This window comes from Pseudomonas sp. P7759 (genome assembly GCF_013386445.1).
GTDB lineage: Bacteria > Pseudomonadota > Gammaproteobacteria > Pseudomonadales > Pseudomonadaceae > Aquipseudomonas > Aquipseudomonas azotoformans_A.
Map to the genome: position 1 here is coordinate 167,019 of NZ_JACART010000009.1, position 57,671 is coordinate 224,689.

At 60.1% G+C, this 57,671-nt stretch carries 51 protein-coding genes and 1 pseudogene (2 of these 52 cut by a window edge); 24 read left to right on the forward strand and 28 right to left on the reverse strand.

What is annotated here, in order from left to right:
- From HX823_RS12510 to HX823_RS12545, 8 genes are all read right to left on the reverse strand, one after another.
- On the reverse strand, positions 1–766 hold the 5' portion of the coding sequence (locus HX823_RS12510) for a VWA domain-containing protein (protein WP_038851535.1). It extends 227 nt beyond the left edge of the window; the window shows 766 of its 993 coding nt (coding positions 1–766); the start codon lies at positions 764–766; its stop codon lies beyond the left edge, outside the window.
- On the reverse strand, positions 753–1,208 hold the full coding sequence (locus tag HX823_RS12515; RefSeq protein WP_033902906.1) for a DUF4381 domain-containing protein: 456 nt from the start codon (positions 1,206–1,208) through the stop codon (positions 753–755). The genes HX823_RS12510 and HX823_RS12515 overlap by 14 nt, the downstream gene beginning before the upstream one ends.
- Complete coding sequence (locus tag HX823_RS12520; RefSeq protein WP_177075043.1) at positions 1,205–2,128, reverse strand: DUF58 domain-containing protein; 924 nt, start codon at positions 2,126–2,128, stop codon at positions 1,205–1,207. Before HX823_RS12520 ends, HX823_RS12515 begins: the two co-directional genes overlap by 4 nt.
- Positions 2,125–3,099, reverse strand: a complete 975-nt coding sequence (locus HX823_RS12525) for a MoxR family ATPase (RefSeq protein WP_177075044.1) — start codon at positions 3,097–3,099, stop codon at positions 2,125–2,127. The genes HX823_RS12520 and HX823_RS12525 overlap by 4 nt, the downstream gene beginning before the upstream one ends.
- A gap of 12 nt (positions 3,100–3,111) precedes the next feature.
- Complete coding sequence (locus HX823_RS12530; RefSeq protein ID WP_371317960.1) at positions 3,112–4,134, reverse strand: hypothetical protein; 1,023 nt, start codon at positions 4,132–4,134, stop codon at positions 3,112–3,114.
- 98 nt (positions 4,135–4,232) lie between these two features.
- Entirely contained in the window at positions 4,233–5,633 is a 1,401-nt protein-coding gene (locus HX823_RS12535) for a DUF1254 domain-containing protein (RefSeq protein ID WP_177075046.1), read from the reverse strand.
- 63 nt (positions 5,634–5,696) lie between these two features.
- On the reverse strand, positions 5,697–6,479 hold the full coding sequence (locus HX823_RS12540) for a hypothetical protein (protein ID WP_033902901.1): 783 nt from the start codon (positions 6,477–6,479) through the stop codon (positions 5,697–5,699).
- A gap of 191 nt (positions 6,480–6,670) precedes the next feature.
- Positions 6,671–7,036 carry a response regulator gene (locus HX823_RS12545; RefSeq protein ID WP_177075047.1) on the reverse strand — a complete coding sequence of 122 codons (366 nt, stop codon included), beginning with the start codon at positions 7,034–7,036 and terminating at the stop codon, positions 6,671–6,673.
- Between the two features lie 239 nt (positions 7,037–7,275).
- On the opposite strand from HX823_RS12545, the gene HX823_RS12550 reads away from it, so the two are divergent.
- From HX823_RS12550 to HX823_RS12570, 5 genes are all read left to right on the forward strand, one after another.
- On the forward strand, positions 7,276–10,773 hold the full coding sequence (locus HX823_RS12550) for a response regulator (RefSeq protein ID WP_177075048.1): 3,498 nt from the start codon (positions 7,276–7,278) through the stop codon (positions 10,771–10,773).
- On the forward strand, positions 10,774–11,604 hold the full coding sequence (locus HX823_RS12555; RefSeq protein ID WP_012724198.1) for a protein-glutamate O-methyltransferase CheR: 831 nt from the start codon (positions 10,774–10,776) through the stop codon (positions 11,602–11,604).
- Positions 11,601–12,206: a chemotaxis protein CheB gene (locus HX823_RS12560; RefSeq protein WP_038851506.1), complete on the forward strand. Its 606-nt coding sequence runs from the start codon at positions 11,601–11,603 to the stop codon at positions 12,204–12,206. The genes HX823_RS12555 and HX823_RS12560 overlap by 4 nt, the downstream gene beginning before the upstream one ends.
- Entirely contained in the window at positions 12,200–13,393 is a 1,194-nt protein-coding gene (locus tag HX823_RS12565; RefSeq protein WP_038851505.1) for a hybrid sensor histidine kinase/response regulator, read from the forward strand. Before HX823_RS12560 ends, HX823_RS12565 begins: the two co-directional genes overlap by 7 nt.
- Before the next feature lie 78 nt (positions 13,394–13,471).
- A complete protein-coding gene (locus HX823_RS12570) occupies positions 13,472–13,849 on the forward strand; it encodes a response regulator (protein WP_003217591.1) in 378 nt (125 codons plus the stop codon).
- Positions 13,850–13,885: 36 nt separating this feature from the next.
- Here HX823_RS12570 and HX823_RS12575 read toward each other — a convergent pair whose 3' ends face one another.
- The 5 genes from HX823_RS12575 to HX823_RS12595 form a co-directional block, all read right to left on the reverse strand.
- Positions 13,886–18,568, reverse strand: coding sequence for a YopT-type cysteine protease domain-containing protein (locus tag HX823_RS12575; protein WP_177075049.1), 4,683 nt, complete (start codon positions 18,566–18,568; stop codon positions 13,886–13,888).
- Positions 18,569–18,671: 103 nt separating this feature from the next.
- Positions 18,672–20,342 carry an ATP-binding protein gene (locus HX823_RS12580; RefSeq protein ID WP_177075050.1) on the reverse strand — a complete coding sequence of 557 codons (1,671 nt, stop codon included), beginning with the start codon at positions 20,340–20,342 and terminating at the stop codon, positions 18,672–18,674.
- On the reverse strand, positions 20,342–21,841 hold the full coding sequence (locus HX823_RS12585) for an ATPase domain-containing protein (RefSeq protein WP_038851500.1): 1,500 nt from the start codon (positions 21,839–21,841) through the stop codon (positions 20,342–20,344). Before HX823_RS12585 ends, HX823_RS12580 begins: the two co-directional genes overlap by 1 nt.
- Positions 21,842–21,984: 143 nt before the next feature.
- Positions 21,985–23,043, reverse strand: a complete 1,059-nt coding sequence (locus HX823_RS12590) for a tetratricopeptide repeat protein (protein ID WP_177075051.1) — start codon at positions 23,041–23,043, stop codon at positions 21,985–21,987.
- A gap of 70 nt (positions 23,044–23,113) precedes the next feature.
- The gene (locus HX823_RS12595) at positions 23,114–24,007 is read right to left on the reverse strand and encodes a bestrophin family protein (protein WP_038851497.1); all 894 of its coding nucleotides are present in this window, start codon (positions 24,005–24,007) and stop codon (positions 23,114–23,116) included.
- 200 nt (positions 24,008–24,207) lie between these two features.
- On the opposite strand from HX823_RS12595, the gene HX823_RS12600 reads away from it, so the two are divergent.
- From HX823_RS12600 to HX823_RS12615, 4 genes are read left to right on the forward strand one after another with little or no spacing between them, the layout of a single operon-like run.
- Positions 24,208–24,975, forward strand: coding sequence for an SDR family NAD(P)-dependent oxidoreductase (locus HX823_RS12600; protein ID WP_177075052.1), 768 nt, complete (start codon positions 24,208–24,210; stop codon positions 24,973–24,975).
- A 12-nt stretch (positions 24,976–24,987) separates the two neighbouring features.
- On the forward strand, positions 24,988–26,172 hold the full coding sequence (locus HX823_RS12605) for an acetyl-CoA C-acyltransferase (RefSeq protein ID WP_177075053.1): 1,185 nt from the start codon (positions 24,988–24,990) through the stop codon (positions 26,170–26,172).
- Between the two features lie 9 nt (positions 26,173–26,181).
- Positions 26,182–27,309, forward strand: a complete 1,128-nt coding sequence (locus tag HX823_RS12610; RefSeq protein ID WP_177075054.1) for an acyl-CoA dehydrogenase — start codon at positions 26,182–26,184, stop codon at positions 27,307–27,309.
- 11 nt (positions 27,310–27,320) lie between these two features.
- Positions 27,321–28,094 (forward strand): enoyl-CoA hydratase, encoded by a 774-nt coding sequence (locus HX823_RS12615; protein ID WP_177075055.1) that lies wholly within the window; start codon positions 27,321–27,323, stop codon positions 28,092–28,094.
- 77 nt (positions 28,095–28,171) lie between these two features.
- On the opposite strand, the gene HX823_RS12620 is transcribed toward HX823_RS12615, so the two are convergent.
- The 11 genes from HX823_RS12620 to arnC form a co-directional block, all read right to left on the reverse strand.
- The gene (locus HX823_RS12620) at positions 28,172–29,323 is read right to left on the reverse strand and encodes an acyl-CoA dehydrogenase family protein (protein WP_177075056.1); all 1,152 of its coding nucleotides are present in this window, start codon (positions 29,321–29,323) and stop codon (positions 28,172–28,174) included.
- A gap of 3 nt (positions 29,324–29,326) precedes the next feature.
- Entirely contained in the window at positions 29,327–30,430 is a 1,104-nt protein-coding gene (locus HX823_RS12625; RefSeq protein WP_177075057.1) for an enoyl-CoA hydratase/isomerase family protein, read from the reverse strand.
- 141 nt (positions 30,431–30,571) lie between these two features.
- Entirely contained in the window at positions 30,572–31,282 is a 711-nt protein-coding gene (locus HX823_RS12630) for an HPP family protein (RefSeq protein ID WP_177075058.1), read from the reverse strand.
- 172 nt (positions 31,283–31,454) lie between these two features.
- On the reverse strand, positions 31,455–33,077 hold the full coding sequence (locus HX823_RS12635) for a phospholipid carrier-dependent glycosyltransferase (protein ID WP_177075059.1): 1,623 nt from the start codon (positions 33,075–33,077) through the stop codon (positions 31,455–31,457).
- A 3-nt stretch (positions 33,078–33,080) separates the two neighbouring features.
- A complete protein-coding gene (locus HX823_RS12640; protein WP_038851485.1) occupies positions 33,081–34,460 on the reverse strand; it encodes a UDP-glucose/GDP-mannose dehydrogenase family protein in 1,380 nt (459 codons plus the stop codon).
- A complete protein-coding gene (arnF, locus tag HX823_RS12645; RefSeq protein ID WP_033902883.1) occupies positions 34,457–34,858 on the reverse strand; it encodes a 4-amino-4-deoxy-L-arabinose-phosphoundecaprenol flippase subunit ArnF in 402 nt (133 codons plus the stop codon). The genes HX823_RS12640 and arnF overlap by 4 nt, the downstream gene beginning before the upstream one ends.
- Positions 34,855–35,202: a 4-amino-4-deoxy-L-arabinose-phosphoundecaprenol flippase subunit ArnE gene (gene arnE / locus HX823_RS12650; protein ID WP_177075060.1), complete on the reverse strand. Its 348-nt coding sequence runs from the start codon at positions 35,200–35,202 to the stop codon at positions 34,855–34,857. Before arnE ends, arnF begins: the two co-directional genes overlap by 4 nt.
- Complete coding sequence (arnT, locus tag HX823_RS12655) at positions 35,199–36,854, reverse strand: lipid IV(A) 4-amino-4-deoxy-L-arabinosyltransferase (protein WP_177075061.1); 1,656 nt, start codon at positions 36,852–36,854, stop codon at positions 35,199–35,201. Before arnT ends, arnE begins: the two co-directional genes overlap by 4 nt.
- Positions 36,851–37,735 carry a 4-deoxy-4-formamido-L-arabinose-phosphoundecaprenol deformylase gene (gene arnD, locus HX823_RS12660; protein ID WP_038851482.1) on the reverse strand — a complete coding sequence of 295 codons (885 nt, stop codon included), beginning with the start codon at positions 37,733–37,735 and terminating at the stop codon, positions 36,851–36,853. The genes arnT and arnD overlap by 4 nt, the downstream gene beginning before the upstream one ends.
- Positions 37,735–39,726 carry a bifunctional UDP-4-amino-4-deoxy-L-arabinose formyltransferase/UDP-glucuronic acid oxidase ArnA gene (arnA, locus tag HX823_RS12665; protein ID WP_177075062.1) on the reverse strand — a complete coding sequence of 664 codons (1,992 nt, stop codon included), beginning with the start codon at positions 39,724–39,726 and terminating at the stop codon, positions 37,735–37,737. The genes arnD and arnA overlap by 1 nt, the downstream gene beginning before the upstream one ends.
- Before the next feature lie 2 nt (positions 39,727–39,728).
- Positions 39,729–40,754: an undecaprenyl-phosphate 4-deoxy-4-formamido-L-arabinose transferase gene (gene arnC, locus HX823_RS12670; protein WP_177075063.1), complete on the reverse strand. Its 1,026-nt coding sequence runs from the start codon at positions 40,752–40,754 to the stop codon at positions 39,729–39,731.
- A gap of 401 nt (positions 40,755–41,155) precedes the next feature.
- Here arnC and HX823_RS12675 point away from each other — a divergent pair, with 401 nt between their 5' ends.
- The 11 genes from HX823_RS12675 to HX823_RS12725 all read left to right on the forward strand — a co-directional run bounded on the left by HX823_RS12675 (position 41,156) and on the right by HX823_RS12725 (position 50,914).
- Positions 41,156–41,968 (forward strand): M949_RS01915 family surface polysaccharide biosynthesis protein, encoded by an 813-nt coding sequence (locus HX823_RS12675; protein WP_038848971.1) that lies wholly within the window; start codon positions 41,156–41,158, stop codon positions 41,966–41,968.
- A 108-nt stretch (positions 41,969–42,076) separates the two neighbouring features.
- Positions 42,077–42,991: a tyrosine recombinase XerC gene (xerC, locus tag HX823_RS12680; protein ID WP_177075064.1), complete on the forward strand. Its 915-nt coding sequence runs from the start codon at positions 42,077–42,079 to the stop codon at positions 42,989–42,991.
- A 45-nt stretch (positions 42,992–43,036) separates the two neighbouring features.
- Entirely contained in the window at positions 43,037–43,624 is a 588-nt protein-coding gene (locus tag HX823_RS12685) for a hypothetical protein (protein WP_177075065.1), read from the forward strand.
- 144 nt (positions 43,625–43,768) lie between these two features.
- On the forward strand, positions 43,769–44,524 hold the full coding sequence (locus HX823_RS12690; RefSeq protein WP_177075066.1) for a GntR family transcriptional regulator: 756 nt from the start codon (positions 43,769–43,771) through the stop codon (positions 44,522–44,524).
- The gene (locus HX823_RS12695) at positions 44,521–46,251 is read left to right on the forward strand and encodes a fumarate reductase/succinate dehydrogenase flavoprotein subunit (protein WP_038847095.1); all 1,731 of its coding nucleotides are present in this window, start codon (positions 44,521–44,523) and stop codon (positions 46,249–46,251) included. The genes HX823_RS12690 and HX823_RS12695 overlap by 4 nt, the downstream gene beginning before the upstream one ends.
- A gap of 38 nt (positions 46,252–46,289) precedes the next feature.
- Positions 46,290–46,535: a ferredoxin family protein gene (locus HX823_RS12700; protein WP_028616162.1), complete on the forward strand. Its 246-nt coding sequence runs from the start codon at positions 46,290–46,292 to the stop codon at positions 46,533–46,535.
- Positions 46,536–46,653: 118 nt separating this feature from the next.
- Positions 46,654–48,060, forward strand: a complete 1,407-nt coding sequence (locus tag HX823_RS12705) for an ABC transporter substrate-binding protein (RefSeq protein WP_177075067.1) — start codon at positions 46,654–46,656, stop codon at positions 48,058–48,060.
- A 1-nt stretch (position 48,061) separates the two neighbouring features.
- Positions 48,062–48,838: an ABC transporter permease gene (locus HX823_RS12710; protein WP_038847101.1), complete on the forward strand. Its 777-nt coding sequence runs from the start codon at positions 48,062–48,064 to the stop codon at positions 48,836–48,838.
- Positions 48,838–49,668, forward strand: coding sequence for an ABC transporter ATP-binding protein (locus HX823_RS12715; protein WP_177075068.1), 831 nt, complete (start codon positions 48,838–48,840; stop codon positions 49,666–49,668). Before HX823_RS12710 ends, HX823_RS12715 begins: the two co-directional genes overlap by 1 nt.
- Positions 49,665–50,609, forward strand: a complete 945-nt coding sequence (locus HX823_RS12720; RefSeq protein ID WP_177075069.1) for a HEAT repeat domain-containing protein — start codon at positions 49,665–49,667, stop codon at positions 50,607–50,609. The genes HX823_RS12715 and HX823_RS12720 overlap by 4 nt, the downstream gene beginning before the upstream one ends.
- Positions 50,606–50,914, forward strand: a complete 309-nt coding sequence (locus HX823_RS12725; protein WP_038847109.1) for a gamma-butyrobetaine hydroxylase-like domain-containing protein — start codon at positions 50,606–50,608, stop codon at positions 50,912–50,914. The genes HX823_RS12720 and HX823_RS12725 overlap by 4 nt, the downstream gene beginning before the upstream one ends.
- Here the strand turns inward: HX823_RS12725 and HX823_RS12730 are convergent.
- Complete coding sequence (locus tag HX823_RS12730; protein WP_038847112.1) at positions 50,884–52,092, reverse strand: multidrug effflux MFS transporter; 1,209 nt, start codon at positions 52,090–52,092, stop codon at positions 50,884–50,886. The two genes, HX823_RS12725 and HX823_RS12730, sit on opposite strands and share 31 nt — an antisense overlap.
- Before the next feature lie 157 nt (positions 52,093–52,249).
- On the opposite strand from HX823_RS12730, the pseudogene HX823_RS32305 reads away from it, so the two are divergent.
- Together HX823_RS32305 and HX823_RS32310 are read left to right on the forward strand one after the other, a co-directional pair.
- Positions 52,250–53,005 (forward strand): annotated as a pseudogene (locus HX823_RS32305) (MCP four helix bundle domain-containing protein); the annotation flags it as partial.
- Between the two features lie 132 nt (positions 53,006–53,137).
- Complete coding sequence (locus tag HX823_RS32310) at positions 53,138–53,863, forward strand: methyl-accepting chemotaxis protein (RefSeq protein WP_371317961.1); 726 nt, start codon at positions 53,138–53,140, stop codon at positions 53,861–53,863.
- A gap of 60 nt (positions 53,864–53,923) precedes the next feature.
- Here HX823_RS32310 and HX823_RS12740 read toward each other — a convergent pair whose 3' ends face one another.
- Entirely contained in the window at positions 53,924–54,283 is a 360-nt protein-coding gene (locus tag HX823_RS12740; RefSeq protein ID WP_033902872.1) for a helix-turn-helix domain-containing protein, read from the reverse strand.
- 104 nt (positions 54,284–54,387) lie between these two features.
- Between HX823_RS12740 and HX823_RS12745 the strand changes: the two genes are divergently transcribed.
- The gene (locus tag HX823_RS12745; RefSeq protein ID WP_122727041.1) at positions 54,388–55,137 is read left to right on the forward strand and encodes an SDR family NAD(P)-dependent oxidoreductase; all 750 of its coding nucleotides are present in this window, start codon (positions 54,388–54,390) and stop codon (positions 55,135–55,137) included.
- Between the two features lie 110 nt (positions 55,138–55,247).
- Here HX823_RS12745 and HX823_RS12750 read toward each other — a convergent pair whose 3' ends face one another.
- Together HX823_RS12750 and HX823_RS12755 are read right to left on the reverse strand one after the other, a co-directional pair.
- Complete coding sequence (locus HX823_RS12750; RefSeq protein ID WP_177075071.1) at positions 55,248–55,859, reverse strand: dTMP kinase; 612 nt, start codon at positions 55,857–55,859, stop codon at positions 55,248–55,250.
- 11 nt (positions 55,860–55,870) lie between these two features.
- Positions 55,871–57,184: a hypothetical protein gene (locus tag HX823_RS12755; RefSeq protein WP_177075072.1), complete on the reverse strand. Its 1,314-nt coding sequence runs from the start codon at positions 57,182–57,184 to the stop codon at positions 55,871–55,873.
- 268 nt (positions 57,185–57,452) lie between these two features.
- Between HX823_RS12755 and HX823_RS12760 the strand changes: the two genes are divergently transcribed.
- Positions 57,453–57,671, forward strand: partial view of an oxaloacetate decarboxylase gene (locus tag HX823_RS12760; protein ID WP_033902205.1) — the beginning only. The gene runs 651 nt beyond the window's last position; 219 of the gene's 870 nt are visible here — the first part of the coding sequence; its start codon is at positions 57,453–57,455; its stop codon lies beyond the right edge, outside the window.

The following is a 57,671-nucleotide window of genomic DNA, read 5'->3' on the forward strand; positions in this document are numbered from 1 at the left end:
TGGCGCTGGCAATGTCTTGCAAGGCGTTGAGGTTGACCTTGGCTTCGCCGCTGGCCTGCGGGTCGCCGATGCCGATGGTGTGGATGATCACACCCTTGGCAGCGGCCATGTCGGCGGCGTGGTCCGGCGTGATTGCACTGCTGGTGTCATTGCCATCGGTGAGCAGGATCAGCACTTTTTCCGGTTCATGGGCCTGGTCCAGCAGCTTGAGGCCAAGGCCAATGGCGTCGCCGATAGCGGTGTTCGGCCCGGCCATGCCGATGCCGCTGTCGTCCAATAACAGCGATAGGCTGGCATGGTCGAGGGTCAAGGGGGCCTGGGGGTAGGCGCCGCTGCCGAACAGGATCAGGCCGATACGGTCGTTCTTGCGCTGCTGGATAAAGCCATGCACCACCTGTTTGACGGCGGCCAGGCGGTCGATCTTGTGGCCGTTGGCGTCGGTAAAATCCTCGGTTTCCATGGATTGGGAGATATCGATGGCCAGCATCAGGTCGCGCACCGGTTGTTGGCGTTCGATGGGTTTTTCCACCCAGACCGGCCGGGCGACCGCCAGCACCAGCAACGCCCACACCAGCAGATTGAGCAGCAACTGGCTGCGATGAGTCCGGGCGCTGCGGGTAGACGCTTCACCGACCGCCTGGCGCATGCCGCCAAAAAACGGCACGCGCACCGCACTGCGCGCTTCGCGATAGACCGGCAGGTAGCGGTAGGCCAACCACGGTAGCGGCAGCATCAATAGCAGCCAGGGATAGTCAAGCTGCCACATGGTGTTGCTCCACCCAGGCCTTGCACTGGGCCAACAGCTGCGGGTCCTGCGACGCAGTGCCGTAGGCCATCTGGGCCAGCCGTTGAGCGAGGTCGTCGGGAATCGGACCTCTGGCGTGGCGTTGCAGGAAGGCTTGCCACTCGGCGCCACGCAAGGTCGGGATACGTTGCTGTTCCTCCAAAGGAAGCGGCATCGACAGCGCGACACGCTTGAGCAATTCGGGCAACTCGCGCAGGTCTTCCAAGGTGTCCAGACGCACCAGCGCTTCGCGCCGGTAGGCATCACGTCGCCAGCGCAACCATTTGCGGCCTGCCAGCACCAACAGCGCCAGCACCACAACGCCCAGCAACACGCCCCAGCCCCAGGTCTGCGGCCAGTAACTCACCGGCGCAGGCAAGCTCAACTCCGTGAGTTGCTCGATGCTTGGCACGTGGCTGCTCACCGACGTTTCCCCAGTTCACTGCGCAACTGATCGGCGGCGGGCAGGGCGGTGCTGATCATCAAGAGTGGCACCTGGCTGCGGCGCAACAGGGTGGCGACATCCTTCAAGCGTCCGCCGAGAAAATCCCCCAGGGGTTGGCGCACCTGGCGCTGGTCCACCGCCAGTTCCACCTGCAACTGGCCTTGGGTGACCCGCAGCTGTCCACGGCTGGGCACGTTGAGTGCCAAAGGGTCATACACTTGAAACGCGATCACGTCGTTGTGCGCTGACAGTTGCTGCATCAGTTGCAAGGAACGCGGCCCGGCGCCGGCAAAATCGCTGACCAGGCAGATCAGGTGATCGTGGCCCGCCACCGCCAGGCACTGCTGCAAGACTGTGTCCAACTGGCCGTCGCCTTCATGGTCAGGGTTCCTCGCCGTCAACGCCGCATTTTGCTGAGCGATGCAGCTGCACAAGGCTTCCACGCGTTTGCGGCTGCGCAAGGGCGCGACACTGTCGACACGCTGGTCGTTGAACACCAGGCCGCCGACACGATCCCCGGCGTTGAACACCATCCACGCCGCCAGCGCGCCCAACTCTGCGGCAATGGCAGATTTGAAGCTGCGCACCGAGCCGAAAAACATCGACATGCGCTGGTCCACTACGATCAGCGCCGGGCGGTCGCGCTCTTCGGTAAAGGTGCGCACCACCGGTTTGCCGGTGCGCAGCGAGGCGCGCCAATCCAGATGACGCAGGTCATCGCCCGGCTGGTAGCGGCGCAACTCATCGAAATTCAGGCCTCGGCCGCGCAGGCGTGACGCATGGTTGCCCGCCAGGATGCTGCCTTGGGGCTGACGCGCGACAAAGCTCAGGTCGCGGGCCTGGAACTGCAAGGCCATCAATTGCGCCAGGCTGACGTAGACAAACCCGTCGGCGTTCATGCGGGAATCGCTACTTTGCTGAGCAGCCGGTCAAGCACCTGATCAGCCGACACGCCATCCGCCACCGCGTCATAGCTCAATTGCAGGCGATGGCGCAGCACCGGATGGGCGACAGCCTGCACGTTGTCCGGCGTGACAAAGGCCTGGCCTTGCAACCAGGCATCGGCCCGCGCGCAGCGGTCCAGGCCAATGCCGCCGCGAGGGCTGGCGCCGAGGCTGATCCAGCGCGCCAGGTCGGCGTCGTAGTCGGCGGGGTGGCGGGTGGCGTTGATGATGTCGATCAGGTAACGGTCGATAGCCGGCGACACCTGGATCGCGCTGACTTCCTGGCGTGCGGCAAAAATCACCTCCTGCGCCAAGGTAAAGCCTTGGACCGTTTGGGTAACGGCCGCCTGTTCTTCTTCGCGCAACAGGCGCAACACCTGGCTTTCGTTGTCGGCGCTGGGGTAGTCCAGCAACAGCTTCATCACAAAGCGGTCCATCTGGGCTTCCGGCAATGGGTAAGTGCCTTCCTGCTCGATGGGGTTTTGCGTGGCCACCACGATAAACAGCTGCGGCAGCGGGTGACTGGCGCCGGCCACGGTGATTTGTCGTTCTTCCATGGCTTCCAGCAACGCCGCCTGGACCTTGGCCGGTGCGCGGTTGATTTCATCGGCGAGGATCAGGTTGCCGAACAGCGGGCCGGGCTGGAAACGGATCTGGTTCTGGCCGTCGACCTGATGCAGTACTTCGGCGCCGGTGATGTCCGAGGGCAGCAGGTCCGGGGTGAACTGGATGCGACTCATCTTGGCGTCCAGGTGCCGGGCCAAGGCCTTGACCGTGCGGGTCTTGGCCAGTCCCGGCAGGCTCTCCAGCAACAGGTGGCCGTTGGCGAGCAGGCCGAGCAGGATCTGGCGGATCACCTGGTCCTGGCCCAGCACGCTTTCGGCCATGCTGGCTTGCAAGGCGTTCAAATCGTTGAGTGCGGTCATGGCACACCTCGTTCACAGCATGAAAGTAGGGATCACCGGGATAAACGAAAGACGGAAGTTCCAGCGACTGCTGATCAGGTCGTCGGCGTGAATCACCGAGTACTGCACTTCACCGGAAATCCGCACTGGCAACTTGCCGAAATTGACGATGCGCCCGGCGCCGATGCCGATGGGGAAGTTGACCTTGTTGCCGCTTTCGGCCTTCCAGTTCACGGTGATATTGGGCGTCATGCCCACCCGCCACTGGCCGGGGCCGGGAATCGCGCGCTGGATGAAGTACTGGATGTTGGTCAGGCTCACGTCCTTGCGCTGGGCGTCGCCGCCCACCGACCACCAGTGCTGGGGAAAGAGGCCGAGCGTCCAGTCTTCGCCCAAGTACGCCGCGACAAACGCCGGGCCCAGGGCGTATTTTCCGGTGCCCAGTACGTCTTTTTCGGCGGTGGGGAACATCGCCGTCGGGCCAAACCCCCAGACCATCTTGCCGCCGTTGGCAAAGCGCACCGGTTGCTTGGGCGAGAACACGCCCACATAGGCCAGGTCGCCAAAGCCTGAGGTGCGGTCGAATGGATCGTTGACCACCGACGGGAAGTCGCGGTCTGTCAGCACGCCGTAGGGACTCATGCCGATCAGGTTGCCCGCCTTGGCGTTGACCGGCGCACTCACATAACTCACCGGCAGGCGGTTGATCAGGTTCCAGTCCTCGCCCAGGGCAATCGGGAAGGTCGGCATGAAGCTGTATTTGCCCAAGTAACGCGTGCCGTTACTGTGCGGGCCTTTGAGGGCGCTGTAGTCGAACTGGTTGAACAACAGCACCAGGTTGCCCACCGGGTTGTCCATCAGCTTGGCGATTTGTTCGGTCGAGGGGTCGCAACCGGCCTTGACCACTTGCTTGAGGTCAATGTCGAAGTCCTGTTGCAGGCGATGGCAGGTTTCGGGATCGGCTTTGGTCGCGTTAGACGTGCTGCCTAGCTCCGGCAACCCGGCGGCTGATACGCCGCAGCTGGCAAGAATGCCCACGGCGCAAAACCCATGCATACGTGCACGTGAAATCATGGCGTCATCCATCCTTGTATCGGCCTGATATCAGGGGGTTACGTGCCCGGCCTAACCCTGTCGCGGCCGGGCACGTGGTGTTACTTGAGCGGGGTCAAGGGTGGCAGTTTCCATTGACCATTACCGACCTCAGGCTTGGACAGGTAAATGCGCAATACCGCGTAGAACGGGCCCGGTGGGGCCGGCAACCAGTTGCTCTGTTCGGCTTTCGGTGGCTCGTGGTGCTGCAGGGCCAAGGTCAGGCCGCCATCGGCATCACGCTTGAGGTTAGGCAGCATCCGCGAGTTGATCAGGTAGCGTTTCTTGTGATTGGGCACCAGCAGCTTGGTTTTGGCGTCGTACATGGTCAGCGACCAGAACGCTTCGGCAGGCGGCAGTTGGTCCTTGGCAAAGTGCACGGTGTAGCTGTGGCGTGCGCCATTGGCCGGCTTCCCTTCGCTGTCGACGAAGTAGCTGAGGTACGCGGCTTCATCGGTGGAGTTGCCGAAAATACCCATGTCGGCACCGGCGTAGCGGTACAGGTAGTTGTTTTTCAGGCGATCCCGGCTGCCGAACAGGTCACCGCTGCTGACTTGGTGGGTGTCGACCTTGTCCTTCTTGAACGCCGCAAACTCAGCGCGCGCATCGGAGATGCCGTCTTCCAGGGCTTTGCGTTGTTCGGCGGTCAAGTCCTTGAGCTTGAACGGCGCACCGGAGGCGATACCGATCTTGGCGAAACGCGCCAGCAGGTCTTTTTCGCTGTCCTGGGGCGCGGCGAAGGTCAGCATGAAGTTCAGGTAGCGGAACAGCTGCGGGCCTTCGGTCATGGACGCCATCGGCTTGGGCCATTCGATCTTGGGCGCCTTGGCCGGCGCGGCCTGCTTCACATAACTGCTCAGCGCCTGGACTTTGTAGCCGCTCTGGATCTGCTTGACCTTGCCCAGGTCTTTGTCGTCGAACAGCTGCGTGCGGTACAGGGCGTAGGCGATATTGCTTTCACTGTAGACCACGCGATCCACGTCCACGGGCTGCTGACCCTTCCAGTCCGGGCCTGCGATCATGTAATGGCCGCCGTTGTTGCCGGTACTGCGGGTGCCCAGGTAGGCGAAGTTCTGCGTGTACAGGTCGATCAACTGCACCGAGTAGTAGCGGTTGTCCTCGATCTTGGGCAGGGTCAGCACCAGGGGTTCGCGACGCAGGTCCATCCAGACGAAAGAGTAGGGCGTGTCGGAGTTGGGTGTGACGAACGCCGTGTCCTTGGGGGTGAACACTTGCGCGGTGTTGCCGATCTGGTTGAACGGCGCCTTGAAGTTGGCACCGCCCTTGTCAACGGCCTGGGTGTAGAGCGTCTTATACATTTCCACCACCGGAAAGCCATACAGATAGGCTTCCTTGGCAATCGCCCGGGCCTCGCTCGGAGTGGCCGTGAAGTCGGCCCAGGCGCCGGTACTCATGAGTATCGAGAGGCTCGCCAACAGCAGGCGCGTCGGTTTTCCAATCATGTTGTTGCGTCCTTCCAGAGATCTTTTTTGAGGGCGTGGGATGAAACCGCCGAGTTAACCGGTTTATTTGCCGAACGTCACGTTAATCCCTGCGAACAAGGTGAACTGGGGCAAGCCGTCACCTTTGCGCGCTACCGTCCATTGTGGCTCGACAAAGGCATTGACGATGTTGCTCCCGGCTTTCCAGGCCTTGCCCGCGCCAAACCCGATGGGAATGTAGTGGGTGTCGTTCTTCAAATCGAAGGTCCAAGTGCCCGTGGAACGCAGGTACCAGCCTTTCGGCAGGTTATGAATGATAAACGGCTGGAAAGTTGCACTCTCGACGTGCGGGCGGTCGCGATCGCCGGCAAATGAGCTTTGGTATTGCACCAGCGCGCCCAATAATCCCCTGGGCGAAGCGTCGATGGCGATTGCCGCCAGGCCGGCCTGCCATTTGCCGGTGCCCAGTTCGTCATGTTCGGCGGTGGGGGCGGTGATTTGCGGACCAATGCCCAGCTGCACGCCGTCGGTCTTGAGCAGGAAGATATCGAACAGGTTCAGGTCGCCAATGCCTGTGCTGTAGCCGGTATGTGGATCGGGGCGGGTGCTGAGGGGGAGTGTGGCGCGCAGCAGTTGCGGCACGCCGATGAAATCTGACGGTGCAATCGGCAGGGTGCCGCGCAACAACAGGTCGTTGGTGTGGGCGTTGCTGTCGTACAGGCGTGGCGTGTAGTAGTCCTGCAGGTTGGCGCCTGGCGCGAGGTTCAGGGGGTTATTGCTCTTGTTGGCCGTCTCGGCGTTATCCGCCAAAGCTGGCAGTGCGAAAACAGCCAGCATCAATGCCGACGCGTACGGTGACCCGAACATGTGCGCTCCCCCATACCTGGGTGACTATCCCTTCTGATTAATACCTGTAGGGCATGTCGGTTGAAGCTAGCAGCTAAATCCAGGCGCGCTAGCCATCCAAACGAATTAGTTGCGTAGGGCGGGATGTTTCAGACGTGTGCAAAAGGCCGCAAATAGCCGCCCTGGCTGGGCGGCCATGCACAAAAGAGGGGTCAGGCGGTGGGCAGCATCGATTTGACTTTGTCGCGTAATTGATCGATCGAGAACGGTTTGGCGATCACCTGCATGCCGGCAGGCACCTCGATATTCTCGGCATAACCGCTGGCGAACAGGATGGGCAGTGCAGGGCGCAACTCGCGCACTTTGGTTGCCAGTTGCTTGCCGTCCATGTCCGGCAGGCCGACGTCGGTCATCATCAGGTCGATCACCTGCGCGGCGTTTTGCACCACTGCCAGCGCTTCTTCAGCGTCGGCAGCCTCCAAGACATTGAATTCCAACTCCTCCAGGACATCGACGATCAGCATGCGCACGATGGCATCGTCTTCGACGACAAGGATGGTGGAGGTGACTGCGGACATAATATGGAATTCCCAAAAAAGGCGAGGTTTACACGCGGCCGTTCTGACAGGCCTCTTCCTTGAGTAAGCGCGCACTCATGACAAGTTCCCGCGGGCCGTAAAAACAATGCGATAGAAAAGACCAGGGAGAATAGCCTGTTCTTTTGTAGGAATCAGTACAAAACCGTTCCAGAAAAATGGTCTTGGCTGCCACTTTGGGGCAAACTCCCGGTTTTTCCACACTTGGCCAAGGCATGCCCATGACCCCTGCGTCGTCCGTCGATGAAAAGAGCTTTCGTAACCTCCTGAGCCGAAACGTCGCGCTGCCCTTGGGCGTGGGCGTGCTCAGTGCGGTGTTTTTCGTCTGCCTGATCACCTACCTGTTGACGGTGATCCAGTGGGTCGAACACACCGATCGGGTGATCAATAACCTCAATGAGTCGTCCAAGCTGACGGTGGACCTTGAGACCGGCATGCGCGGTTTCCTGATCACCGGTGACGAGCATTTCCTCGACCCTTACGAAGTGGCCAAGCCGCGAATCATTGCCGATTTGCGTAATTTGCAGGAGCTGGTGGCCGACAATCCGCAGCAAGTGGATCGTCTAAAGCGCCTGGAAGCCCTGCAAATCGAGTGGAACAAATACGCCCAGTCGATGATTGATATGCAGCGTGAGAGCGGTGACTACCGCAGCGCAGTCAAGGCGGGGCGTGGCAAGCGCCTGACGGACGAGATCCGCAAGGAATACGACGACGCGGTGGCGATGGAACAGCAGTTCCGCATCACCCGCAATGAAGAAGTCACCCGCACTACCGTGATCAGCGTCACCCTGTACCTGGCATTTGTGCTCGGCCTGAGTGGTTTTCTGGCATACATTGGGCGTAAGCATTTAATCGCATTATCAGAGAGTTACAGCGCAAACCTCGCGTCGCAACAGAAGATTGCACGGCGCCTGGAGCAACAAGCGTGGTTGCGTAACGGCCAGACTGAACTGGCAGAACAAGTGCTCGGCCAGCTCACGCTGAACATGCTGGGCCGCAACATCCTGCAATTCTTTGCCCAGTACATGGGCTCAGCCGTCGCCGCGCTGTACGTGCGTGAAGAGCACGGCGGGCTCAAACGTGTCGCCACTTATGGTTTCTCCCGCGAGCAGGAGCAGAAGGAACAGTCGATCTACAGCGACGAGGGCATCGTTGGGCAAGCAGCCCAGCTGGATCGCCTGATTCGCCTGGACGATGTGCCGGTGGACTACTTCAAGGTCAGCTCCGGCCTGGGCGAAGGTTCGACCCGCAGCGTGCTGGTGATGCCGACCAGTGACGATGACCGCGTCAACGGTGTGATCGAACTGGGCTTCCTGCGTCCTCTGGAAGAACGTGACGTCGAGCTGCTGGAGCTGATCGCCGGGAATATCGGCACCTCCATCGAAGCCGCCCGCTATCGCCAGCGCCTGCAGGAAGTGCTGGCCGAGACTCAGCAGCTCAACGAAGAGCTGCAAGTGCAGCAAGAAGAACTCAAGACCGCCAACGAAGAACTCGAAGAACAGTCGCGCATCCTCAAGGAATCCCAGGCCCACCTGGAAACCCAACAGGCCGAGCTGGAACAGACCAACGAGCAGTTGGCCGAACAGACCGAAACCTTGGCCCAGCAGCGCGACGCCATGGACCGCAAGAACGCTGAACTCAGCCAGGCGCAGCTCGAACTGGAAGACCGTGCCGACGAGTTGCAACGTTCCAGCAAGTACAAGTCCGAATTCCTCGCCAACATGTCCCACGAGCTGCGCACACCGCTGAACAGCTCGCTGATCCTGGCCAAATTGCTGGCGGAGAACCCCCAGGAAAACCTCAGCGCCGAACAGGTCAAGTTTGCCGAGTCGATCTATTCTGCCGGCAATGACCTGCTCAACCTGATCAACGACATCCTGGATATCTCCAAGGTCGAGGCCGGCAAGCTGGAAATGCGTCCGGAAAACTCCAGCGTGGCACGCCTGGTTGACGGCCTGCGCGGCATGTTCGAGCCGCTGGCGGCGGATCGCAAGCTGGGCTTCCAGGTGGAAGTGCAGGAAGGCGCGCCGGGTATGCTGTTCACCGATCGCCAGCGCCTGGAGCAGATCCTCAAGAACTTGTTGTCCAACGCGGTCAAGTTCACCGAACAGGGCGACGTCAGCCTGTCGGTGTCCCGTGCACCGGGAGAGGGCATTGCCTTTACCGTACGCGATTCCGGCATCGGTATTGCGCCGGACCAGCAGGAAAGCATCTTCGAAGCCTTCCGCCAGGCAGACGGCACCACCAACCGTCGCTACGGCGGCACCGGCCTCGGCCTGTCGATTTCCCGCGACCTGGCGACCCTGCTGGGAGGCTATATCAGCGTGACCAGCGAGCCAGGCAAAGGCAGTATTTTCACGCTGGTCCTGCCGGAACAGTATGTCGAGCGCGAAGAGGACGCTGCCCCCATCGAGCAGCCGCGCCAAGTCGTGGTGGCGCCTGCGCCGACGCCCGTGAAGGTGTCGCCATTGCCAGTGGCCGACACCCAGCAGATCCCGCGCTTTGCCGACGACCGCGACAAGGCACCGTTCACCACGCGCTGCATCCTGGTGGTGGAAGACGAGCCGAACTTTGCCCGCATCCTCTTCGACCTGGCCCACGAGCTGGGCTACAACTGCCTGGTGGCCCACGGCGCGGACGAAGGCTACAGCCTGGCCGCAGAATACGTCCCCGACGCGATCCTGCTGGACATGCGCCTGCCGGACCATTCCGGGCTGACGGTGCTGCAACGCCTGAAAGAGCACGCCAACACCCGGCATATCCCGGTGCATGTGATTTCCGTGGAAGACCGCGTCGAAGCCGCCATGCACATGGGCGCCATTGGTTATGCGGTCAAACCGACCACCCGCGAAGAACTCAAGGACGTGTTTGCGCGCCTGGAAGCCAAGCTGACCCAGAAGGTCAAGCGTGTGCTGCTGGTGGAAGACGATGACCTGCAGCGCGACAGCATTGCCCGCCTGATCGGCGACGATGACATCGAGATCACCGACGTCGGCTACGCCCAGGCCGCCTTGGACCTGCTGCGTACGAATATCTACGACTGCATGATCATCGACCTCAAGCTGCCAGACATGCTCGGCAACGAGCTGCTCAAGCGCATGGCGACGGAAGATATCTGCTCGTTCCCACCGGTGATCGTCTACACCGGGCGCAACCTGACCCGCGATGAAGAGGCCGAGCTGCGCAAGTATTCACGCTCGATCATCATCAAGGGCGCCCGCTCGCCGGAGCGCCTGCTGGATGAAGTCACACTCTTTCTGCACAAAGTCGAATCCCAGCTGTCCCATGACCGCCAGAAGATGCTCAAGACCGCGCGCAGCCGCGACAAGGTCTTCGAGGGGCGTAAAATCCTGCTGGTGGACGACGATGTACGCAACATCTTCGCCCTGACCAGCGCCCTGGAGCACAAAGGCGCCGTGGTGGTGATCGGGCGTAATGGCCGTGAAGCCATCGACAAACTCAATGAAGTCGACGATATCGACCTGGTGCTGATGGACGTGATGATGCCGGAAATGGACGGTTACGAGGCCACTGCCTTGATCCGCCAGGACCCGCGCTGGAAGAAGCTGCCGATCATTGCGGTGACGGCCAAGGCCATGAAGGACGATCAGGAGCGCTGCCTCGCGGCCGGTTCCAACGATTACCTGGCCAAGCCGATCGATCTGGACCGTCTGTTCTCACTGATTCGCGTCTGGTTGCCAAAGATGGAACGCATTTAAGTGGAGCGAAGTTTTTTGGAAAAAAGCAGCGATATTGAGCTGCGCCTGTTGATCGAGGCGATTTACCTCAAGTACAGCTACGACTTCCGCGATTACTCCGGGGCGTCGGTGAAGCGCCGTGTGGCCCATGCCTTGCGCCAGTTTGATTGCGCGACCATCTCCGCCTTGCAGGAGCGCGTGCTGCACGACCCTGCGGCGTTTATGCAACTGTTGCAGTTCCTGACGATTCCGGTGAGCGAGATGTTTCGCGACCCGTCGCATTTTCTGGCTATCCGCCAGGAAGTGGTGCCGCTGCTCAAGACTTATCCGTCGATCAAGATCTGGATCGCCGGCTGCAGCACGGGCGAGGAGGTGTACTCCATGGCCATCCTGCTGCGCGAGGAGGGGTTGCTCGAGCGTACGATCATCTACGCCACCGACATCAACCCGGCGTCGCTGGACAAGGCCAAGCAGGGCATCTTCTCTCTGGAGAACGTACGCGCCTACACCGCCAACTATCAGCAGGCCGGTGGGCAACGTTCATTTGCCGACTACTACACTGCGGCTTACGATTACGCGATCTTCGATAAAACGTTGCGCGAGAATGTCACCTTTGCCGATCACAGCTTGGCGACCGACAGTGTATTCTCAGAGACTCAATTAATTTCGTGTCGTAACGTACTAATTTATTTCAATAAAAAATTGCAGGATCGCGCATTTGGACTGTTCCATGAGTCGCTGTGTCATCGCGGCTTCCTGGTGCTGGGCAGCAAGGAGACCCTGGATTTCTCCGCATACGGCAAGCAGTTCGAACCCTTGGTCAAACAGGAACGGATCTACCGCAAACTATGAATCAAGCGGCTGCCAGCCCGGCATCGGTCCGGGGCATAGAAGCGATCGTCATTGGCGCCTCCGCTGGTGGAGTGGAGGCGTTGCTGACGATATTCGCCGAGCTGCCTGCCGATTTTGGCTTGCCGATCATTACCGTCCTGCACTTGCCGGACGAGCGTCGCAGCCAATTGGCCGAAGTGTTCGACCGCCGCGTGGCCATGCCTGTGGTGGAGGCCCGTGACAAGGAAGTGATCAAGCCGGGCACATTGTATTTTGCCGGCCCTGGCTATCACCTGTCGGTGGAACACGACCGCAGCCTGTCCCTGAGCCAGGAAGACCGCGTGCACCATTCGCGGCCGGCGATTGATTTCCTCTTCGAATCCGCCACCGATGCCTATGGCACGGGCCTGTTGGCCATTCTGTTGACCGGCGCCAACCATGACGGCGCGCGCGGCCTGGCCCACGTCAAGCAACACGGTGGAACCACTGTGGTGCAAGAGCCCACAGAAGCACGCGTTGCCGTCATGCCCCGGGCAGCCCTGGCGCTGCACACACCCGACCACATTCTGACGCTGAGCCGCATTGGCTCATTGCTGGCTTCCCTGGAATATTCCCCATGTTAAGTACTGTCCAGGCCAAATTGCTGATTGTCGATGATCTGCCGGAAAACCTGCTGGCCCTTGAAGCGCTGATCAAGCGCGAGGACCGCCAGGTGTTCAAGGCATTGAGCGCCGACGAGGCCTTGTCCCTGCTGCTGGAGCATGAGTTCGCTATGGCGATTCTCGATGTACAGATGCCCGGCATGAACGGTTTTGAGCTGGCCGAGCTGATGCGCGGCACCGAGAAAACCAAGAACATCCCCATCGTGTTCGTCAGCGCCGCCGGCCGCGAGCTCAACTACGCCTTCAAGGGCTACGAAAGCGGCGCGGTAGACTTTTTGCACAAGCCGTTGGATATCCATGCGGTGAAAAGCAAGGTCAACGTGTTCGTCGACCTGTTCCGCCAAAGCAAGGCCATGAAGCAGCAGGTCGAAGCGCTGGAGCGCAGCCGCCGCGAGCAGGAACTGCTGCTCACGCGCCTGCAGGCCACCCAGGCCGAGTTGGAGCAGGCGGTGCGCATGCGTGACGACTTCATGTCGATCGTCGCCCACGAAGTGCGTACGCCCCTTAACGGCCTGATCCTGGAGACCCAACTGCGCAAGATGCACCTGGCCCGAGACAACGCCGCCGCGTTCACCCTGGACAAGATGCACGCCATGGTCGACCGCGATGAGCGTCAGATCCAGAGCCTGATCCGCCTGATCGAAGACATGCTCGATGTATCGCGCATCCGCACCGGCAAGTTATCGATACGTACGGCGCGTTTCGACTTGGCGCAGTTGGTGAGCAACATGGTCGAAAACTTCGCCCCTCAAGTGGCGGCGGCGGATTCGTCCATGAGCCTGATCGCCGACAATCCCGTGGTCGGCAACTGGGATGAGTTCCGCATCGAACAGGTGGTCACCAACCTGCTGACCAATGCACTGCGTTATGGGGCCAAAAGTCCGGTAGAAGTGCGCGTGTACAGCGAGCATGGCGAAGCGCGGGTGGAAGTGCGCGATCACGGGATTGGCATCAGTGAAGAAAACCAGAAGCGTATTTTTCAGCAGTTCGAGCGTGTGTCCGCGAGCCAAGTGGCTGCAGGCCTGGGCCTTGGGCTGTTTATTTCCGAACAGATCGTTGCGGCCCATGGCGGCACCATCGAGGTCGAGAGCCAGATAGGCGAGGGTGCCTTGTTCAGGGTGTGCCTGCCGTTGCAGGCCTCGGCATGAATTCAATCGTCACCTCGACGCAACCTCTGCGTGACCCCATGGTCGTAATTGCAGCAATTGACCGGACTAAGGCTTCCCATGAGTGAAGATGCACAAGATGTCGTTCTGATCGTCGAGGACGATGAATCCATTATGTTTGTGCTGGGTGAATACCTGGCCGGCCTGGGCTATCGGGTGTTGAAGGCGATCGATGGGGAGCAGGCCTTTGAAATCCTCGCCACCAAGCCGCACCTGGACCTGATGGTCACCGATTACCGCCTGCCGGGCGGAATTTCCGGCGTGCAGATTGCCGAGCCTGCGATCAAGTTGCGCCCTGAGCTGAAAGTTATCTTTATCAGCGGCTACCCGCAGGAAATTCTCGACTGCAACAGCCCGATCACGCGCAACGCGCCGATCCTGGCCAAGCCGTTTGACCTGGATACGCTGCAAGAGCATATCCAGCGGTTGTTGGCTTGAAGGAGGCGGCGTCCTCCCGTTGCGACGCCGCTGTTTTCAAAGGGGTGATGGCTTTAGTTTGTTGACGTTGGCATTGAGCACGCTGGCCGGGGTAAAGGCGAACTGCCAACCTGCATTTCCATTAAATCCGTCGATGAAGTTCTGCAGGCCTTTGTGTTTGCCATTGCCAAGGTTGTAAACCGTCATTGCGCCACTGAGCTGGGGCGGGTTGCCATTCCTCACCATTGCCGCATCCAGGTCCAGGTTGTTGGTGTTGAAAAGCATCAACTCATTGCTACTGGTTTTCTGGACGTAGACAGTGTGACCAAATTGGCCATTTGGCGTGGAGTGCTTGAAATTGAGAAACCCAGACTCGGTAATCTCGGCCGGGTTGAATTGATCGTTCAATTTGCCTGGTTTGATCTCCATGAGCTCAAGGTAGCGGGTTGAATAATTGATGCCGTCACTGCCGCTCGTTGCGTCTGTGATGGCATCGAATACTTTGGCAGAGAGCGTCTTTTCAGCCTGCCCGACGCGCAGGGACGCTTGATAACAGTTCAGCGCATGATTGTCCGGGTCTGCATGCAGTTTCTCCCAGTTCGTCTTCAATTGTTGGTGGCTGAGAGGACGCGGCGCGGCGGACGGAATAATTTGCGCCTCATACAGTTTTTTGAACTCCGGACCGAACACACTGTTTTTCTGCTGCCACTCATCGTCATGGTCAAATACCTTGAATTTCAGTGTGTTTGAATCATTGGCGTGGGTTTTATACTGCACATTCATTTTTTTATCGTGAAACAGCTTTTTAAGGCCTCCTTCCATGTCCGCCGCGCTCGAAAACGTTGCGACACCATAGTTTGGGTCATAAAAGTAATAGCTTTTGACATCGCCGTCGATTTTGACGCCGGCGGCCATTGCGTGCCCCGGAGAGTCAATCATCACCGACTTTGAAACCGCGGAATCGGCCAATCCCTTTACCATCTCTTGATAGGTCTCCAAGCGAGGGACTTTGCCGGCGTGGAAGGCTGTTTCGCTGCCTACCTGGACCTGAAGCTTGCGCAGCGATTCCATGAACTTTCGGGAAGCGGGGTCGGTGGGGAAAGCTGCTGCGGTGTACATGTTCTTGATCAACAGGTGATCCTTGCCCTCAGCCATGGCGCTCGCGAATGTGCGCGCCAGTGCCGCGCATTGTCCTTCGGACAGTTGGGATGTCTGGCTGAAGTAAACCACTTGCGGCATGGGCGTCACGCTGCCGAAGCGCGGTTCTATATTGTCGATGAAACGGGCCACACCACGATGACCGAACGCGTAGGCGAGATCGTCGTATCTGCGCATCAAGACACCTGCCTGAAGGGCGGTCAGGTTTTGGTTACCGCCCAACTTGATCAGGTCCGCAATTTTTGAGGACTTTGATAGCCCAGGTACACTTGCCAGGGTTCCAGAGCTGTAGCCATTTTCAAATGCTTCCCTCTCGTCTCCTTCGCGATGCTTACGAACAGCCTTTTTCCAAGTGTTTACAACATTGTCATCGAGCTTGCTGACACTCCTCGTTGTCTCCCAGCCTCCGAGCCGGTTCGTTTCCAGTCGTGCACTGGGCACGAAGTCATCCAGCGACTTGCCAAACGCCTGCCCGCTGGCGGTATCGAAAGCGTGCCATTTACCGCCGCTGAGCACGGCGGGCCCTTCAACAACGGCACCTTGCAGCTTGAATGTGCCGATGGCACTGGCGTCGAAGCGTTTGCTGGCCTTGAGCAGGTCATAGCTGTCGATACTGCCGCGTAGCCAACGGTAGGAATAGACGGTGCCGTTTGCTCCAGCCTTGGCTGATCGAACCGCCAGATTACCCAAACCGTCCAGAGGATTGAGCGTACTGATCGCAGCGCGCCCGAGAATTTTTGTTCCTCGGGCGATTTTGCTGGCGACAGAGGCACCCAGCTGGAGGGCCTTGGCGCCTTTGGCTGCGGCACCCAATCCAAGCATGAAGCCGAAAGCATCCATGGTCAGGTCGATAATGCCTTCACCGTAGTTACCCTCACTGAAGTTTTTGATCGCGGACCTCAACGGAATCAGATTCAGCATGAACTCCGTGGCGGTCTTGTAAAAGGGCACTTCAGTGTCGAATGTGGTCAGCCCCAGGGCGGCTTCCTTGAGACCGTCAATATTCACCTCTTTCATCATTGCAGCAGCAATGTAGGAGGTGCGGTCACTGCTGAAGCTATTGGGTATGCCCGAGGCACCTTTGGTTTCATCGGCAATGCCACTGTTATAGGTGCCTGAGGGCACAACCTCCCGGTACGTCACAGATCCTTCTTGCTGCGAGACATCAAAGTCTCCCAAGTCATCGCGGTGGAGGATCTTGTTCTGCTTGATATCTATTTCGTAGATATTGACCTTACCCTCGCGTTCGGTCCTCACCAGCAGGCTATGGCCCTCAGACACGGTCGTCCTGCTTTTCACGACGCGGCGGCTGAAGTGATCATGTTCGGTGATGACTTGTTTGGCCAACGTGATCTTGCCAAACTCGAAGTTGCGCCGGTGTTCCAGGCTTTGTGTCGATACAAGCTGTTTGACTTGGGTCGCCACGCTCTTGTTGATGCCGTCGGCGTAAAGCGGGAAGGCGACCCTGAAGTCGTTTTTCAAATGCGGAAGATCGATCAGAACGGGCAGTATTGTGTCGAGATCGACATCGGTTGACGTGGAGATCCACTGGTTTGCGCTGTCGGCCGTGTCCCGCGTAGTCCCATCATAAAAACCCGGCGTCCCCTGCGCGCCGTCCTGCATATACAGATCAAGCAACGAGTAGGGGCCGGGGAAATCCAGGTGCTGACGTTTCAACTCGATGCATTTTTTCTCAAAGAGCCCGGGCGCCATATCAGGAAAGGCCTTGGTCAGTTCCTGCAGCCCGTTTTGCCTAACATCGGGCATTACCCTCGAATGGGCGGCAGACGCCGCACTCAATTCGCTGATGTGTTGATCAAATGCCTTGCGCACCGCCAGCATGGCCTCATCCGACACAGGAAACTCCATCCCGGTGACGACCGCCCAATCCTTAAGTGCCTGTTGCTGGGCCTGGTACTCGACCTGGCGCTGCTCAAGGCTGATCGGCGCGATGTCGGCGGCGAGCATTACTTGCGCATACATCATAGCCGCCGTAGCCCCCGGCGCGCTCGCCTCGATGCGTGAAACTGCGGTAGCGAAACTGACCCAGCTATGGGTACCGAACTTCACCGCGTCAGGGATCCCCTTGACCAGCAACTCCGGGGCCTGAGAGGACAACAGCAGGTGTGCCAAAAGCTGAGCTTTTTCGTAGGAAGAGGACCTGCCGGTGTCAAGCAAGTGATCAGTCAGTGTCAGCACAATCTCTGACGCTGTGTACGCACCATTTCTGGCATCTGTAAGCAAAAAACCCGCGATATTGCGTTTATCGCCTTGCTGGGCGTGCTGTGGATCAGCGCTCATGGCCGCCAGCAACCAATCATTCGCACTGCCGCTGACGGATCTGTTATTAAACCGGGCTTGAATCGCTTGACCCAGCGCACGGCCTTTTGGCGAGTTGATCAGGCGATCGAGCAACTGACGCGGATTGCTTAACGCCTCAGGCGCGATGACTTCTTTGTCCAGCAAGTATTCAAGCACGTTGGCAAATGGCGAAATGTCGATATCGCCAAAAGACCCCTGACGCAGGTCTGCCATGAGTTCCAGTCGTGTGAGGGTGTCTGCGGGCAGCGGCCAGTCGAGCGCACCCGCGTAGTTGTCATGCTCGGGACGTACGGGGGATGGCGTTATCAATGCCTTTACAACATTTTCCAACCCGGCGTGATCGGTTGGAATATCCCAGCCATTACTGACAAATATCTGTCTGAGACTGGGTGTAGTGCCCGCATATTCAGAATCACTGTCGGGATGGACCGATGCATGGTAGTCCGTCAGATAGGTCGAGATCTCAGCCGTGCCCGACTGCAGTCCCGCGAGCAACGTCTTCAATGTTTCAGCGACGTTGAAGCGGGTCTGCACGTTACCCAGCAAGGCTTTTTGCTGTGCCAAGGTGTCTTCGTCGCGCTGGGTGCGCACATCGGCGAATGCAGCATCGTTGATCACAGGAAAGCCTTTCCCCGCCGCAAAGTCTACGACGCGCTCCTGGGGTGTTGGGAGCGGCTGGATATTGCGATCTCTGTAGAAATGACCGATCAGTGCCATCGGTGCAATATTGCTGGTCTTGGCCCGAGGCGGCTTGAACGTCGCAAAATATGAGCCGGCAGCAATAACGCGTGCTGCCATCATGAGGTGGCGGCTCGCGGCCGCCCACTGCGCATCCTCCTGTCCCACAGTGTGTTTGACTTGCCGCGGGTCCAGTAGGCGTTTGAGCCTGAACATGACTTGTCCCGTGCCTGGATTGATTTCCACTGAGTCCGGGTCAATGCCGCGATCATTCATCCATTGCGTAATATCGGGCGCCTGGAACGCACGTCTCAACTGCGCCCACCATTGACCGAACGTGGAGTTGGCTGGAATGGGCGACACCTGACCGTCCATAACATGATCATCCAAGGACTTGGCCAGCGTTATTCCGTAGTGTTTTGACAGCTCCAGATCGCCTTGGCTGCGGGTGTTTCCTTGAGGCGGGGGAGACTCTAGGGGTTGGCTACTGGCAGCAAGGGGCGCTTGCGTGAAGGGGCGCTGCTGAAATTGGGGCAATGGCAGGTGGCGGGGCGCTGTATGGATTGGGCCGGCAACGGTCATAGGTTCGCTCGTCGGGATGTATGAATACCAGAGTGTTTGTATTCATAACCACAACAACGATTCCAATCCTAATGTGTGTAGCTGTTGCCAGACATATCACGCTTTATTGCTGGATCATTTCCCGAACTTTCGCCGTCAACAAATCGAACGTGAACGGCTTGGTGATCAGTTGCATGCCCGGATCCAGAAACCCACCCCGCACCGCCGCATGCTCGGCATAACCGGTGATGAACAATACCTTGAGCTCTGGCCGGATCTGCCGGCCGATTTCCGCCAGTTGGCGGCCGTTCATGCCGGGCAGGCCGACATCGCTGATCAGCAGGTCGATGCGCTGGTCTGACTCGATGATCGGCACGGCTGTATCAGCATCACCCGCTTCCACAAACCCATAGCCCAACTCTTTAAGCACTGCGCTGACGAGTACACGCACCGCAGGGTCGTCCTCGACGATCAGTACCGTTTCTCCGGCATTGGCGAAGGGCAGCAGCGCTGCATCGGCCGCCACATCGGCCACGATTTCGCCAATGAACCGAGGCAGAAACAGGCTGACTGTCGTGCCTTTGCCGACTTCACTGTGAATGGTGACATGACCATGTGACTGGCGGGCGAACCCGTAGATCATCGACAACCCAAGGCCCGTGCCCTGGCCGATGGGCTTGGTGGTGAAGAATGGATCGAACACGCGCCCCATGACACTTTCGGGAATACCACAGCCCGTGTCGCTGACGCTCAACTCAACGTAATCACCGGGTTTCAAGGTGCCGTAGGCGGCGGTGAAGACGCTGTCGAGGTGGCGGTTGGTGGTTTCCACGGTGAGGCTGCCGCCGTTGGGCATGGCGTCCCGCGCATTGATGACCAGGTTGAGCAGGGCGCTTTCCAATTGATTGGGGTCGGCCTCGGCGGTCCACAGCTGGCCAGTGAGGCGCATGTCCAGGGCGATGCTTTCGTTGATGCTGCGTTGCAGCAATTCGCCCATCGAGGTCACCAGTTGGTTGATCTCTACGGGTTTGGAATCAAGGGATTGGCGGCGGGAGAACGCCAGCAAGCGGTGAGTGAGGCCGGCGGCGCGGTTGGCCGATGTCACGCCGAGGTCGATCAGGCTGTCGAGGTCGTCCAGTTTGCCTCGGGACACGCGCCTTCGCAGCAGCTCCAGGCTGCCGATAATGCCAGTGAGCATGTTGTTGAAGTCATGGGCGATACCGCCGGTCAACTGGCCGACCGCTTCCATCTTCTGGGATTGGCGCAAGGCGTCTTCGTTGTGGCGCAGTTGGGCAGTGCGCTCCTCGACTTGCTGCTCAAGGGTTTCCAGCGTGCGCTGCAGGCGCAGTTCGCTTTCACTCAGGTCGATCAGGCGGTCACGGGCTTCGTATTGCCGACGACGCCCGCGCAGGGCGGTGCTGACCAGGCTGATCAGCGTCACCGGGTGGAACGGACGCTCCAGGAACGTCACGTTGCCCAGCAAGCCGCTGAACTGGGATGAACCGTTCTGCTCGCTGCCGCCGTGGTGGGTCATCAGAACGATAGGCAAGTCTGACCAGGCAGGTTGTTGGTGCAAATGCTCCAGCAAGGGATCGAGGTCGGCGCCGCGCAGCGCTTCGGCGGCGATGATCAACAAGCCGCTGCCGTGCTCCACCGCCTCGCACAACATGCCCAAGTCGCTGGCAATGATGCCGCTGTACCCGGCCTCATTGAGCATCATCAGCGCAAGCGAGCTGTCACGTCCCAACGGCGCGAGGATGATCGCGCGCTCGGAGACAGGCGTAACGGCCGTCACTAGCCCATATCCTTGAGCAGGGGCGAGCCCGCGCCCATGTAGGTGGGAATGCCGCGCAGGACACCCTGGAAGTTGTTCAGCGGCTCGCCGACGGTCATGCCACGGCTGCCGATGCGGTACTCACGAATCGTCGACTCGTGGGAGCCGGTACGTTTCTTGATAATCGAAATGGCCCGACGCACCTCACCGATGGCCTCGAAGTAACGCAGCAGAATCACCGTGTCGGCCAAGTAAGTGATGTCGACCGGCGCCTGCATGTCTCCGACCAAACCATGCTGGGCGACGGTCATGAAGGTGGCGGCGCCACGGCGGTTGAGGTACAGCAGCAGTTCGTGCATGTGCAGGATCAGTGCGTTTTCTTCCGGCATTGCAGCCTGATAGCCGTTGATACTGTCGATGACCACAGTCTTGATCCCGCCCTCATCCACACAACGCCGGACGCGGTGGGAGAACTCGCCGGGCGACAGTTCAGCGGCGTCCACTTGCTCGATCAGCAGGTTGCCGGTGGCTTGCAAGGCCGCCAGGTCGATGCCCATGTTCTTCATGCGCTCGAACAGCAGGCCCAGCTCTTCATCGAAAATAAACAGCGCGGCCTTTTCGCCACGGGCCACGGCGGCGGCGGCGAAAATCATTGAGATCAGCGATTTGCCCGTACCGGCAGGGCCGAGGATCAAGCTGCTGGAGCCCGTCTCGATGCCACCGCCCAACAACGAATCCAGCTCGCGGATGCCACTGGTGAGCGTCTCGCGGTTGTAGCCGCCACGATGCTCGGCTGCGACCAGGCGCGGGAACACATGCACGCCGTCTTGCATGATGGTGAAGTCATGAAAGCCGCCGCGGTATTTCTGCCCGCGGTACTTCACCACCCGCACCCGACGGCGCTCTGCACCGTAGTTGGGGGTCAGTTCTTCAAGGCGGATCACCCCGTGGGCGACGCTGTGCACGGTCTTGTCGAGGGACTCGGTGGTCAGGTCATCCAGCAGCAGGACGGTGGCGTCATAACGCACAAAGTAATGTTTGATCGCCAGGATCTGCCGTCGATAACGCAAGGAGCTTTGTGCGAGCAGGCGGATTTCGGACAGGCTGTCGATGACCACGCGGGTCGGCTTGACGCGTTCGACCACTTCAAAGATCTGCCGTGTGGCTTCACCCAGCTCCAGGTCGGAGGAGTACAGCAGGCTCTGCTGGTGCTCAGCGTTGAGCAGGCTTTCAGGCGGCGTCAGTTCGAAGATATGGATATTGTCGTCCAGGTCCCAACCGTGGGACTTGGCACCCTGGCGCAATTCTCGTTCGGTCTCCGACAGGGTGATGTACAACGAGGTTTCGCCGTTTTTCGCGCCCGCCTGCAGGAAATGCAGGGCGACGGTGGTTTTGCCGGTGCCGGGTTCACCTTCCAGCAGAAACAAGTGGCTGCGCGATAGCCCGCCGGAAAGAATGTCATCCAGACCTTCGATGCCGATGGCCGCTTTTTCACTGAACAGCTCGTTGGATGTAGACAAGGAGTGCCCTCAGGTCACGTACAAATAGAAGAGCGCGCCGCCTCGGGCGCGCCATATTCACTTGACCGTAGTGGCCATTGGCGGTTCAACGTTTCGTAAAATTTGTACAACGGTGGCGTGCATTTACAAGTTTTAGCCTGAACCTACAGACCTTGTTGCAACGCCGGATCATCCGGATTCTGTTGCTCAAGCTGCGCGAGCAGAACCTGGACGTTCTGCAACTGACCGCTTTCCTTCCAGTAATTGATCAGCAGCACCCGTGCCTTGCGATTGGCGGGGTGGCGCTGAATGATTTCTTCCAGTTGGCGCTGGGCGGCTTCCAGCTCTTGCTGGGCGTGCAGCGTGGTGGCGAGGTCGTAGCGGTAATCCTGATTGTCCGGCTCCAGCTCTACCGCCTTGGACAGGCCGAGCAGCGCGTACGGCCGCTCGCCGTGGTGCAACAGCCACATGCCCAAGGCATGTTGCAGGTAGGCTGACTCAGGGTGCGCGGCCAATTGGCGCGCCAGCAACTGGCGGGACTCTTCAGTCTTGCCTTGTTTATCCAGCAATTCAATCTGCGCCACTACTGCTTGCAGATTGTCCGGTTGCAGGCGCATGGCTTGTTCCAGGGCATTTTGCGCTTCTGGCAACAGGGCGCTGTGGATGTACAGGCGCGCCAGTTGGATCCAGCCTTCGGCCGATTCGGGCTGGGCCTTGAGTTTCTTCACGAACTCATCGAGGACCTGCTGCAAGGGCCCGAAGTACAGGCCCAAGGTATCGGGCGATAGGCCAAGCAGGGCATTGGCGGCGGCAAACCGCACGTCCTGCTCGGGATCGTCGAGTACCGGCCCGAGCAACAGGGTGCGTTGACCGGTGGGCACCAGGCCGACAATGCTGTGGATGGCGGCTTCGCGCACCAGGGGCGAATCGCTGGCCAGGTCTTTGTCTGCCAGCTTCAGCGCTTGCGGGCTGGGGTAGTTGGGTAATTCAGCATGCAACGCAGCGCGACGTTCGGGCGACAGGTCCGGCCGGCCCAGTTGCTGGTACAGCACACGCGCGGCACCCGCCTCGCCGTTACGCGCCTGTTTCAGGGCCTTGGAGTAACCATGGGCGATGGCGGGCGCTACAGCCACCGGGGTGGAGCGAGAGAAATACCAAGTGATCATCACAATCAACAACAGGGCGCACAGGCCGACGATGGAGTAACGGCGTGACTTTGACATGCAGGCGTCCGAAAGCGTGGGCAGCAAAGCCATCAGCTTCGGTCAGACCACGGCAGGTGTCAAACCCGCATCAGGTCAGCACGTATTCCACCGGCTCCAGGGGCGGCGGCAGGTCGGTTTCACCGAGGGCCGCCAATACTTCGCGCTCCAGGGTGCGCAGGAGGGCATTGCAGGGCAGGTCGTTTTCGTCAAAGCCGAACGGGTCTTCCAGGTCATCACCGATTTCATCGAGGCCGAAAAACGTGTAGCTGACGATGGCGGTAAACACCGGCGTCAGCCAACCCAGCGGCTCGGCCATGGCAAACGGCAGCAGGATGCAGAACAGGTAAATGGTGCGATGCAGCAGCAGCGTATAGGGGAAGGGCAGCGGCGTGCTCTTGATCCGCTCGCAGGACGCCTGCACCTGGCTGAGGCTGACCAGGCGCGCTTCCAGTTGGGTGTAGCGCCATTCGCTGATCACGCCTTGTTCGGCTAATACGGAAAACCGCGCGCCGACCTGTTGCAGCACGTTATCGGGCAAGTTGGGGTGGCTGGCCTGGACCTGACTCCACGGCTTGATGGCCTGGGCTTCATCTTCATGACGCAGCCGGGCGACCAGGCCATGGGCAAAGCCACACAGGCTGCGCAGCAAACCCGCACGCTCGACGGGATCGCGCAGCACCTGGGTTTCGCGAATCAACGAGCGCACGTCGATGATCATCTGCCCCAGTTGCTTGCGGCCCTCCCACCAGCGGTCATAGCAGGCGTTGTTGCGAAAGCTCATGAAGATCGACAACGACAGCCCGAGCAGGGTGAACGGCGTGGCATTGACCTTGGAAAAGTACGCCGGGTGCAGGGTTTCGACCAGCACGATCACCGAGGCCAGGAGCGTGACCAGCAAACTGCGCAGGGCGATGCGCTTGGCAATCGAACCCTTGAGGGAAAACAGGATGCCCAGGAGGTTGGGTTTGGGTCGGACTATCATTCAGGGTCGGGCTTCTTGGGTGGCGCAGCCCATCAGGTTAGAAGCACACACTAGCCCCGTCCAATCGCTTGGGCTGACCGGCTGATCGGCGCGGTCGATGACTGGCCAAACCAGTCAGGCAGGTTGAGGGCTTTGACCATTGCCGCAGTGGCGCTCTGGGGCGACTATTTCGACGACTCGGACTGTTGAAGAGAATAACAATGCAGATTGAAAACAAGATCTTCCTGGTCAGCGGCGGCGCCTCGGGCCTGGGTGCGGCCACCGCTGAAATGCTCGTAGCGGCAGGCGCCAAGGTGATGCTGGTAGACCTCAACGCCGAGGCCGTGGCCGCCAAGGCCCAGCAGCTGGGCGAGAATGCCCGCAGCGCCGTGGCGGACATCAGCCAGGAAGCGGCCGCCGAAGCCGCCGTGCAAGCCACCGTCGCAGCGTTTGGCGGGTTGCATGGCCTGGTGAACTGCGCCGGCGTGGTCCGCGGCGAGAAAATCCTCGGCAAGACCGGCCCCCACAGCCTGGCCAGCTTTGCCCAGGTGATCAACGTCAACCTGATCGGCAGCTTCAACCTGCTGCGCCTGGCGGCCGCCGCCATTGCCGAAACCGAGGCGAATGCCGACGGCGAGCGCGGTGTGATCATCAACACCGCCTCCGTCGCCGCGTTTGACGGTCAGATCGGCCAGGCCGCGTATTCCGCGTCCAAGGGCGCCATCGCCAGCCTCACCCTGCCGGCCGCACGCGAACTGGCGCGCTTCGGCATCCGCGTCATGACCATCGCGCCCGGCATTTTCGAGACGCCGATGATGGCTGGCATGACCCCGGAAGTCCGTGATTCCCTGGCGGCCGGCGTGCCATTCCCGCCACGCCTGGGCAAACCCGCCGAATACGCCGCGCTGGTGCGGCACATCATTGAAAACAGCATGCTCAATGGCGAGGTGATCCGTCTTGACGGCGCCTTGCGCATGGCCGCCAAGTAAGGAGTATTTTCCATGACCGATCCCATTGTTATCGTCAGCGCCGTGCGCACGCCCATGGGTGGCTTCCAGGGTGACCTCAAGGGCCTGACCGCGCCGCAGTTGGGTTCCGCCGCGATCCGTGCCGCCGTCGACAGGGCCGGTATCGCCACCGATGCCGTGGATGAAGTGCTGTTCGGCTGCGTCCTGCCCGCAGGCCTCGGCCAGGCACCGGCACGCCAGGCGGCGTTGGGCGCCGGGCTGGACAAGGCCACGCGCTGCACCACCCTCAACAAAATGTGCGGTTCAGGCATGGAAGCCGCGATCCTCGCCCATGATTCGCTGCTGGCTGGCAGCGTCGACGTGGTGATTGCCGGTGGCATGGAAAGCATGTCCAACGCGCCGTACCTGCTGGACCGCGCCCGTAGCGGCTACCGCATGGGCCACGGCAAGGTGCTGGACCACATGTTCCTCGACGGCTTGGAAGATGCCTACGACAAAGGCCGCCTGATGGGCACCTTTGCCGAGGACTGCGCCCTGCACAACGGTTTTACCCGCGAGGCCCAGGACGCGTTCGCCATTGCGTCCCTGACCCGCGCGCAGGAAGCGATCTCCCATGGCAATTTTGCCGCCGAGATTGTCCCGGTACAGGTCACCGTGGGCAAAGAGCAGAAAACCATCCTGCATGATGAGCAACCGCCCAAGGCCAAGCTGGACAAGATCAGCAGCCTGAAACCCGCGTTCCGCGAAGGCGGTACGGTGACGGCGGCCAACTCCAGCTCGATTTCCGATGGCGCAGCGGCCTTGCTGCTGATGCGTCAGTCCGAGGCGCAGCAACGTGGCCTCAGGCCCTTGGCGGTGATCCGTGGGCATGCGGCATTTGCCGATGAACCGGGGTTGTTCCCGGTGGCGCCGGTGGGCGCTATCCGCAAGCTGATGACCAAAACCGGCTGGAACCTGGAAGAAGTGGATCTGTTCGAGATCAACGAAGCGTTCGCCGTGGTCAGCCTGGTGACCATGAGCAAGCTGGAAATCCCCCACGCCAAGGTCAATATCCACGGTGGCGCCTGTGCCTTGGGCCATCCGATCGGTGCGTCCGGTGCGCGGATCCTGGTGACGCTGCTCTCGGCCCTGCGCCAGAACGGCCTCAAGCGTGGCGTCGCCGCCATCTGTATCGGCGGTGGTGAAGCCACGGCCATGGCTGTTGAATGCCTGTATTAAGGACTGACCATGCTGCCCAATGACGAACACCTGCAGATCAGCGACGCCGCCCGGCAATTTGCCCAGGAGCGCTTGAAACCCTTTGCCGCCGAATGGGACCGCGAGCATCGCTTTCCCAAGGAAGCCATCGGGGAAATGGCCGAGCTGGGCTTCTTCGGCATGCTGGTGCCGGAACAGTGGGGCGGTTGCGACACCGGCTACCTGGCCTACGCCATGGCCCTGGAAGAAATCGCCGCCGGTGACGGCGCCTGCTCCACCATCATGAGCGTGCACAACTCGGTAGGCTGCGTGCCGATCCTCACGTTCGGCAACGACCAGCAGAAAGAACAGTTCCTCAAACCCCTCGCCAGTGGCGCCATGCTTGGCGCGTTTGCGCTGACCGAGCCCCAGGCCGGTTCCGATGCCAGCAGTTTGAAAACCCGCGCGCGCCTGGACGGTGATCATTACGTACTCAATGGCTGCAAGCAGTTCATCACCTCCGGGCAGAACGCCGGGGTGGTGATTGTGTTTGCCGTGACCGACCCTGCGGCGGGCAAGCGTGGGATCAGCGCGTTTATCGTACCCACCGACTCACCGGGCTACAGCGTGGCACGGGTCGAAGACAAGCTCGGCCAGCATGCGTCCGATACGTGCCAGATTCTGTTTGAAGACGTGAAGGTGCCGGTCGCCAACCGTCTCGGGGAGGAGGGCGAAGGCTACAAGATTGCCTTGGCCAACCTCGAAGGCGGTCGCGTGGGCATCGCCTCGCAAGCGGTGGGCATGGCCCGCGCCGCCTTTGAAGCGGCCCGCGATTATGCCCGTGAGCGTGAAAGCTTCGGCAAGCCGATCATTGAACATCAGGCCGTGGCCTTCCGCCTGGCGGACATGGCCACGCAAATCGCGGTCGCCCGGCAGATGGTGCATTACGCCGCCGCCCTGCGTGACAGCGGCAAGCCGGCCCTGGTAGAAGCCTCGATGGCCAAGCTGTTCGCCTCGGAAATGGCCGAGAAAGTCTGTTCGGCTGCCTTGCAAACCCTCGGCGGTTACGGTTACCTGAGCGACTTCCCCCTGGAGCGGATCTACCGCGACGTGCGGGTCTGCCAGATTTACGAAGGCACCAGCGATATCCAGCGCATGGTCATCTCACGCAATCTCTAAGGAGCCGATACATGAGTTACGAAACCATTTTGCTCGACGTCCAAGGCCGCGTCGGGCTGATTACCCTCAATCGCCCACACGCCTTGAACGCCCTGAATGCGCAACTGGTCAGTGAATTGAACCAGGCGCTGGATGGCCTGGAAGCCAACCCGGAAGTCGGCTGTATCGTGCTGACGGGTTCCAAGAAAGCCTTCGCCGCCGGTGCCGACATCAAGGAAATGGCCGAGCTGACCTACCCGCAGATCTACCTTGACGACCTGTTCAGCGACAGCGACCGCGTGGCCAACCGCCGCAAGCCGATCATTGCTGCCGTCAACGGTTTTGCCCTCGGTGGCGGCTGTGAGCTGGCGCTGATGTGCGACTTCATCCTGGCCGGCGACAGCGCCAAGTTCGGCCAGCCGGAAATCAACCTCGGCGTACTGCCGGGCATGGGCGGCACCCAGCGCCTGACCCGTGCCGTGGGCAAGGCCAAGGCCATGGAAATGTGCCTGACCGGGCGTTTTATCGACGCCGTAGAAGCGGAGCGCTGCGGGATTGTCGCGCGGATCGTGCCCGCCGATGAACTGCTGGAAGAAGCACTGAAAGTCGCCACCCTGATCGCCGGCAAGTCGGTGCCGATCAGCATGATGGTCAAGGAAAGCGTGAACCGCGCGTTTGAAGTGAGCCTGTCGGAGGGCGTGCGTTTTGAGCGCCGGGTGTTCCATGCGGCGTTTGCTACGCAGGATCAGAAGGAAGGTATGGCGGCGTTTGTTGCGAAACGTGCGCCGGAGTTCAAGGACAAGTAACGCGGTTGTGTGAACACTAGAGCTCAAATGTGGGAGCGTCGAACCGCCGCTCCCACATTGGTTTTGCGCTATGTCAATTAAAGCTGGTAGTGCTTGAGCTCCCTGGCAATCACCATCCGCTGAATCTCGCTGGTCCCCTCGTAAATCTGCGTGATCCGCGCATCCCGGTAGTAACGCTCCACCGGGTAATCCTCCAGATAGCCGTACCCGCCATGAATCTGCATCGCTGACGAGCAGACTTTCTCGGCCATTTCCGAGGCAAACAGCTTGGCCTGGGAGGCTTCCGACAGGCATGGCTTACCGGCACTGCGCAGTCGCGCGGCATGCAGGATCAGCAAGCGTGCGGCATTCAGCTGTGTTTGCATGTCGGCCAGCAGGTTGGCCACGCTCTGGTGCTCAATGATCGCCTTGTTGAACTGCACGCGATCACGCGCATACGCCAACGCCGCTTCAAAGGCGGCACGGGCGATGCCCAACGCCTGGGCGGCAATACCGATGCGGCCACCTTCCAGGTTGGACAGGGCGATTGCCAGGCCTTTGCCGCGCTCACCCAGCAGGTTGGCTTCGGGCACCGTGCATTGGTTGAGGGTGACGGCGCAGGTGTCGGAGGCGCGAATGCCCATCTTGTGTTCGGTGCGGTCCACCACGAAGCCCGGTGTTGCGGTGGGCACCAGGAACGCCGAGATGCCTTTCTTGCCCAGTTCGGGGTCGGTGACAGCAAACACGATCGCCAGTTTGGCGCGCTTGCCGTTGCTGACGAATTGCTTGGCGCCGGTGATCACCCACTGCCCCTCGCGCAGTTCGGCGCGGGTGCGCAAGTTGTGGGCTTCGGAACCGGCCTGGGGTTCGGTCAGGCAGAAGCAGCCAATCGCCTGGCCGCTGGCGAGGTCCGCCAACCAGGTCTGCTTTTGCACTTCTGTGCCGTAGTTGAGGATCGGCCCGCAACCCACTGAATTATGGATACTCATCAGCGCGCCCGTGGCGCCGTCGCCGGCAGAAATCTCCTCCACGGCGAGGGCGTAGGCGACGTAATCGACATAGGTGCCACCCCATTCTTCCGGCACCACCATGCCCAACAGGCCGAGCTCGCCCATCTTGGCGACCAGGGCGTCGTCAATCCAGCCGGCTTTTTCCCACGCTTGTGCGTAGGGCGCGATTTCGCCACGGGCAAAGTCGCGCGCCATGTCGCGGATCATCACTTGTTCTTCAGTGTATTCAATGTCTTGCATGGCTTAGTTCGCAACCTTCTCGAAGTGATGAAAGAAGCTTTCCACATGGCTGAGAGCCAGTCCATGCAGGGAGGGTGGGTTCCAACGCGGGTTTTTATCTTTGTCGATGATCAAGGCGCGCACGCCTTCGATCAGGTCGCCACGTTCGAACCATTGGCGGTCCAGGTGCAGCTCCAGGGCAAAACATTGCTCAAGGGGCAGACGGCGGCCACGGCGTAGCATTTCGAGGGTGACGGCCATGGCCAGGGGAGAGCGTGTCTGCATCAGGTTGGCGGTGTTCAGTGCCCATTCATGGCTGTCGCCGACGGTGACTTGCTGCAGCTGCTCGACGATGCTCGGCACATCCGGCAGCGCGAAAAAATGGTCGATGGCCGTGCGCAAGGCGGCCAGCGGTGCGTCGGGGAGTTGCTGCACGGCCAGCTTGGCGAGCACGCCTTGCAGGTCTTTGAGCGGCGAGTCGTGCCATTGCAGGCGGTCGAGCTTCTGGTCCAGGTCGGCCAGCTTGTTGCTTTCAAGGTGCCAATCCGCCAAACCGCAGTAGAGCGCGTCGGCTGCGCGGATCTGCACCCCGGTGACACCCAGGTAAATCCCCAGCTCACCCGGAATACGCGGCAGGAAGTAACTGCCGCCCACGTCAGGGAAGTAACCGATGGCCACTTCCGGCATCGCCAGGCGGCTGCGCTCGGTGACCACACGCAAGTCAGCGCCTTGCACCAGGCCCATGCCGCCACCCAGGACAAATCCATCCATGAGTGCCAGTACCGGTTTGCGGTAATGGTGGATGGCCAGGTCCAGTGCGTATTCCTCGACGAAAAAGTCCTGATGCAGCGTGTCGCCGTTCTTGAAGCTGTCGTACAGCGAACGGATATCGCCTCCAGCACAGAAGGCCTTTTCACCGGCGCCGCGCAGGACCACGGCGTACACCTGCGGGTCATCGGCCCAGGCCTGCAGTTGGGACGTCAGGCTGCGCACCATGTTCAGGGTAATGGCGTTCAAGCCAGCGGGGCGATTGAGGGTGAGGTGGCCGATATGGTTACGGACCTCGGCGAGGACTTCGTCCTGAAGTGTTTCTGCGTGGCTAGCTTCGGATGAAACCTGAGCAGTCATCGATAACTCCCTGCTTTTATTGTTCTTTATCAAGATGTTCGCGGACGAACCATCCCGCGATCGTACCAGTGCAAATTTGCCCAGTACAACCGTGAATCCTGCAGGTCGTTTTTGCATTTATGCAGCGAGGGGACGATGGGCTCAAGGCACCCGGCTGGCCAGGACTTCACCGATGCTGCGGCGTCGCGCGTGGGTTTCTGCGGCGTGGATCAATTGTTCCAGCTCCGTGGGCGCCACATCGTAGAACTGCTCCATTTCAGCCAGGGCCAGCTTCAAATCGGCGGCAGTGATTGCGGGGTCTTGAGCGGCATCAGGGTTCTTCAAGGTAAGCGTCGGTGCTTCAGCAGCGCCTTTGGGATACCGCGTGCGAGTGGCGTTGTTGTAAGCCAGCGCACAGGCCAGCAGCGCGCCAGCCCCGAGCAATACCCCACCCAACTCATACCAACCGAGGGCGGCAGAAGCAGGGTCGGCCAACACCAGCGTCATGGCCAGGCCACCGGCTGGAGGATGCAGGCAGCGTAGCCAGCACATCAACACCACGGTCATGCCAGCTGCCAGGCAGGCACCGCCCAATGAAGGGCCCAGGACGCGAGCCACCAGCAGCGCCACGACACCCGCACACAGGTAGCTGCCGATAATTGACCAGGGTTGCGCCAGGGCGCCGGACGAAACAGCGAACAACAACACCGCCGAAGCCCCGAGCGGGCCCAGCAGGTGCAGCGCCACTTCCATGCCAAACACGTGTGAGCACAGCCAGACACTGAACAGCGTGCCCAGGGCCATGCCGATGGCGGCACGGCTCCATTCGGTGGGGCGGGTGTTGATAGCAGCGGGTAACCAGCGAGCGAGCATTGAAAGGGGATCCATAAACAGCGGGCAAAAAAAAGGCTTGTCTGGTTGCCCGGAAAAGCCCTTTGAAGGTTCCAACATTTGGGGGAAGGAACGCATGCAGTGTGCCGCCCCGGAGAACAGGGCGCCAATGCATATTAATGAAGGTTGAGTGCAAAAAAAATGAAGTTAAGCCTCAGGGTTGTGGGCTTTTTTCCAAATGCAGCAGCACATAAGGGTTACGATCAAATTCGCCGGCCAAGGTCGGCGTGATCGAACGCAAGCGTGGGTCCGTCAAGCCTTCATAATCCGCCTCGCTCATCACCAGCCACGCGGGCCCCTGAAGGGGCTTGAGGTCGGCCGCCTGCTGAGTGAACAACGGCACCTGGTCGCAATCGAGGTTGACCATGTACTTGATGGCCTTGGCGTCTTTGCCCAAGCCGTGCAACACCACCGGTGCCTTTTGCTGCATCACCTGTTCATGCACTTGCAAAGTAAAGGTGCGGGTGTCGTAGACACTGCGCTCCAGCGGTTCGACCACCATGATGTAGGTGGCCCATACCGCCAGTACCGCGGCAAACGCCGGTCCGACCGCACGCAGTTGTGTCTTGAGCAGCGCCAGCAGTGCCACGACTTGCAGCACCCCCAGCACACCGAGGATCCAGCCCAGATCGCTCAACTGTTCCGGATAGTGCGGCCGCGCCAACAGCAACCCCGCGATCAACAGTGTCGGCAACAACGTCCAGATACCCAGCATCAATCCGCGCAACCCGGCAAACAGCCGCCCGTGTGCAACCTGGAACGGATACGCCGCAATTATCGCCGCCATGGGCAGCATCGGCAGTACATAGCGCGCTTTTTTCGCCTGGGGAATCGACAGGCCCAGCATCACCAGCAAGCCGGCGGCCGCGCAGTACCACACCAACTGCAACGCCGGCCCCGGCGCCCGCCGCCCGCTGATCAGCATGGCCAACAGCACCAGCACAGCCATCGGATACGCCAGGGCATAGTTGCCCAGGGAGCTGGTGAAGTAATACAGCACGCCGCTGGAGCCTTCGCTGCCGTCCATGCGCCCGAGGAACTGCATGCGGATCACGTCCTGCATGAACTGTTCGCCGCCACTGAGCTTGGCCATCAGCAACAGCAAGCCGACACAGGCCACCAGCAACGCCAGCCCAAGCAAGCCGAAGCTGAACAGTTGCCGCCATTGACGGTTGATCAGGTAATAGCTGCACAGCACGCCAGTGGGAATGACCAGGCCAATCGGCCCGCGCACGGCAAAGCCGACAATCAGCAGCAGGTACAGCCAATGCAGGCGTTTACCGGCGCCAAAGTGGTCGTGGGCATAGCCCAGGTAAAACACCGCCAACGCAATCGCGGCCAGCATCTGGTCGAGGGACACCGAGCGGGTTTCGCTGATGAAGGTGCTGCTCAGCAACAGGATCGCAATGCTCAGCAAGCCCCAACGCTGGGAGTAGGGCGCGGTCAGGCGATACACCAGGGTAACGATCACCGCCGAGGCCATCGCCGTGGGCAACCAGGCTGTAAGGCTGGTGACCTGGCCCAGCGGCAAGGACAACAACCACGTCAGCAGCGTCGACGTGGCCAGGTAATCCGCATAAGGCTGGCCGTAGGTGGTCGGGAAGAATCCCGGCCCATGGCGCAGCATCTCCTGGGCGAACAGCACGAAGCGGGAATCGAAGCCGATAATCGCCTGGTGCCAACTGCCGGCGATGAACAGTAACAACGCCAGCAATCCAAAACCAAGGGATTGGAGGCGGATCGTTGGGGTTAACAGGGGCGGTCGATCTTTGTTCACGTCTCAGGCTTCCACGACCTGCGGCAACCATTGTTGCTGCGGAATCGGCAACTGGCAGGAGTCGCCACGGCCGATCGGGTAGTACTGGAAGCCTTTGCGCGCCAGGCGCTCGCCGTCGTAGAGGTTGCGGCCGTCGAAGATCACCGGGGTTTTCAGGCGCTGGTGGATCAGGTCGAAGTCCGGCGCCTTGAACTGCTGCCATTCGGTGCAGACGATCAGCGCATCGGCGCCGCCCAGGGTGGATTCCGGGGTGCCCATCAGCATCAGCCGTGGATCATCGCCGTAGATACGCTGGGTTTCCTGCATGGCTTCCGGGTCGAACGCACGCACGTTGGCGCCGGCGGCCCACAAGGCTTCCATCAGCACACGGCTCGGCGCATCGCGCATGTCGTCGGTGTTCGGCTTGAACGCCAGGCCCCACAAGGCAAAGGTCTTGCCGCGCAGGTTGCCCTGGAAGAACGCATTGATGCGCTCGAACAACTTACTCTTCTGGCGCTGGTTGATGGCTTCTACCGCTTCCAAGAGGTCGCTGGAGCAGTTGGCTTGCTTGGCGCTGTGGATCAGGGCGCGCATGTCCTTGGGGAAGCACGAACCGCCGTAGCCGCAGCCGGGGTAAATGAAGTGGTAGCCGATACGCGAGTCGGCGCCGATGCCCAGACGTACGGCTTCGATGTCCGCGCCCAGGTGTTCGGCCAGCTCGGCGATCTGGTTGATGAAGCTGATCTTGGTCGCCAGCATGCAGTTGGCGGCGTATTTGGTCAGCTCGGCGCTGCGCAGGTCCATGAAGATGATGCGGTCATGGTTGCGGTTGAACGGGGCGTACAGGTCGCGCATCACCTCGCGCACTTCTTCGCGCTCGCAGCCGATGATGATGCGGTCCGGACGGCGGCAGTCAGCCACGGCCGAGCCTTCTTTGAGGAATTCGGGGTTGGAGACGATATCGAACTCCAAGTGACGACCCGCCAGGTGCAGGGCTTTTTCGATATGCGCGCGTAGGGTGTCGCCGGTACCGACAGGCACAGTGGATTTTTCCACCAGGATCACCGGCTCCTTGCGATGACGAGCGACGGCATCGCCCACCGACAGCACGTACTTCAGGTCCGCCGAGCCGTCTTCGTCCGACGGCGTACCCACGGCGATAAACAGCACTTCGCCGTGTTCGACCGCGAGTTTTTCGTCATGGGTAAAGTGCAGTCGCCCGCTTTCCAGGTTTTCCTTGACCATCGCTGCCAGCCCCGGCTCGAAGATCGTCACATGGCCTTTCTGCAAAGATTCGACCTTGTTTTTGTCAACGTCCATGCAGATGACATCGTGACCGACTTCGGCCAATACGGTGGCCTGCACCAGACCGACGTAACCACTACCAAATACACTGATTTTCATGGGGCATTCCTGGGACTTGTAGCGCTAGCACGACGAGAGTTGATAACCAGCACACCGAGGATGACAAGCGCCACCCCCAGGGTTTTTGAAACGGAAAAATGTTCGTTGAACACCGGCAGGCTGGCCGCCAGCAGGTACACCAGCGCGTAGCTGATGCTCAACAGTGAATAGGCGCGGCCCAGTGGCAGATGCTTGAGCGCGCCGAGCCAGCAGAGCATCGACAGCGCGTAGGCGAGGATCGCCAGGCTCACCACGCCGAGGGCGCCAAGATCGATCTGTGCACTGAGCCATTCGTTGGGCAGCGGCAAGCGCGTCATGCTCCAGCGCATGCCCAACTGGGCAGCACTGACCAGGCCGACACTGCCCAGGGCCAGGGCAAAACCTTGGACCCGGCTCATACGTGACGCCCCAACAACACCACACCACCGATCACCAGCACCACGCCCAGCCAATGACGGCTGTCGATGGGCTCATGAAAGACAAACCGCGCCACCAGCGTGACCAACACAAAGTTCAGGCTGAGCATGGGGTAGGCAATGCCCACTTCCAGGCGCTGCAACACCAGCAGCCACACCAGCAGGCCCAAACCCAGGCACATCAGCGCCGACCACAACCACGGCGAACGCAGTTTCAGCGCCCAGCCCTGGGGCACATCGCGCCAGCTTTCCACGGCGAATTTCTGCGACACCTGGCCCATGCAGGTCAGCAGGCACGCGGCCAATAACAGCAGCAGGGTGATCACGGCGTCACCTGCGGGAAGATCAGGATCACGATATTGCCTTGCTCATAGCGCTTGCCGTCATTGGGCAGCAGCGCCACTTCAGCAATTTCATCGTCACCTTTGACCCGCATCACCACGCCGACCGGGCCCTGCTTGCGCGCCTCGCTCATCCATTGCTGGACTTGAGTGGTGTCAATCTTGTGGTGCGTGGCGTCTGGGTAGGCCAGGCCGTATTTGACTTCGCCGACGGTGTTGTAGAGCGTCACGTCCGGCCGCGCCAGGCGCCACGACAGCGCCGACGCTGCGCCGAGGTCATTGCTCAGCAGAGCAGTGGCCGGCTGTAACTCCTGCAGGTGATCGATGATGAAGTGGTCAGGCGTCTTGTTGTAGACCACCGAATGCGGCAATGCGGCGGGCAGCAAGGCGACCATCAGCCAACTGCCGAGTACCGGCGCGGCCCACAGACGTAGAGGTCGCGCAGCCTGCAGCAGGTTGACCAGGATCCAGGCAAACAGGAAGGTGAACACCAGCATCAGGCTCAGGGTTTCCTGGCCGTGTTCATACACCGGTTTTTTCAATTGGAACCAGCTCAGCGCCAACAACACCACTACGCCGATGATCAGGTTCAACCAGCCATTGATGCGCAATGCGCGGTAACGACCCTGGGCCAACTTGTCGGCCAGGGTATTGCCCATCAACAAGGCCAACGGCAGCAGGCATGGCATGATGTAGGAGGGCAGCTTGCCCTTGGCCAGGCTGAAGAACGCCAGGGGCATCAGCAGCCACAGCAACACAAAGCCGATCTTTGCGCTGCGCTTGTCCTGCCAGGCCTGTTTGAGCGTGGACGGCAACAACGCCACCCACGGCAGGCAGAACGCAACCAGCAGCGGCAGGTAATACCAGAACGGCTCGGCGTGCTGGGCATCGTCGCCGGCAAAGCGCTGGATATGCTCGTGCCAGAAGAAGAAGTTCCAGTAGTCGGGCTCTTGCAGGTGCACGGCCAGCGCCCACGGCAGACTGACTACAATCGCTACAACCACCGCCACCAGGCCATAACCCAGCAGCTCACGGAAACGCTTTTGCCAGATCGCATAGGGCAGCGCGATCAACACGGGGAGCAACCAGGCCAGGAAACCCTTGGTCATAAAGCCCATGCCACAGGCAAACCCCAACAGCGCCCAGGCACCGAGTCGCCCATTACGGGTGGTGCTGTCGAAGCAAAACCACAAGGCCACACCGGTCAGGTTGACCCAGAACGTGAACTGCGGATCGAGGTTGGCATAACCGCCCAGGGCCGCCACGCTGACAAAACTCATGTACAGCACGGTGCTGATCAGGCTTTTTTGCGGGTCATTCCACAGACGGCGTGACACCAGGTACACCAGCAAAATGCTCAGGCCAGTACTCAAGGCCGACGCAAAGCGCACACCGAACAGGTTCTGCCCGAAGATCGCCTGGCCCAGCGCGATCATCCAGTAGCCCGCGGCTGGTTTCTCGAAATAGCGGATGCCCATGAAGTGCGGCGACGCCCACTTGCCGGTCAGCAGCATTTCCTGGCTGATCTGCGCGTAGCGCGTTTCGTCCGGAATCCACAGGCCGTGGGTGGCCAGCGGCAACAGGTAAAACACGCCAAACGCCAACAGGAGCAGGGGCAGGGCCCAACGGCGGATCATGCCTGTTGCACTCCGAGCCAACCCTCGCGGCCGGGCAAGGCGCCGCGCACCAGCTGTTGCTGGGGCAGGGTGGTCAGGTCCGCCGGCAGCAAGTCGCCCAGCGGTTTGAACTCGATGCCGCGCTGCCCTGCCTGGGCGAGCAACTGGCAAAAATCATTGGCCATCAGAATCCCTTCTACTTCTGCGTGGATCGTATAGACGTTGAGCTTCGACGCGGCAAAGCGGTCGAGGATGAACGTGTTGAAGTCTTTGGCAGCCACCACCGGCCCGACGACTTCGTCGAAGGTCGGCAGGTCCACCGGAATTTGTGGGGTGCCCGCGCTGCCATCGGCCAACGTTGGACGAAACAGGCTGGTGCCCCGGCAATCACTGTTGTAGCGGAAATTGAAGCCTTGCTTGGCTTGCACCACGCGCTCGTCGGCACGCCAACCGGCGGCGGCCGAACAGTCGATGCGCTCGCCGAGAATGTCATTCAAGGTGTCGACGCCACGGCGGATCTGTTCGATCAGCTGTGCCTCGCTCCAGCGCCCGGTGTTGGCCTGCCAACCGTGGTGGTCCCACGCATGCAGGCCCACCTCATGCCCGGCGGCCTTGGCCTGGCGCATCAAGTGCCCCAGGTCACGGCCGATCGGCTTGCCGGGCCAGGCGGTGCCGGCCAGCAGGATATCCAGGCCATACAGCCCGACGGCGTTGGAACGCAGCATCTTCCACAGGAACTGCGGGCGGATGAGACGCCACAAGTGGCGCCCCATGTTGTCCGGCCCGACACTGAAGAAGAACGTCGCTTTAACCCCCGCTTCATCCAGGGATTCGAGCAACCGTGGCACACCTTCACGGGTGCCGCGGTAGGTGTCGACGTCGATTCGCAAGCCTGCCTGCATTACTTCTTGTCCGCTATTTCGAGCATGGCTTCACGCAGGAAGAAGTCCAGCGTGTTGCCAATGGTTTCGCTCATTTCCACGGTCGGCTCCCAGTTCAACAGGCGCTTGGCGTTTTCGATGCTTGGCTTGCGGTGGGCCACGTCCTGGTAACCGGTGCCGTAGAACGCCTTGCTTTCTACGTCGCGGAAACCGGCGAACGGCGGGAAGTTGCCACGCAGCGGGTGCGCTTCGAACTGACGCAGCAGCTCTTCACCCAGTTGACGGATGCTGGCTTCGTTTTCCGGGTTGCCGATGTTGATGATCTGGCCGTTGCACGCGTCGTTGTCGTTATCAATGATGCGCGCCAGGGCTTCGATACCGTCAGCGATGTCGGTGAAGCAACGCTTCTGCTCGCCACCGTCGAACAGACGGATCGGCGTGCCTTCCACCAGGTTCAGGATCAGCTGGGTGATCGCACGGGAGCTGCCGATACGTGCCGAATCCAGGCGGTCGAGGCGCGGGCCCATCCAGTTGAATGGGCGGAACAGGGTGAAGTTCAGACCTTTGGCGCCGTAGGCCCAGATCACACGGTCCAGCAGTTGCTTGGAGACCGAGTAGATCCAGCGTTGCTTGTTGACCGGGCCGACCACCAGGTTGGAGGTGTCTTCGTCGAAGTACTGGTCCTGGCACATGCCATAGACTTCAGAGGTCGACGGGAAGATCACGCGCTTGTTGTACTTGACGCAGTAGCGCACCAGCTTGAGGTTTTCTTCGAAGTCCAGCTCGAACACGCGCAGCGGGTTGCGGGTGTACTCGATCGGGGTGGCGATGGCCACCAGCGGCAAGACCACGTCGCACTTCTTGATGTGGTACTCGATCCACTCGGTGTGGATGCTGATATCGCCTTCCACGTAATGGAAGTTCGGGTGGCTGCGCAGGCGCTCGATCGCGTCGGAGCCGATGTCCAGGCCGTAGACTTCGTAGCGGTCGTCACGCAACAGGCGCTCGGACAGGTGGTTACCGATAAAGCCGTTCACACCGAGGATCAGCACGCGAGTACGGCGTGGCTTGCGGCCGGACTCGGCGCCACGCAGCACGGAACCGTCGACCAGGCCCAATTCGTTGGCCAGGGAAGGACCGGCCAGGTACAGGCCGTTGTCGTTGCGCTGGCCGAACTTGACCACCAGGGAGTCTTCACCGCAGGCAATGCGCAGCGGGTTGACGCTGATCACACGGCCCGGCGCGAGGCCTTCGTTGCCCTTGACCACTTCGGCTTGCCACACGATCAGCTTGTGCTCGCCCACCGCGCAGAAAGCGCCCGGATACGGTTGGGTTACGGCGCGCACCAGGTTGAACAGTTCTTCAGCCGGCTTTTTCCACTCCAGCTTGCCATCGGCAGCGGTACGGCGACCGAAGTAGGTGGCCTGGCTTTCGTCCTGGGCGGTTTCAGCCAATTTGCCTTGGGCCAGTTGCGGCAGGGCATCGCGCAGCAGGTGGCTGGCGGCCTCGCGCAGTTTGGCATGCAGAGTCAGGCCGGTATCCGTGCGGTCGATCACGACTTTCTGTTGGGCCAGGATCGCGCCGGCATCGGCACGCTTGACCATGCGGTGCAGGGTCACGCCGGTTTCGGTTTCGCCGTTGACCAGCACCCAGTTGGCCGGGGCGCGGCCACGGTATTTGGGCAGCAGCGAGCCGTGCAGGTTGAACGCGCCTTTGCGGGCGGTGGCCAGCAGGGGTTCGCTCAGCAGGTTGCGGTAGTAGAACGAGAAAATGTAGTCCGGGTTCAGCTTGGCGATGCGCTCGATCCACAGCGGGTGGTTGGCGTCTTCCGGCGCGTGCACCGGGATACCGTTGCGTGCGCACAGTTGGGCAACGGAACCGTAGAAGTTGTTTTCCTTCGGGTCGTCGGCATGGGTGAACACAGCAGCAATTTCGTAACCGGTGTTGAGCAGCGCTTCAATGCCTGCACAACCAATGTCGTGGTACGCGAATACAACAGCTTTTGAACTCATGTTTAGACCTGATCAGCAGAAGTAGAGGTATGGGAAGACACCAGGCCGTCAACGACGACCACGGGAGCCGGTGCTGCCGGTTGGTTGCGCAGCACTTTTTCGATAAAGAAGCGTGGGCGGGCGCGCACATCGCTGTACATGCGGCCCAGGTATTCACCCAAGAGGCCCATGCCGATGAACTGGCCGCCGGTGAACACGAACAGCACCGCGAACAGCACGAACAAGCCGTCGCCGGCCCAGTCGGCACCAAAGGCCAGGCGCATGACGATCAACGCCAGGGCAAACAGCATGCCCAGCGCCGCCAGGCTGAAGCCAACGATGGAGAGCAGGCGCAGCGGGGTGGTGGTCATGCACGTCAGCAGATCGAACATCAGACTGATCAGGCGCATGGCGCTGTATTTGGATTCACCGTGTTCACGCTCGGCGTGGTGCACCAGGATCTCGGTGGTGTGGCGGGCAAAGCCGTTGGCCAGGATCGGGATAAAGGTGCTGCGCTCGCGGCAGGCCAGCATCGCGTCGACGATGGTGCGGCGGTAGGCGCGCAGCATGCAGCCGTAGTCAGTCATGGCAACGCCAGTAGAGCGCTGCACGGCCAGGTTGATCAGGCGCGAAGGCCAGCGGCGGAAGGCCGAGTCCTGGCGATTGTTGCGCACGGTGGCGACCACGTCGTAACCCAGGGCGGCTTGTTCCACCAGGCGCGGGATTTCTTCGGGCGGGTTTTGCAGGTCGGCGTCGAGGGTGATCACCACTTCGCCCCGGCACTGCTCGAAACCGGCCATGATCGCCGCATGCTGGCCATAGTTGCGGTTGAGGATCACCGCGACCACGTTGCTGCCGTCTTCAGCGGCGGCGTCCTCCAGCAGTTGGGCCGAATTGTCGCGACTACCGTCATCCACCAGGATGATTTCGTATTCGTAGGCCAGTTGCTGGCAGGCTGCAGTGGTGCGACGCAGCAATTCAGGCAGGCTCTCTTGTTCGTTGTAGACCGGAATGACGATCGACACGCAATGAATAGGGTAGGGTTTCAAAGATTCATGACCTCGGGGTTAGAGCAACTTGGCGCGTGGCAACAGCAGCAATCATTGGGCGAAAGTCCAGGCCGCAGGTAAACAAACGGCGCTAAAGATGAAGCGTAATCAAGAGGTTAGACGATATAGCGCGGTTTGCTATGAAGTACTGTGTTCAAGATTAAGCGTAAAAATGTGGAACAGATATGAAAGGCAGATGAAAAACTCGTTTATTTGACAGGTAGACAGCTAGGGTTCAGCTAGGCAACTAACGCTTAGTTGGCAGGCCAAATAGGAACTGTTCGCTGTGCATTTGGTTCAACTTCTACGCGCGACCCTGCCCAGCGAAATGAATGAAGAATCTTCTCTGCAATGCGCCCCAAGTGCCGGTAAAGTAAGCCGTCTCTTGCCAGGGTGATCGGATGAATAGCGTGCAGCGTTTACGGGGCCAGTTGCGGCCTGTGTTGATGGGTTTGTTGTTGAGCATGGCCTGTATCACCAACGTACAAGCCGACGGCGGGGTCGCGCTCACGAGCATCGACCAGGTGCCGGACGGTGTGGAAGTACGTGGCAAGCAAATCGCCGCCTACACCTGGGATGACAAGCAAGGCAAGAACCTGCTGGTGCTCGCCGAGCAGGTCAGCGAGCGTGACGACGACGGCACTCAATCGGCGTTTGTGTACGCGGCCCAGTACCTGATCGATGGCAACCGCCCCAAGCGCGTATGGATGCTCTACGACGATGTGCAGCATTGCGAGTTCGACGCCTCGCTGCGCTTTGACCGGGCTGCAACCAAGGTCACTGACCTGACCGGCGATGGCATCACCCAGGCCACCGTGGGCTATTCGCGCACCTGCACCAGTGATGTCAGCCCTAACGAATTCAAGCTGATCATGCATGTCGGCAAGTCGCAGAAGTACCGTTTGCGCGGTGTCGACCGGGTCGGCGCAGCCTGGTGGGACGAAGAGGCCGGCGCCCTGCGTGGCATGCCATTACCCAAGGATTGCAGCGTGGCCGGGCAGCAAGCGTTGGTCAGCCAGTACAAGGAGCAGGGCACCGAGTTGCCATTGCCCGGTTGCTACGGCGACGAGAAGGACTTTGCCAAGGCCCCCGAGGCCTACCTGACGTTCATGCGCCAGCACTGGTTCGCGCTGATGCAGAAACAAGACAGCGACTGGAGCCAGGCCCAGGTCCAGCCGCAGGACCCTACCGAAGATGACGACACCGCCCCGTGATTTTGTGCAAGGGCCGGTCCTGGGTTAGACTCGGCCTTCGCCAATTCACTAAATACCTCGATTAATCAAAGGCTTGTTCGAGGTATTTAAGCCAAAGGCTGACATAACTTGACTGAGTCTATCCGCAACCCGCTGACCCTTTACCTCACCCGCCTGGCGCCCTCCAGCCAACTGACCATGCGCTACGTGCTGCAAGACGCGGCCGACCGCCTGGGCTTCGAGGACATCAACCTCGAAGACATCGACTGGCACCTGCTGCAACCCGAGCACGTGATTGCCCTGGTCGCCGCCTTGCGTGAGGACGGCTATGCGCCGAACACCTCATCGCTGTACGTCAACGCGGTACGCGGGGTGATGAACGAGGCCTGGCGCTTGAACCTGATCAGCCAGGAACACCTGCTGCGCATGCGCACCGTCAAGGCTGCAGCGGGCACGCGCCTGAGCCAGGGCCGCAACCTGCGGCGCAGTCTGATCCGCGAAATGATGGAAGTCTGCGCCGCCGACCCACGCCCTCAAGGCCTGCGGGATGCGGCAGTGATCGGCATTCTCTACGGTTCCGGCATGCGCAAGTCGGAGTCGGTCAACCTCGATCTGGCGCAAATCAATTTCGAAGAACGCAGCTTGCGGGTGATCGGCAAGGGCAACAAGGAGTTGATCAAGTATGCGCCGGACTGGGCGTTTACCAAGTTGCAGGCGTGGCTGGCGTTTCGCCGCGAGCAGCTCAAGGAAGGCGAACAGGACGACAGCTTCCTGTTCAACCGCATCCGCCGCGGCAGCCATATCACCCGCGAGCGCATTACCAAGCACGCGATCTACTACATCGCCCGCCAGCGCGGTGAGCAGGTGGGCGTGAAGATAATGCCCCATGATTTTCGCCGCTCGTTCATCACGCGGGTGATCGAGGAGCATGACCTGTCGATTGCGCAGAAACTGGCACATCACACCAATATCCAGACCACCGCCAGCTATGACGTGCGTGACGACAACGAGCGGCGGCGGGCGGTGGATCGGTTTGATTTGTGAATTTCCGGCTCTAGGGCCTCACTTGACCAGGGAAGATGTAACGACATGACGTTTGTGGAGTTTTGGTGGACGACCGTAGTGGCGGTGGTTGTCTGGGCCGTGCTGACGGCCTGTATCTGTAAACGCGTACGAAGCGGCAACGTGTGGAAAGGCTCCACTGCGGCGCGACAAAATATCCTTTTGGGTTTGTTACTTGTCTTGCTGTCGGCAGTTCCACCGGCGTTTTTGTGGGACAAGCTCGACGACTTCAAGGCTTACCAAGATGAACAGTCCCGACACACACAAGCCGAGATTGATAAAACCAACGCGGATACTCACCGAAAGCAATGCGGCCAGGCCCTCTCGGAGGGTAAGCAATGTGATGCCCTCGTACCGGGACCGGACATTTCCTCATTCAGCCAGCCTCTGTATCGATCGCTGGATAAACTCATCGATGTCATTGGCCTCGTACTTGGCCTGTTGGGTGGTGCGCTGGGGGTGAACATCTTATCCGATGGCTTGCTCAGGAAAGACGCTGCGCCGGTGCGCCTTGTCCGGCGAGAAGTCAAAACGACGCGAACGATCGGCTTCAGCAATTGGCAGATCAAGCAGGTCACCACCAGGTCCTGTACCCGCTCAAGCGAAAACGTCTGACCCGATTTGGTAACTGGCCATACCTGCCAGAGGCATGGCCGCCGTGGTAAAAATCGACCTTAAGCTTATGCGCAAACGATATTTCCAACGGCGGGCTTAGGCTGATTAAGATCACGTCATAACTCGTTATGACAAGTGGCCTTGATGAACGATTCCAGCCTTTCCCCGCTGTCCTGCATCCCCTTGCATGCGCAACTGCGCGACCTGTTGCGCAGTCGCATTCTCGACGGTGAATACGCGCCCAATACCCAAATGCCTTCCGAAAGCGAGCTGGGCGCGCGCTTCAAGGTCAGCCGTATTACCGTGCGCCAGGCCCTGGGCGACCTGCAGAAAGAAGGGCTGATCTACAAGATCCACGGCAAGGGCACGTTTGTGTCCAAACCCAAGGCTTACCAGAACGTCAGCACCTTGCAGGGTCTGGCCGAATCCATGACCGAACGCGGCTACGAGGTGATCAACCGCCTGCGCAGCTTCCGTTTTGTACCGGCCGACAAGCAGGTGGCCGAGCGCCTGGGCGTGGAGGAGGGCACTGTGGTGGCGCAGATCAAGCGGGTGCGCCTGATCAACCGGGAGCCGGTGTCGCTGGAAATCACCTACCTGCCGCAACCCCTCGGCGAGCGCCTGGAAAAAGCCGACCTGGTCACCCGCGATATCTTCCTGATCCTGGAAAACGACTGCGGCCTGCAACTGGGGCATGCGGACGTCGCCATCGACGCCGTGCTGGCCGACAGCGACCTGACCCAGGCGCTGAATGTGGAGCCGGGCTCGCCGATCATGCATATCGAGCGCCTGACCCACACCGCCGACGGCCAGCCGGTGGACTTTGAACACCTGTATTACCGTGGCGACGCCTTCCAGTATCGCCTGCGCATCGACCGTGAACGAGGAAGCCGCCCGTGAGCCGCACAACCCTGGAGCTGGAATACGACATCGTGGTGATCGGCGGCGGCACGGCCGGGCCGATGGCGGCGATCAAGGCCAAAGAAGCCAACCCCGCGTTACGTGTGCTGTTGGTGGACAAGGCCAATGTGAAGCGCAGCGGTGCGATCAGCATGGGCATGGACGGGTTGAACAACGCGATCATCCCCGGCCACTCGACGCCGGAGCAGTACACCAAGGAAATCACCATCGCCAATGACGGCATCGTCAACCAGGCGGCGGTGTACGCCTATGCCACGCACAGTTTCGAGACCATCGAGCAACTGGACCGCTGGGGCGTGAAGTTCGAAAAGGACGAGACCGGCGATTACGCGGTGAAAAAGGTCCATCACATGGGCGCCTATGTGCTGCCGATGCCTGAGGGGCATGACATCAAGAAAGTGCTGTACCGCCAGCTCAAGCGTGCACGGGTGACCATCACCAACCGCTTGGTGTGCACGCGCTTGCTGACCGACAGCGAAGGCGCGGTCAACGGCGTGATGGGCTTTGATTGCCGTACGGCCGACTTCCAGGTGATCAAGGCCAAGGCCGTGATCCTGTGCTGCGGCGCGGCGGGCCGATTGGGCTTGCCGTCGTCGGGCTACCTGATGGGCACTTATGAAAACCCCACCAATGCTGGCGACGGCTACGCGATGGCTTATCACGCGGGGGCCGAACTGGCGAACCTGGAGTGCTTCCAGATCAACCCGTTGATCAAGGACTACAACGGCCCGGCCTGCGCCTACGTCACCGGTCCGCTGGGCGGCTATACCGCAAATAACAAGGGCGAGCGCTTTATTGAGTGCGACTACTGGAGCGGCCAGATGATGTGGGAGTTCCATCAGGAACTCGAAAGCGGCAACGGCCCGGTGTTCCTCAAGCTCGACCACCTGGCCGAGGAAACCATCCAGAACATCGAGACCATCCTGCACAGCAATGAACGGCCGAGCCGTGGCCAGTTCCACGCCAATCGCGGCACCGATTACCGCAGCGACATGGTGGAAATGCACATCTCCGAAATCGGCTTTTGCAGCGGGCATTCGGCCTCTGGTGTGTGGGTGAACGAGCGTGCGGAGACGTCGGTGAAGGGCCTGTATTCGGCCGGGGACATGGCGGCGGTGCCACATAACTACATGCTCGGCGCCTTTACCTACGGTTGGTTCGCCGGCACGAATGCTGCGCAGTACGTGGTCGAACGTGAGTTCAGCGCCGTAGATGCCGACCAGGTCACCGCCGAACAGGCCCGAGTCTACGCGCCACTGGACCGTGAAACCGGCCTGCCACCGGCCCAGGTCGAATACAAGCTGCGCCGCTTCGTGAACGATTACCTGCAGCCGCCGAAGGTCACCCGCAAGATGGAAATCGGCCTGCAGCGCTTCAGCGATATCGAGCGCGACCTGGACCAGATGAAAGCCCACAACCCCCACGAATTGATGCGCGCCATGGAAACCAGCGTGATCCGCGACTGCGCCGAAATGGCCGCCCGCGCTTCGCTGTACCGCGCCGAGAGCCGCTGGGGCCTGTACCACCATCGCGTTGATCACCCGCTGCGCAATGACGCCGACTGGTTCTGCCATTGCCACCTGAAAAAGGGCGATGACGGGCAGATGGTCAGCTTCAAGAAACCCGTTGAGCCCTATGTGATCCCGCTGGACGCCGAAGAAATGCAAGCCTACGACCGCCTGCGTGTTGGGGCTGATGCTGCTTGACCCTATAGAGAGCGCAAAAGCGCCCAGGACACCGTGAAATGGCCTACCAACCCCAGGAAATATTCTTTCGCTCCAACGCGCCGGTAACGATCGACGAAGACAAGTGCATCGCCGAAAAAGGCTGCACGGTGTGCGTCGACGTGTGCCCGATGGACCTGTTGGCGATCAATCCCGCGACGCAGAAAGCGTACATGGCGTTCGACGAATGCTGGTACTGCATGCCCTGCGAAAAGGATTGCCCCACCGGCGCCGTCAAGGTCGAGATCCCGTACCTGCTGCGCTGAGCGTTACAACTCCAAGCCATCCGCCAACACCGGACGCCACTGCCGTACCCCTCGTTTCCCACCGTGCCTGATCACGGCGGAGACGATCCTATAACCATGATTCGAGGGGAAACACCCAATGTTCTTGCGCGCAACCTTTGCCAGCCTGGTGCTGGCTTCCATCAGCCTGTCGGTACAGGCACAAACCATCCGGGTCGCCATCGGCACCCAGGACACCACCATCAACTGCGCCGCCGGCGGCTTGCTGGTCCGCGAGCTGGGCCTGCTGGACAAGTACTTGCCCCACGACGGCAAGTACAAGGACGCCACCTACGATATCCAGTGGAAGAACTTCACCAGTGGCGCACCGCTGACCAATGAGATGGTGGCCGGCAAGTTGGATTTCGGTGCCATGGCCGACTTCCCAGGCGCGTTCAATGGCGTAGCGTTTGAGGGCGCGGGCAAGCACAGCCTGTTTATCAATGTGCTGTCGGGCAATATCAAGGGCAGCGGCAATGGCATCGTGGTACCGACCGAGTCTAGCGCGCAGTCGTTGGCGGACTTGAAAGGCAAGACCATTTCGGTGCCATTCGCGTCCACCGCGCACGGTATGTTGCTGCGGGCCGTCGCCGCCCAGGGCTGGGACCCGCTCAAGGACGTCAACATCATCGCCCAGGCGCCGGAAGTGGCGGGCTCGGCGTTGCAAGCCAATAAAATCGAGGCGCATGCCGACTTCGTGCCGTTTGCCGAGCTGTTTCCCAACCGTGGTTTCGCCCGCAAGATCTACGACGGTTCGCAGTCCAACACACCGACCTTCCACGGCGCGTTAGTGGATGAAAGCTACGCCCGCCAGTACCCGGAAGTGGTGGTCGCCTACTTGCGCGCCAGTATCGAAGCCAATCAGTTGCTGACGGCAGAGCCTGAAAAATACAGCGAGCTGATCGAGAAAGTCACCGGCGTTGAAGCCGAGGTCAACTACCTGTTCCATGGCCCGCTCGGCGTACAAACCCGTGACCTGAGCTGGAAACCAGAGTATCGCCAGGCCGTCGGCACCGCCATCGACACCCTCAAGCTGCTGAAAAAAGCCGACCGCGGCCTGGACCTCAATACTTTTATCGACGACCAGTACATCCGCGCGGCCTTCAAGGCGTCCGGCCTGGACTATCAGGCTCAGCTGGGCAACTACGCCCAGGCCCCGCTCAAGGCCAACGACGCGTTGACCGGCAAGCCGATCACCGACTGGAAGCACGTGGCGCAAATCTGGGTGAAAGGCGAACCCAAGGTGCGTGACTATGCGTCGGCCGAGTCTGCCTTCAGTGCACTGGCCAACTTGAAAAAAGACGGCAAGGCAGTGCGTGCGGTGTACGCCCAGGCCGAAGACAGCGGCATCAAGCTGCTCGCCAATCAAGCCTGGTTCGCCAGTGACCGCCAGGGCAAGCTGAGCGCGTTCCTGCTCAAGGGCCAAGCCCAGCAATTCGCTGACGCCCAGGGCGGCCAGGTGTTTGATTTCACCAGCGCTGGCGCCCAGGCCGTGGCCGGTCGCTGATATGTCGACTTATCGCTGGCTGCCGCGCGCGGCCTCATTGCTGGTGTGCCTGCTGTTTTGGCAGCTCGCGGCCAGTCATCACTGGAACCTGTGGCTGGTGACCTTTGCCAACGTGCCCACGCCGGGCGCTGTGGTGGAGGCAGCGCTGGGCCTGGTGGATTCGGGCAAGCTGGCCCAGCACCTGAGTGCGAGCCTGACCCGGGTGTTCGAAGGTTACCTGGCGGCGGTGCTGGTGGGCGTTGGCCTGGGCATTGCCATCGGCCGCTCGACATGGGCTGAAGATGTGCTGTTGCCGCCTCTGGAGGTGATCCGTCCGATTCCGGCAGTGGCCTGGATTCCGTTGGCAATCCTGATGTTTCCATCGTCGGAGCTGTCGATGGTGTTTATCACCTTTACCGGCGCGCTGTTTCCGATCCTGCTCAACACCGTGCATGGCGTCGAAGGCGTCGATCCCCGGCTGATCGCGTCGGCGCGCAGCCTGGGGGCCGGGCGCCGCGCAATCCTGCTGGAGGTGATTGTGCCGGGCGCCGCGCCGAGCATCATCACCGGCTTGGCCATCGGCATGGGCACCTCGTGGTTCTGCCTGGTGACGGCGGAGATGATTTCCGGGCAGTTCGGCATCGGCTATTACACCTGGGAGTCGTACACCATCCAGAACTATGCCGACATCGTGGTCGGCATGTTGTTGATCGGCGTGCTGGGCATGGGCAGCAGTTGGCTGGTCAAGCGCCTGGGCGCCGTGTTCACCCCTTGGCATCGCCCGCGAGGTAAAGCCTGATGGAAGGTCGTATAACAATCAGTGGATTGTCGATTGTGCTCGGCGAGCGTGAACAGGCGTTCGAGGCAGTCAAAGCGCTGGAGTGCAGCATCGAGCCAGGGCAATTCGTGTGCATCCTGGGGCCATCGGGCTGCGGCAAGTCGACCTTGCTTGGTGCGCTGGCCGGGCACCTGGTGCCGAGCCAGGGCACGTTACAGATGGATGGACAGGCGGTGGTCGGCCCGTCCCAGCAGCGCGGCATGGTGTTTCAGCAGCACACGCTGTTCCCGTGGCGCACCGTGCGTGAGAACGTCGCATTTGGCTTGAAAATGCGCGGCGTGGGCAAGGCTGAACGGCTGGCGGCGGCAGATGAAATCCTCGCGCTGGTCGGGCTGGAAGGCTTTGCCGAGCGTTGGCCGAACCAGCTTTCCGGCGGCATGCAGCAGCGTGTGGAAATTGCCCGTGTGCTGGTCAACCGGCCGAGCCTGCTGCTGATGGATGAGCCGTTCGGCGCACTGGATGCGCTGACCCGCATGAAGATGCAGGCGTTGTTGCTGGAGATCTGGACGCGCATCCGCACCACTGTGGTGTTTGTCACCCACGATATCGATGAAGCCCTGTTCCTGGCTGATCGCATCCTGGTGATGAGCCCACGCCCTGGGCGCATCATCGAAGACTTCCAACTGGATTTTCCCCGACCACGCCACACCGAACTGATGACCACCCCCGAATTCACTCACCTCAAGCGTCATTGCCTGGCACTGCTGCACCATGAAGATGGTCGCCAGTTGCCACGCCTGAACCCGCTCGGGTTGCCCACCGATCATTCAACACCGCGATTTGCCATATGACCTATAACCCGGAAATAGAAGCCTTGCGCCCACGTCTGCAAGCCACGGACGCCGGCATGCGCCGCATTGCCCTGATTGACCTGGCCGATCTGGAAGACCCCGATAGCCTGCAATGGCTGGTGGACAGCCTGCGCAACGACTCGTCCATAGAAGTGCGCGCCCAGGCCGCGACCTTGCTGGAAGCTTGGGAAGACGGCGATGTGGTGCAGGCCTTGTGTGAAGCGCTCACGGATGCCGATTCGTCAGTGCGCGAAGCAGCAGCGCAAAGCCTGAGCGTATTGAAGACTGCCGAAGCGGGCAGGTTGCTGCTGCCTTGGACCGGGCACGCCAATATCAGCGTGCGCACCGCCATCTTCCGTGCCCTGCGCGAATTGCGCCTGGACGCTGCTGCGCCGGCAGCCTTGTCGGCCCTGGTGGATGTTGATGCGGGTGTCCGCCGCGAAGCAGTGGGCGTGCTGGGTTGGCTCAAACATCTGCCCGCGCTTGAAGCATTGGCCACCTTGGCCAGCGGTGACCCCGACACCGAAGTCCGCCGTGCCGCCACCGGAGCACTGGGCTTGGCGAGTGACGACCAGGTCCTACCGGCGTTGCACCAAGCGTTGCTGGACCCGGCCTGGCAAGTGCGCGAAGAAGCTGCGACCACCTTGGGCAAAGTCGGCAGCCTGAATGCCGGAGACGCACTGGTCGCCGCGCTGGCGGATGAGTATTGGCAGGTTCGCCTGCGCGCTACGCGCAGCCTTGGCCGGTTGCGTTACTTACCCGCACTGGAAGCCTTGATCCAGACCCTGGGCCACAGCATCAGTAACCTGCGCAAGGAAGCCGCCCTGGCACTGGGTGAATTGGGCGATCGCCAAGCGCTGACGGCCTTGCGGGATGCCGCCGACGATGGCGACCCGGAGGTGCGCAAGGCCGTGCGGATTGCCTTGGCGCAACTGCAATGACCGTCGCGCCGAACGCCATAGGCAAAGGTCGCGACGGTCGATTGCGCCTGGAATGGGCGCAAGGCGCGCAGTGGATTGATCACGCACGTCTGCGCCGGGAGTGCCCGTGCTCCCAATGCCGGGCGTTTCGTCTACGGGGCAGCCAGCCGTGGGTGTCAGAGGCGGTGAGGGTGGTGCAAATCCACCCTCAGGGTTATGGCGTGCAACTGGTGTTCAGCGATGGCCACCAGCGCGGGATTTATCCCTGGGCGTATCTGGCCGCCATGGGCAATGATCAGGAGGAGGGCGGGGCGCTGGCCAAGTGAGCCGGCAGGCGCCGCAAGGTCCACAGTGTGGTGAGCATCGCGGCGATGGCGCACAGTGCAATGCCCATCAGCATCGGCGCTGGTGTGTGATCGGCGAACACACCGATCACCGTCATGGACACGGCTGCCGTGATCATCTGGATCGCACCGAGCAAGGCTGACGCAGAACCGGCCACCGCGCCGTGGTCCTCCAGCGACAAGACGCCCGCCGCCGGTAACAGCAGACCGAGAAAACCGAAGCCGATAAACAGCAATGTCATCATCAAGGCCAGGCTATCGATCCATAGAGTGGTGGCTGCCAGTACCGCCATAACCGCCGCCACGGCCACCACCGACCAACGAATCAGCGGCGCCAGGCCATAGCGTGCGCTGAGGCGTGCCGTGAGTTGGCTCATGGCGAAAAACGACGCAGCATTCACTGCAAACCCCAGGCTGAACTGCGTGGGCGTCAGGCCGTAATGTTCGATGTACACGAACGGCGCGCTGCCGATAAACACAAAGAACGTCGCCAAACCGAATCCGCACACCACCGACAAACCGATGAATACCGGGTCACGCAACAATGCGCCGTAGCTGCTGAAGGCGTTGCCCAGGGTCTTGCCCAAGCGCCGTTCGGCGGGATGGGTTTCCGGCAATTGCACGATGGTCATCACCAGGCACGCCACTGCGAGCACCGCCAGCACGGCAAACACTTCGCGCCAGCTCCACAAAGAGATGACCAGGCTGCCAGCGAGCGGCGCAAGGATCGGCGAAACACTCATCACCAGCATCAGCAACGCCATGAGTTTCGCGGCTTCATGCCCGGTGTACAGGTCACGCACGATGGCGCGCGGAATCACCATCCCCGCGCACGCACCGAACGCCTGCAGGGCACGAAAGGCGATCAGTGATTCGATCGTCGGCGCCAGCGCGCAACCGACACTGGCTACGGCAAAAATCACCAGGCCGACATAGATCGGCGGCTTGCGCCCGAACACATCACTGATCGGACCGTAGAACAATTGGCATACGCCGATGATGACGAAGAATACGGTAAGGCTCATCTGCACCAACGCTGGCGAGGCGTGCAGGCTCGCGCCAAGGGTTGGCAGCGCCGGCAGATAGATATCGATGGCGAACGGGCCGACGGCAGTGATCAAGCCCAGCAGGAGGGCAAGGTGGGCGATGCTTCGAGACATGAGCAGTTCCGGGCAGAGCAAGGGCCGGTCAGCTTAAGGGATACGCGCAGATCCGCAAACTTAGGCTTCAATAAGCAGTGGGGATGGCCGATAACATGAGCAGCGGGGCTTCTGCGGTTGGGTTCCCAACCGGCTGACCAGGCACGGGGATACCAGCATGACGATCAAACTACGCTTGATGCTGTTGATAGCGACCGGATTGCTCGCCGCCTTGATCATGAGCCTGGCCGGCTACCTGGGGAATACCCGGATGGGCACTGCCGTGCAAGACAGCGAAGTAAGTATGACGGTGCTGCGCAACCATATGGAAGCCGACATGATGCACGACGCCCTGCGCGCTGACGTGTTGTCGGCGATGCTGGTGGGCCTGGGTAAAAGCACCAGCAGCAAGGCCGAAGTCGACAGTTCTTTGAAAGAGCATGCCGAGCACTTCCGGCAGGTCTTGGCGGACAACCTCAAGTTGCCGCTGGACGCTACGCTCAAGGCAAGCCTGGAAAAAATCAAACCTAGCCTGGATAACTACATCGCCACCGGCGAGCGCATCGTCGCCCTGGCGCTGGACAATCCTGAAGCCGCGCGCGGGGAACTAGGCACATTCAACGCCGCGTTCAGCCAGTTGGAAGATCAAATGGCGGGCCTGAGCGAGTTGATCGAAACCAATAACCAGCAGACCAGCATGGGCACCCGGCAGACCATCAGCAACGCCAACGTCACCCTGGGCGTGGTGTTGATTGCCAGTCTTCTACTGCTGTTGGCCCAGGGCCGTTGGGTGATCCTCAGCATCATGGGCCCACTACAAGCGGCTAGCCGCATTGCCGCCAGCATCGCGCGTGGCAACTTGAGCGAACCCATCGTCGAGCCCCAACGCAAGGACGAAGCCAGCGCCTTGATCCGTAGCCTGGCGACGATGCAAAAGGACCTGCGCGGCATGATCGACGTGGTGCGCAGCAACGCCCATGGCGTCAATGGCATGAGCGAGCAACTGAGCCGTGGCTGCCATGAAGTGGCCGGCAGCAGCCAGCAACAGAGCGCCGCCGCCAGCACCATGGCCGCCGCAGCGAGTGAAATGACCGCGAGCATCGAGGAAATCACCCGGCATGCCGGACGCGCACTGGACATGGCCAACCAGGCGCAAATCTTGGCCAAGGACGGCGGCCGGGTGATTCATCAGGTGGTCAGTGACATGGATGGCATTGCCCGTTCCGCGCAGCAATCGGCCCAGGTGATCCGCACACTGGACAAGGAGTCTGAGGCCATTTTCAGCATTATCCAGGTGATCAAGGGGATCGCTGACCAGACCAACCTGCTGGCCCTGAATGCCGCGATCGAGGCCGCCCGTGCGGGCGAGCAGGGGCGCGGATTTGCCGTGGTTGCTGATGAAGTGCGCAGCCTTGCTGGACGCACCAGCGCGTCGACCCAGGAAATTGCCGCCATGGTCGGGCGTATCCAGCAGAACACCCGGGAAGCGGTGACCAGCATGGAGGAGGGCGTTGCTCAGGTGGACAAAGGCATGGCGGTCACTGCCGAGGTAGAGCGGGCGATTCGCGAGATTCTCCAAGCGACGTTGAACACCACGGAAATGGTCAACGATATCTCCCGGACCATCGGCGAACAGAGCCTGGCCAGCAATGAAATTGCGCACCAGGTGGAGATGATTGCGGGGATGTCAGAGAGCAATAGCCGAGTGATCGGGCAGACGGCGTCGACCACTGATGAACTGTCCAACCTGGCCGGGAAGTTGTCGCAGTCGGTTGATCGGTTTCAGATGTAACTTATTGATTTAACTCAACTAAATAGTCATTTAGTTGAGTTGGCTATCAGGGCAGGGGACTCAAGACTGGGAGAGGGTGGCCGTACGCCGCTCAGCGATACGCTCAACGGTTTGCATATGCTCCGTACCCCATTGGCACAGCCCGCCCAACGCCGTCGCCAAGGACCGCCCGAACGGTGTCAGCGAGTACTCGACCTTGGGCGGTATCTCCTGGAAATCCACGCGGGAGATGATCTCGTCGCGCTCCAATTCCTTGAGTTGCTGGATCAGCACCTTATCGGTCACGCCGCCAATCGCGCGTCTTAATTCCCCATATCGATGAACATTTTGCGCAAGGTTGAACAGCACCAGCGGCTTCCATTTACCGCCAATCACCGCCAGGGCGGCCTCGAGCCCGCAATTGAATGAGTTGTTGGCCATGATCGAGCTGACTCCACGTAGGGTACTTACCAAAAGGTGCATACTATTCAAAAGAATAGCGTAGATCTACAGTTGGGCCTCAACCTTATTCATTGGAGTTCACCATGAGCAGGCTCAACGGAAAAATCGCAGTCATTACCGGTGGCAACAGCGGCATCGGCCTGGCAACCGCCATTCGCTTCGCGGCGGAAGGCGCTCAAGTCGTCATTGTAGGCCGTCGACAAGAGGAACTGGACAAGGCGCTGCAACTGATTGGCCCTGAAGCCATCGCCATACAAGGCGACATTTCAAAACTGGACGACCTTGACCGCGTGTTCACCCAAGTCAAAGCCGCCAAAGGCCGGGTCGATGTGCTGTTTGCCAATGCAGGCCTGGGGGATTTCCAGCCGATCGGCTCGATCACCGAGGAATCGTTTGACCGTACCTTCGGCATCAACGTCAAAGGCACGCTGTTCACTGTACAAAAAGCCTTGCCACTGATGAGCGCCGGCAGCTCGGTGATCCTCACGGGTTCGACCACAGGCACCATGGGCACACCGGCATTCAGCGTGTACAGCGCCACCAAAGCGGCGCTGCGTAATTTCGCCAGGAGCTGGGCGCTGGACCTGAAAGGCACAGGCATTCGCGTCAACGTACTTTCACCAGGGCCGATCTCGACACCGGGCTTGGACCTGGCGCTTTCAGGTACAGGCCAGAAAGACGCAATCATCGACGACATGACCGCGCAGGTTCCATTGAGCCGTATTGGCAAGCCCGAGGAAGTTGCAGCGGCAGCGTTGTTCCTGGCATCGGATGAGAGCAGCTTCATGACCGGCAGTGAAATGTTTGTCGATGGAGGCTTTGCTCAGGTTTGAGTGAGATAGGGGTTTTGCCTGTTGAAATCTGATGGGCACTGCCCCTGATTACGCAATACGATATTACGCATAATGTATATTATGTTAAATACCGTATCTGGCTGTTCGTATCACCGCACTATTTTCCGGATCTCAGCCACTACCTGCTTCACCGCATCTTCGACCGTACCTTCATTGCGGCACAGCACCCAACCATGATCTGCAACGGCTCTCTCGAACCTCTCGGTACACACGACATGCTCTGAGTACTTGTGGATCACCGTGCCACCCAATCCACGTGATCGTGCCGTTGCCCTTGCCCATGAAATATCCGGCGCGGTGACGACTCCAACCTGCAGATCCGGCACTCGCACGTTGCGCTCCAGATTCATCTGGAGAATCTCTGCAAATGGGATGGTGTGTCGAAACGCAGCATCAGACGGATACCAGCGATCCATCAGGATAATGCTGCCCCGCGGCTGCTGAGCCAGCACGTTCCGGGAAATCCAGCTACGACTGTCAGCAAAGCGTTCGCACACAGCCCATTCCATTTCCTGCGAAGAATTCCTGGCCAGTTCGTTAACAATAGCCATGGTTTCCCTTCTGTACGGATCGCTTTTTCTCTCGCACAGTCGGATGACTTTCTTATTGTCTGCCCTCAGCGCTGCCGTTACGGCCTCCAGCAGCGTGGTTTTGCCGGTGCCTTTAGGCCCGTCCAAAGAAACAAAAAACGTAGAGTTCATTGGCTGCTCCCTCAACTGCCGTTGAGGATTTCTCTCTCATATGCTTCAGAATAATTATCGTAGGCGCTGTGCACCTCAGAAAACGCACGCTCAAGTCCCGAGTGATAAAACATCATGAACAATTTATGCACATCCCATATATAAGCGGAGAAGTCCATGTCTTTTAAGTAGCGATCAATATCAATCCTGCCACTTTCGAGTGCCTCCCGAATGCAGTAGTCCATGAGCCCTCCTTCATCGTCACGACAAAAAGCAATGGCTTGCTCGCTGCCAGGATTTTCAATTATTCGCTGAACCAGTGTATGTTGGTGCTTTAGAATCAATTCCTTTTTGTGGGTCGCATAATGATCTTCTACTACGCGAACCACGGCTTCCCGAAAGGCGTCAAAGTCGGATTCATCGGCGAACCCCAGCCTGTTTGAATACACCGCGCGAAATACACTGATCACGGCATTTTTCTGCGGGAATGTTGAGTCATCCGTCATCCCGACAAGCTGGGTGATTTTATAAACGTAGTCGGTAAATTGTTTTCCCGCCGGATAGTCATCCCGATCTGCATAAATCACGCGATATATCTCATCAACATCGTATTGATCAGGGGATTCCGTGTTGTAAAACTTAATCATAGCCTCAATAAAATACTTGTTGTTCTCAACGCTCGGGTGAAGATTCAGATACTTGGGAATAGCGACCTCACACTTCATAAGTTCGCCCAGGTCCCGTGCAAGCTTGATTTTCTGCTTCTCTCCCTCGGCTTTTGCGCCCGAGATCAACGCTTGCGACACCCTGGATGCCACAGACTGCTGAGAAACCCTGGTGTATAAGGACGGGTTCTTCAGTGTCTCGTCGAATAGAGCACTAGCCAGCGCTTGATTGTTGTCGGTTATTTCAATCTGCGCCTCATGATACTTATATTTTTTACGTTCCCTTTCGGACAGCGCCAATGATGTTGAGGATATATTTTGCGAGCCTATGACCGTGATCGAATCATAACTCAGCATCTTAATGTGGCACGCCACATGAAGAAAAAGCTCCACCGTTGGAGGGATGCGGTCAATAATAGTAGTCAGCTCAGCCTGCAAGGCTTTCGTATTTAAATTTCGGCCATCCCCAATGCCTGCGAGCCCAAGAATGATTCGATGGGACTTGCCATGGGGAAACACGTGCTCCGTCAGAAATTCGAGTGCATCAACAAGATATTCATAGCTGCAGTACGTTATAACCAATACTCTGTTGCTACCTTGCGCGGCCTTGAAAGTAGCGAATGCATCATCAATATAGTGCCGGTGATAGAGATCACCTACGACTGCGCCTATTTTCTTCATATGCTGCCATTAGCTCCCTGCAATTATAATTTATCTTTCAAACCGTAGTGCCAAGGCCAGACTAGCTGATTCCCACCGTACACTCACCCATGGTTGACGCTCAAGGTTGGGACCCTGTCCACTCCCAAACCGTAAACCCATGCTCCATGCAGTTGCGCCCTCTCTGATGCTGAAACGTCATCATCTCCTATCCGCCCGCATGTTAACCTCGCACTACCACGAATAGACATTGATCGTCACAAGACGATGACCAGAACCAGGAAAGCCCATGCCAAAGATTTCTCACTCAGCCCTGCGCCGCACCTTCCGTGAATTGCTTGCCACCCCAACCTGCGTTGAAACCGCTTCCGTCTTTGACCCGATGTCGGCGCGCATTGCCGCTGACCTGGGTTTCGAAGTTGGCATCCTCGGTGGCTCCGTTGCGTCGTTGCAGGTATTGGCCGCACCCGATTTCGCGCTGATCACCCTGAGTGAGTTCGTTGAGCAA

Coding starts and splice junctions, on each gene's coding strand:
- HX823_RS12595 (WP_038851497.1), bottom strand. CDS start 24,007: ATGATAGTCCGACCCAAACCCAACCTCCTGGGCATCCTGTTTTCCCTC.
- HX823_RS12700 (WP_028616162.1), top strand. CDS start 46,290: ATGGCCTACCAACCCCAGGAAATATTCTTTCGCTCCAACGCGCCGGTA.
- HX823_RS12630 (WP_177075058.1), bottom strand. CDS start 31,282: ATGCTCGCTCGCTGGTTACCCGCTGCTATCAACACCCGCCCCACCGAA.
- HX823_RS12725 (WP_038847109.1), top strand. CDS start 50,606: ATGACCGTCGCGCCGAACGCCATAGGCAAAGGTCGCGACGGTCGATTG.
- HX823_RS12525 (WP_177075044.1), bottom strand. CDS start 3,099: ATGACCGCACTCAACGATTTGAACGCCTTGCAAGCCAGCATGGCCGAA.
- HX823_RS12755 (WP_177075072.1), bottom strand. CDS start 57,184: ATGAAGAAAATAGGCGCAGTCGTAGGTGATCTCTATCACCGGCACTAT.
- HX823_RS12530 (WP_371317960.1), bottom strand. CDS start 4,134: ATGCATGGGTTTTGCGCCGTGGGCATTCTTGCCAGCTGCGGCGTATCA.
- HX823_RS12600 (WP_177075052.1), top strand. CDS start 24,208: ATGCAGATTGAAAACAAGATCTTCCTGGTCAGCGGCGGCGCCTCGGGC.
- HX823_RS12690 (WP_177075066.1), top strand. CDS start 43,769: ATGAACGATTCCAGCCTTTCCCCGCTGTCCTGCATCCCCTTGCATGCG.
- HX823_RS12550 (WP_177075048.1), top strand. CDS start 7,276: ATGACCCCTGCGTCGTCCGTCGATGAAAAGAGCTTTCGTAACCTCCTG.
- HX823_RS12575 (WP_177075049.1), bottom strand. CDS start 18,568: ATGACCGTTGCCGGCCCAATCCATACAGCGCCCCGCCACCTGCCATTG.
- HX823_RS32310 (WP_371317961.1), top strand. CDS start 53,138: ATGGCCGCCGCAGCGAGTGAAATGACCGCGAGCATCGAGGAAATCACC.
- HX823_RS12535 (WP_177075046.1), bottom strand. CDS start 5,633: ATGATTGGAAAACCGACGCGCCTGCTGTTGGCGAGCCTCTCGATACTC.
- HX823_RS12625 (WP_177075057.1), bottom strand. CDS start 30,430: ATGACTGCTCAGGTTTCATCCGAAGCTAGCCACGCAGAAACACTTCAG.
- HX823_RS12640 (WP_038851485.1), bottom strand. CDS start 34,460: ATGAAAATCAGTGTATTTGGTAGTGGTTACGTCGGTCTGGTGCAGGCC.
- HX823_RS12705 (WP_177075067.1), top strand. CDS start 46,654: ATGTTCTTGCGCGCAACCTTTGCCAGCCTGGTGCTGGCTTCCATCAGC.
- HX823_RS12545 (WP_177075047.1), bottom strand. CDS start 7,036: ATGTCCGCAGTCACCTCCACCATCCTTGTCGTCGAAGACGATGCCATC.
- HX823_RS12540 (WP_033902901.1), bottom strand. CDS start 6,479: ATGTTCGGGTCACCGTACGCGTCGGCATTGATGCTGGCTGTTTTCGCA.
- HX823_RS12520 (WP_177075043.1), bottom strand. CDS start 2,128: ATGAACGCCGACGGGTTTGTCTACGTCAGCCTGGCGCAATTGATGGCC.
- arnD (WP_038851482.1), bottom strand. CDS start 37,735: ATGCAGGCAGGCTTGCGAATCGACGTCGACACCTACCGCGGCACCCGT.
- HX823_RS12610 (WP_177075054.1), top strand. CDS start 26,182: ATGCTGCCCAATGACGAACACCTGCAGATCAGCGACGCCGCCCGGCAA.
- HX823_RS12570 (WP_003217591.1), top strand. CDS start 13,472: ATGAGTGAAGATGCACAAGATGTCGTTCTGATCGTCGAGGACGATGAA.
- HX823_RS12745 (WP_122727041.1), top strand. CDS start 54,388: ATGAGCAGGCTCAACGGAAAAATCGCAGTCATTACCGGTGGCAACAGC.
- HX823_RS12730 (WP_038847112.1), bottom strand. CDS start 52,092: ATGTCTCGAAGCATCGCCCACCTTGCCCTCCTGCTGGGCTTGATCACT.
- HX823_RS12590 (WP_177075051.1), bottom strand. CDS start 23,043: ATGTCAAAGTCACGCCGTTACTCCATCGTCGGCCTGTGCGCCCTGTTG.
- HX823_RS12740 (WP_033902872.1), bottom strand. CDS start 54,283: ATGGCCAACAACTCATTCAATTGCGGGCTCGAGGCCGCCCTGGCGGTG.
- HX823_RS12715 (WP_177075068.1), top strand. CDS start 48,838: ATGGAAGGTCGTATAACAATCAGTGGATTGTCGATTGTGCTCGGCGAG.
- HX823_RS12710 (WP_038847101.1), top strand. CDS start 48,062: ATGTCGACTTATCGCTGGCTGCCGCGCGCGGCCTCATTGCTGGTGTGC.
- HX823_RS12675 (WP_038848971.1), top strand. CDS start 41,156: ATGAATAGCGTGCAGCGTTTACGGGGCCAGTTGCGGCCTGTGTTGATG.
- arnA (WP_177075062.1), bottom strand. CDS start 39,726: ATGAGTTCAAAAGCTGTTGTATTCGCGTACCACGACATTGGTTGTGCA.
- HX823_RS12750 (WP_177075071.1), bottom strand. CDS start 55,859: ATGAACTCTACGTTTTTTGTTTCTTTGGACGGGCCTAAAGGCACCGGC.
- HX823_RS12560 (WP_038851506.1), top strand. CDS start 11,601: ATGAATCAAGCGGCTGCCAGCCCGGCATCGGTCCGGGGCATAGAAGCG.
- HX823_RS12685 (WP_177075065.1), top strand. CDS start 43,037: ATGACGTTTGTGGAGTTTTGGTGGACGACCGTAGTGGCGGTGGTTGTC.
- HX823_RS12605 (WP_177075053.1), top strand. CDS start 24,988: ATGACCGATCCCATTGTTATCGTCAGCGCCGTGCGCACGCCCATGGGT.
- HX823_RS12720 (WP_177075069.1), top strand. CDS start 49,665: ATGACCTATAACCCGGAAATAGAAGCCTTGCGCCCACGTCTGCAAGCC.
- arnT (WP_177075061.1), bottom strand. CDS start 36,854: ATGATCCGCCGTTGGGCCCTGCCCCTGCTCCTGTTGGCGTTTGGCGTG.
- arnF (WP_033902883.1), bottom strand. CDS start 34,858: ATGAGCCGGGTCCAAGGTTTTGCCCTGGCCCTGGGCAGTGTCGGCCTG.
- HX823_RS12615 (WP_177075055.1), top strand. CDS start 27,321: ATGAGTTACGAAACCATTTTGCTCGACGTCCAAGGCCGCGTCGGGCTG.
- HX823_RS12620 (WP_177075056.1), bottom strand. CDS start 29,323: ATGCAAGACATTGAATACACTGAAGAACAAGTGATGATCCGCGACATG.
- HX823_RS12565 (WP_038851505.1), top strand. CDS start 12,200: ATGTTAAGTACTGTCCAGGCCAAATTGCTGATTGTCGATGATCTGCCG.